The organism is Microvirga sp. 2TAF3, from assembly GCF_052114965.1.
Classification (GTDB): domain Bacteria; phylum Pseudomonadota; class Alphaproteobacteria; order Rhizobiales; family Beijerinckiaceae; genus Microvirga.
Genome location: NZ_JBFRFT010000013.1, coordinates 1 through 56,773, shown reverse-complemented (window position 1 = coordinate 56,773; position 56,773 = coordinate 1). Strand labels below are relative to the sequence as shown.

Annotated in this window: 52 protein-coding genes and 2 tRNA genes (1 of these 54 cut by a window edge); 26 read left to right on the top strand and 28 right to left on the bottom strand. The window is 62.5% G+C overall.

The window, feature by feature from the left end:
• On the bottom strand, positions 1-233 hold the 5' portion of the coding sequence (locus AB4Y97_RS13935; protein ID WP_441999647.1) for a LysR family transcriptional regulator. Its footprint begins 667 nt before the window's first position; the window shows 233 of its 900 coding nt (coding positions 1-233); the start codon lies at positions 231-233; its stop codon lies off the left edge, out of view.
• 94 nt (positions 234-327) lie between these two features.
• Between AB4Y97_RS13935 and AB4Y97_RS13930 the strand changes: the two genes are divergently transcribed.
• Both AB4Y97_RS13930 and AB4Y97_RS13925 read left to right on the top strand, forming a co-directional pair.
• A complete protein-coding gene (locus AB4Y97_RS13930; protein WP_441999646.1) occupies positions 328-1,347 on the top strand; it encodes an SDR family oxidoreductase in 1,020 nt (339 codons plus the stop codon).
• Between the two features lie 122 nt (positions 1,348-1,469).
• A complete protein-coding gene (locus AB4Y97_RS13925) occupies positions 1,470-2,489 on the top strand; it encodes an alpha/beta hydrolase (RefSeq protein ID WP_441999645.1) in 1,020 nt (339 codons plus the stop codon).
• Positions 2,490-2,498: 9 nt separating this feature from the next.
• Here AB4Y97_RS13925 and AB4Y97_RS13920 read toward each other — a convergent pair whose 3' ends face one another.
• From AB4Y97_RS13920 to AB4Y97_RS13880, 9 genes are all read right to left on the bottom strand, one after another.
• Positions 2,499-3,443, bottom strand: a complete 945-nt coding sequence (locus tag AB4Y97_RS13920) for an NAD(P)/FAD-dependent oxidoreductase (RefSeq protein WP_441999644.1) — start codon at positions 3,441-3,443, stop codon at positions 2,499-2,501.
• Between the two features lie 126 nt (positions 3,444-3,569).
• Positions 3,570-5,045 carry an aldehyde dehydrogenase family protein gene (locus tag AB4Y97_RS13915; protein ID WP_441999643.1) on the bottom strand — a complete coding sequence of 492 codons (1,476 nt, stop codon included), beginning with the start codon at positions 5,043-5,045 and terminating at the stop codon, positions 3,570-3,572.
• 1 nt (position 5,046) lies between these two features.
• Positions 5,047-6,246 carry a fumarylacetoacetate hydrolase family protein gene (locus AB4Y97_RS13910; RefSeq protein ID WP_441999642.1) on the bottom strand — a complete coding sequence of 400 codons (1,200 nt, stop codon included), beginning with the start codon at positions 6,244-6,246 and terminating at the stop codon, positions 5,047-5,049.
• 139 nt (positions 6,247-6,385) lie between these two features.
• Positions 6,386-6,943 (bottom strand): methylated-DNA--[protein]-cysteine S-methyltransferase, encoded by a 558-nt coding sequence (locus AB4Y97_RS13905; protein ID WP_441999641.1) that lies wholly within the window; start codon positions 6,941-6,943, stop codon positions 6,386-6,388.
• A complete protein-coding gene (locus tag AB4Y97_RS13900; protein ID WP_441999640.1) occupies positions 6,924-8,426 on the bottom strand; it encodes an AlkA N-terminal domain-containing protein in 1,503 nt (500 codons plus the stop codon). The genes AB4Y97_RS13905 and AB4Y97_RS13900 overlap by 20 nt, the downstream gene beginning before the upstream one ends.
• A 163-nt stretch (positions 8,427-8,589) precedes the next feature.
• Positions 8,590-12,351: a cadherin domain-containing protein gene (locus AB4Y97_RS13895; protein WP_441999639.1), complete on the bottom strand. Its 3,762-nt coding sequence runs from the start codon at positions 12,349-12,351 to the stop codon at positions 8,590-8,592.
• A 333-nt stretch (positions 12,352-12,684) separates the two neighbouring features.
• Positions 12,685-18,237: a hypothetical protein gene (locus AB4Y97_RS13890; protein WP_441999638.1), complete on the bottom strand. Its 5,553-nt coding sequence runs from the start codon at positions 18,235-18,237 to the stop codon at positions 12,685-12,687.
• Positions 18,238-18,716: 479 nt separating this feature from the next.
• Positions 18,717-20,294, bottom strand: coding sequence for a calcium-binding protein (locus AB4Y97_RS13885; RefSeq protein WP_441999637.1), 1,578 nt, complete (start codon positions 20,292-20,294; stop codon positions 18,717-18,719).
• 273 nt (positions 20,295-20,567) lie between these two features.
• Positions 20,568-20,642 (bottom strand) — tRNA-Gln (locus AB4Y97_RS13880).
• A gap of 153 nt (positions 20,643-20,795) precedes the next feature.
• Between AB4Y97_RS13880 and AB4Y97_RS13875 the strand changes: the two genes are divergently transcribed.
• Positions 20,796-20,872 (top strand) — tRNA-Pro (locus AB4Y97_RS13875).
• Between the two features lie 210 nt (positions 20,873-21,082).
• Here the strand turns inward: AB4Y97_RS13875 and AB4Y97_RS13870 are convergent.
• The gene (locus AB4Y97_RS13870) at positions 21,083-21,223 is read right to left on the bottom strand and encodes a hypothetical protein (RefSeq protein ID WP_441999636.1); all 141 of its coding nucleotides are present in this window, start codon (positions 21,221-21,223) and stop codon (positions 21,083-21,085) included.
• Between the two features lie 130 nt (positions 21,224-21,353).
• Here AB4Y97_RS13870 and AB4Y97_RS13865 point away from each other — a divergent pair, with 130 nt between their 5' ends.
• Entirely contained in the window at positions 21,354-21,758 is a 405-nt protein-coding gene (locus AB4Y97_RS13865) for a DoxX family protein (RefSeq protein ID WP_441999635.1), read from the top strand.
• Positions 21,759-21,790: 32 nt separating this feature from the next.
• On the opposite strand, the gene AB4Y97_RS13860 is transcribed toward AB4Y97_RS13865, so the two are convergent.
• Complete coding sequence (locus tag AB4Y97_RS13860) at positions 21,791-22,507, bottom strand: hypothetical protein (protein ID WP_441999634.1); 717 nt, start codon at positions 22,505-22,507, stop codon at positions 21,791-21,793.
• A gap of 64 nt (positions 22,508-22,571) precedes the next feature.
• Positions 22,572-22,895: a PepSY domain-containing protein gene (locus tag AB4Y97_RS13855; protein ID WP_441999633.1), complete on the bottom strand. Its 324-nt coding sequence runs from the start codon at positions 22,893-22,895 to the stop codon at positions 22,572-22,574.
• A 147-nt stretch (positions 22,896-23,042) separates the two neighbouring features.
• Between AB4Y97_RS13855 and AB4Y97_RS13850 the strand changes: the two genes are divergently transcribed.
• Positions 23,043-23,375, top strand: coding sequence for a hypothetical protein (locus tag AB4Y97_RS13850; protein ID WP_441999632.1), 333 nt, complete (start codon positions 23,043-23,045; stop codon positions 23,373-23,375).
• 161 nt (positions 23,376-23,536) lie between these two features.
• On the opposite strand, the gene AB4Y97_RS13845 is transcribed toward AB4Y97_RS13850, so the two are convergent.
• Entirely contained in the window at positions 23,537-24,154 is a 618-nt protein-coding gene (locus AB4Y97_RS13845; protein ID WP_441999631.1) for a biotin transporter BioY, read from the bottom strand.
• 134 nt (positions 24,155-24,288) lie between these two features.
• Between AB4Y97_RS13845 and AB4Y97_RS13840 the strand changes: the two genes are divergently transcribed.
• A complete protein-coding gene (locus AB4Y97_RS13840) occupies positions 24,289-25,200 on the top strand; it encodes an MBL fold metallo-hydrolase (protein WP_441999630.1) in 912 nt (303 codons plus the stop codon).
• 6 nt (positions 25,201-25,206) lie between these two features.
• Here AB4Y97_RS13840 and AB4Y97_RS13835 read toward each other — a convergent pair whose 3' ends face one another.
• Genes AB4Y97_RS13835 through AB4Y97_RS13825 form a run of 3 tightly spaced genes read right to left on the bottom strand, consistent with a single transcriptional unit; the run spans position 25,207 to position 28,284 of the window.
• Positions 25,207-25,986, bottom strand: coding sequence for a DUF1499 domain-containing protein (locus AB4Y97_RS13835; protein ID WP_441999629.1), 780 nt, complete (start codon positions 25,984-25,986; stop codon positions 25,207-25,209).
• Entirely contained in the window at positions 25,986-27,047 is a 1,062-nt protein-coding gene (locus tag AB4Y97_RS13830; RefSeq protein ID WP_441999628.1) for a M48 family metallopeptidase, read from the bottom strand. The genes AB4Y97_RS13835 and AB4Y97_RS13830 overlap by 1 nt, the downstream gene beginning before the upstream one ends.
• A gap of 10 nt (positions 27,048-27,057) precedes the next feature.
• Positions 27,058-28,284, bottom strand: a complete 1,227-nt coding sequence (locus AB4Y97_RS13825; RefSeq protein WP_441999627.1) for a DUF898 family protein — start codon at positions 28,282-28,284, stop codon at positions 27,058-27,060.
• A gap of 199 nt (positions 28,285-28,483) precedes the next feature.
• Here AB4Y97_RS13825 and AB4Y97_RS13820 point away from each other — a divergent pair, with 199 nt between their 5' ends.
• The 3 genes from AB4Y97_RS13820 to AB4Y97_RS13810 all read left to right on the top strand — a co-directional run bounded on the left by AB4Y97_RS13820 (position 28,484) and on the right by AB4Y97_RS13810 (position 30,201).
• Complete coding sequence (locus AB4Y97_RS13820) at positions 28,484-28,975, top strand: MarR family winged helix-turn-helix transcriptional regulator (RefSeq protein ID WP_441999626.1); 492 nt, start codon at positions 28,484-28,486, stop codon at positions 28,973-28,975.
• Between the two features lie 6 nt (positions 28,976-28,981).
• Positions 28,982-29,827, top strand: a complete 846-nt coding sequence (locus tag AB4Y97_RS13815) for a patatin-like phospholipase family protein (protein WP_441999625.1) — start codon at positions 28,982-28,984, stop codon at positions 29,825-29,827.
• A gap of 185 nt (positions 29,828-30,012) precedes the next feature.
• Positions 30,013-30,201 (top strand): hypothetical protein, encoded by a 189-nt coding sequence (locus AB4Y97_RS13810; protein WP_441999624.1) that lies wholly within the window; start codon positions 30,013-30,015, stop codon positions 30,199-30,201.
• Positions 30,202-30,353: 152 nt separating this feature from the next.
• On the opposite strand, the gene AB4Y97_RS13805 is transcribed toward AB4Y97_RS13810, so the two are convergent.
• Positions 30,354-30,941: a L,D-transpeptidase gene (locus AB4Y97_RS13805; RefSeq protein ID WP_441999623.1), complete on the bottom strand. Its 588-nt coding sequence runs from the start codon at positions 30,939-30,941 to the stop codon at positions 30,354-30,356.
• A gap of 197 nt (positions 30,942-31,138) precedes the next feature.
• On the opposite strand from AB4Y97_RS13805, the gene AB4Y97_RS13800 reads away from it, so the two are divergent.
• Positions 31,139-32,080 carry a histone deacetylase family protein gene (locus tag AB4Y97_RS13800; RefSeq protein ID WP_441999622.1) on the top strand — a complete coding sequence of 314 codons (942 nt, stop codon included), beginning with the start codon at positions 31,139-31,141 and terminating at the stop codon, positions 32,078-32,080.
• Here the strand turns inward: AB4Y97_RS13800 and AB4Y97_RS13795 are convergent.
• From AB4Y97_RS13795 to AB4Y97_RS13760, 8 genes are all read right to left on the bottom strand, one after another.
• The gene (locus AB4Y97_RS13795; RefSeq protein WP_441999621.1) at positions 32,055-33,395 is read right to left on the bottom strand and encodes a lipopolysaccharide biosynthesis protein; all 1,341 of its coding nucleotides are present in this window, start codon (positions 33,393-33,395) and stop codon (positions 32,055-32,057) included. The genes AB4Y97_RS13800 and AB4Y97_RS13795 overlap by 26 nt on opposite strands.
• A 132-nt stretch (positions 33,396-33,527) precedes the next feature.
• Positions 33,528-34,613 carry a 3,4-dihydroxy-2-butanone-4-phosphate synthase gene (gene ribB / locus AB4Y97_RS13790; RefSeq protein WP_441999620.1) on the bottom strand — a complete coding sequence of 362 codons (1,086 nt, stop codon included), beginning with the start codon at positions 34,611-34,613 and terminating at the stop codon, positions 33,528-33,530.
• A gap of 46 nt (positions 34,614-34,659) precedes the next feature.
• Positions 34,660-35,772 carry a chorismate synthase gene (aroC, locus tag AB4Y97_RS13785; protein ID WP_441999619.1) on the bottom strand — a complete coding sequence of 371 codons (1,113 nt, stop codon included), beginning with the start codon at positions 35,770-35,772 and terminating at the stop codon, positions 34,660-34,662.
• Positions 35,773-36,409: 637 nt separating this feature from the next.
• On the bottom strand, positions 36,410-36,802 hold the full coding sequence (locus tag AB4Y97_RS13780; RefSeq protein WP_441999618.1) for a hypothetical protein: 393 nt from the start codon (positions 36,800-36,802) through the stop codon (positions 36,410-36,412).
• A gap of 79 nt (positions 36,803-36,881) precedes the next feature.
• On the bottom strand, positions 36,882-37,475 hold the full coding sequence (locus AB4Y97_RS13775) for a histidine phosphatase family protein (protein WP_441999698.1): 594 nt from the start codon (positions 37,473-37,475) through the stop codon (positions 36,882-36,884).
• Entirely contained in the window at positions 37,472-38,296 is an 825-nt protein-coding gene (gene fabI / locus AB4Y97_RS13770) for an enoyl-ACP reductase FabI (RefSeq protein ID WP_441999617.1), read from the bottom strand. The genes AB4Y97_RS13775 and fabI overlap by 4 nt, the downstream gene beginning before the upstream one ends.
• A 124-nt stretch (positions 38,297-38,420) precedes the next feature.
• On the bottom strand, positions 38,421-39,362 hold the full coding sequence (locus tag AB4Y97_RS13765) for a DnaJ C-terminal domain-containing protein (protein ID WP_441999616.1): 942 nt from the start codon (positions 39,360-39,362) through the stop codon (positions 38,421-38,423).
• Between the two features lie 224 nt (positions 39,363-39,586).
• Positions 39,587-40,060, bottom strand: coding sequence for an RT0821/Lpp0805 family surface protein (locus tag AB4Y97_RS13760; RefSeq protein WP_441999615.1), 474 nt, complete (start codon positions 40,058-40,060; stop codon positions 39,587-39,589).
• Positions 40,061-40,107: 47 nt separating this feature from the next.
• Here AB4Y97_RS13760 and pdxH point away from each other — a divergent pair, with 47 nt between their 5' ends.
• Together pdxH and AB4Y97_RS13750 are read left to right on the top strand one after the other, a co-directional pair.
• Positions 40,108-40,716 carry a pyridoxamine 5'-phosphate oxidase gene (gene pdxH / locus AB4Y97_RS13755; protein WP_441999614.1) on the top strand — a complete coding sequence of 203 codons (609 nt, stop codon included), beginning with the start codon at positions 40,108-40,110 and terminating at the stop codon, positions 40,714-40,716.
• Positions 40,717-41,062: 346 nt separating this feature from the next.
• Entirely contained in the window at positions 41,063-41,785 is a 723-nt protein-coding gene (locus tag AB4Y97_RS13750) for an SDR family NAD(P)-dependent oxidoreductase (protein WP_441999697.1), read from the top strand.
• Positions 41,786-41,887: 102 nt separating this feature from the next.
• Here the strand turns inward: AB4Y97_RS13750 and AB4Y97_RS13745 are convergent, their stop codons facing one another.
• Positions 41,888-42,955 (bottom strand): citrate synthase/methylcitrate synthase, encoded by a 1,068-nt coding sequence (locus AB4Y97_RS13745; RefSeq protein ID WP_441999613.1) that lies wholly within the window; start codon positions 42,953-42,955, stop codon positions 41,888-41,890.
• A 75-nt stretch (positions 42,956-43,030) separates the two neighbouring features.
• Between AB4Y97_RS13745 and AB4Y97_RS13740 the strand changes: the two genes are divergently transcribed.
• From AB4Y97_RS13740 to AB4Y97_RS13720, 5 genes are all read left to right on the top strand, one after another.
• On the top strand, positions 43,031-44,170 hold the full coding sequence (locus AB4Y97_RS13740; protein WP_441999612.1) for a citrate/2-methylcitrate synthase: 1,140 nt from the start codon (positions 43,031-43,033) through the stop codon (positions 44,168-44,170).
• Positions 44,171-44,180: 10 nt separating this feature from the next.
• A complete protein-coding gene (locus AB4Y97_RS13735) occupies positions 44,181-44,630 on the top strand; it encodes an NUDIX hydrolase (protein WP_441999611.1) in 450 nt (149 codons plus the stop codon).
• Positions 44,627-45,160, top strand: a complete 534-nt coding sequence (locus AB4Y97_RS13730; RefSeq protein ID WP_441999610.1) for a TIGR02301 family protein — start codon at positions 44,627-44,629, stop codon at positions 45,158-45,160. The genes AB4Y97_RS13735 and AB4Y97_RS13730 overlap by 4 nt, the downstream gene beginning before the upstream one ends.
• A gap of 247 nt (positions 45,161-45,407) precedes the next feature.
• Positions 45,408-45,665 (top strand): hypothetical protein, encoded by a 258-nt coding sequence (locus AB4Y97_RS13725; protein ID WP_441999609.1) that lies wholly within the window; start codon positions 45,408-45,410, stop codon positions 45,663-45,665.
• A 44-nt stretch (positions 45,666-45,709) separates the two neighbouring features.
• A complete protein-coding gene (locus tag AB4Y97_RS13720) occupies positions 45,710-46,093 on the top strand; it encodes a VOC family protein (protein WP_441999608.1) in 384 nt (127 codons plus the stop codon).
• Positions 46,094-46,101: 8 nt separating this feature from the next.
• Here AB4Y97_RS13720 and AB4Y97_RS13715 read toward each other — a convergent pair whose 3' ends face one another.
• Positions 46,102-47,436 carry a dihydroorotase gene (locus tag AB4Y97_RS13715; protein WP_441999607.1) on the bottom strand — a complete coding sequence of 445 codons (1,335 nt, stop codon included), beginning with the start codon at positions 47,434-47,436 and terminating at the stop codon, positions 46,102-46,104.
• Between the two features lie 266 nt (positions 47,437-47,702).
• Between AB4Y97_RS13715 and ygfZ the strand changes: the two genes are divergently transcribed.
• The 9 genes from ygfZ to AB4Y97_RS13670 form a co-directional block, all read left to right on the top strand.
• The gene (ygfZ, locus tag AB4Y97_RS13710; RefSeq protein ID WP_441999606.1) at positions 47,703-48,581 is read left to right on the top strand and encodes a CAF17-like 4Fe-4S cluster assembly/insertion protein YgfZ; all 879 of its coding nucleotides are present in this window, start codon (positions 47,703-47,705) and stop codon (positions 48,579-48,581) included.
• A gap of 120 nt (positions 48,582-48,701) precedes the next feature.
• The gene (locus AB4Y97_RS13705) at positions 48,702-50,657 is read left to right on the top strand and encodes a PAS domain S-box protein (RefSeq protein WP_441999605.1); all 1,956 of its coding nucleotides are present in this window, start codon (positions 48,702-48,704) and stop codon (positions 50,655-50,657) included.
• A gap of 186 nt (positions 50,658-50,843) precedes the next feature.
• The gene (locus AB4Y97_RS13700; protein ID WP_441999604.1) at positions 50,844-51,485 is read left to right on the top strand and encodes an FMN-binding negative transcriptional regulator; all 642 of its coding nucleotides are present in this window, start codon (positions 50,844-50,846) and stop codon (positions 51,483-51,485) included.
• 236 nt (positions 51,486-51,721) lie between these two features.
• Positions 51,722-52,330: a DNA-3-methyladenine glycosylase I gene (locus AB4Y97_RS13695; RefSeq protein WP_441999603.1), complete on the top strand. Its 609-nt coding sequence runs from the start codon at positions 51,722-51,724 to the stop codon at positions 52,328-52,330.
• The gene (locus AB4Y97_RS13690; RefSeq protein WP_441999602.1) at positions 52,330-52,932 is read left to right on the top strand and encodes a YfbR-like 5'-deoxynucleotidase; all 603 of its coding nucleotides are present in this window, start codon (positions 52,330-52,332) and stop codon (positions 52,930-52,932) included. Before AB4Y97_RS13695 ends, AB4Y97_RS13690 begins: the two co-directional genes overlap by 1 nt.
• Before the next feature lie 48 nt (positions 52,933-52,980).
• A complete protein-coding gene (locus AB4Y97_RS13685; RefSeq protein WP_441999601.1) occupies positions 52,981-53,499 on the top strand; it encodes a tyrosine phosphatase family protein in 519 nt (172 codons plus the stop codon).
• A 53-nt stretch (positions 53,500-53,552) separates the two neighbouring features.
• Positions 53,553-56,231 carry a DUF2339 domain-containing protein gene (locus tag AB4Y97_RS13680; protein ID WP_441999600.1) on the top strand — a complete coding sequence of 893 codons (2,679 nt, stop codon included), beginning with the start codon at positions 53,553-53,555 and terminating at the stop codon, positions 56,229-56,231.
• 35 nt (positions 56,232-56,266) lie between these two features.
• Positions 56,267-56,515, top strand: coding sequence for an exodeoxyribonuclease VII small subunit (locus AB4Y97_RS13675; protein WP_441999599.1), 249 nt, complete (start codon positions 56,267-56,269; stop codon positions 56,513-56,515).
• A gap of 99 nt (positions 56,516-56,614) precedes the next feature.
• Positions 56,615-56,773 (top strand): 1-deoxy-D-xylulose-5-phosphate synthase N-terminal domain-containing protein (locus tag AB4Y97_RS13670; protein ID WP_441999696.1); only part of this gene is annotated, 159 nt, incomplete at its 3' end.

Below are 56,773 nucleotides of genomic sequence, written 5' to 3'. Positions count from 1 at the left end.
GCCTCCATGGCCTCGGCATAAGGCCGCATCTCCAACGCGGCATCGGTTGGGGCGAGGCCGTGCTGCGAGCGTATGAACAGCCCGATCCCGAGCGCCTGCTCAAGGGCGTCCACATGCCGGCCGATCGTGGGCTGGGTCAGCCCGAGCGCGCGGGCGGCGCCGGAGAGCGAGCCCTCGCGCAGAACTGCAAGAAAAGAGCGGTAGAGCTCCCAACCGAGATGGATCCGATCCATACATTTATGTATAGCAACCGTGCGAATTTTGCCAATTCCGTTTAGCGTCTCTTTCGCCCATCTTGCTCTCATCACATGAGATTAGGAGCGTGTCATGGAGCAGAAACGGATAGCCCTCGTCCTTGGCGCGACGGGCGGGATCGGCAGCGAGGTCGCGGCGCGCCTGAATCGCGGCGGCTGGGATGTGCGGGCACTCCATCGGAACCCGGCCGAAGCCGCGCGGCGCGGCACACAACAATCCGGCATCACATGGGTGCCGGGCGATGCGATGCGCCGGGAGGACGTGATCGCGGCGGCAGAGGGCGCATCGCTGATCGTGCATGCGGTCAATCCGCCCGGCTATCGGAATTGGGGCCAGCTGGTCCTGCCGATGCTGGAGAGCAGCATCGCTGCGGCGCGCGCCTCGGGAGCGCGCATCCTGCTGCCGGGCACGGTCTACAATTATGGGCCGGATGCCTTCCCCGTCGTTACGGAGCAATCCCCTCAGAACCCGCGCACGCGCAAGGGGGCAATCCGGGTCGAGATGGAGCGGCGCCTTCGCGCGGCGGCCGAGACGGGGATCCGCGCACTGATCGTCCGCGCCGGCGATTTCTATGGTCCGCAGGCTGCGAATAACTGGTTCTCGCAGGGACTTATCAAACCGGGGCGTCCGGTGGACGCCATCACCTATCCGGGCAAGCCGGGCGTCGGCCATGCCTGGGCCTATCTGCCCGATCTAGCGGAGACGATGGTGCAGCTGGTCGAGCGGGAGGCGGAACTCGGCGCCTTCGAGACATTCCATTTCGGCGGCCATTGGGATGCGGATGGCACGGAGATGGTGGAAGCGATCCGCCGCGTCATCGGCAACCCCGACTTGCGGGTGCGCAAATTCCCCTGGGCGCTGGTGATGGCGGCGTCCCCCTTCGTCACGCTGTTCAGGGAGATGCTGGAGATGCGCTATCTCTGGCGCATGCCGCTGCGCCTGGATAATCGCCGCCTCGTCAGCCTGCTCGGCGCGGAGCCGCATACATCCATCGATGTCGCGGTCCGGACCACACTGACAGGCCTGGGTTGCCTGAGCGTTCCAGAGACACAACCATCGACAAACCACGTCGCGGACATCCGCACGTCTTGAGCCCGGTCGAGCGATCCGCGCTCACTTTCGCAGCCTCATCTCGCGGAGGAAAATTTTCTTTGCCTATGGACAAGACCGGCTGACGCCTTCACCGTTCGGGCCCCGCCACGACGAGGACGACGATGCGCAAGGATTTCAGCCTGCCGGAAGGCACCGTGCACAGCCTTTGGATCGACAGCCAGAGCCTGAAGGGCAACCTCCTCGGAGATCCGGCAAGGCGCCGCATCGATGTCTATGTTCCGGCGGGCCATGACGGGCGCGGCCTCCCCCTCCTCGTCGACCTCGTCGGCTACACGGCGGGCGGCCCGGCCCATACGAACTGGAAGAATTACGGCGAGAACGTTCCCGAGCGTCTCGACCGCCTGATCGGGACGGGGGCCATGCCGCCCGTCGTGGTGGCCTTTCCCGATTGCTTCACGCGGCTCGGCGGCAACCAGTATATCGACAGCGCGGCCACCGGTCCGTGGGAGACCTTCCTGACCCGGGAGATGCTGCCCTTCGTCGAGGAACGCTTCGCCTGCGGCGGCGATGGGCGCCGGGGCGTGTTCGGCAAGAGCTCGGGCGGCTATGGTGCTCTCGTCCATGCGCTTCGGCACGGCGGCTCGGTGTGGTCGGCAGCGGCCAGCCATTCGGGCGATGTGGGATTCGAGTTCCTGTATCACCTCGGCGAATTCGCCGGCGCGCTGCGCCACCTCGTCGATCATGGCATGTCGATCGAGACCTTCATCCGCAAGTTCGAGGCGGGACCGAAGGCGAAGGATGCGGATTGGCACACCATGATGGTGCTGGCCCAGGCCGCCACTTTCGATCCCGATCCAAGCCAGTTCTACGGGATCAGGCTGCCGGTCGATATGAAAACCTGCGAATTGATCGAGGAACGCTGGGCCAACTGGCTGCGTTGGGATCCGCTGCGCATGGCGGACGAAAAGCACCATCTCGATGCGCTGCGGAAGCTGAAATGCCTCTATATCGATTGCGGCGATATCGACCAGTACAACATGGTCTACGGCTCCCGCATCCTTCACCGCAAGCTCGATGCTGCCGGCATTCCTCATACTTACGAGGAGTTTCACGACAACCATTCCTCGGTGGATTACCGCATGGATACGAGCCTTCCGCTTCTCGCGAAGGCCCTGACCTGAGGCACCGGCTCAAGCGCCGTCGGGTTCCTCCTCCGTCGGCAATTCGCAATGGTTGTGAATGTGGATCGCGGCGATGGCGGCATGGCCCATGCCGATGACGATCTGGTCGAGCCCGCGCACGATATCGCCCGCCGCATACAGGCCCTTCACGCTCGTCTGACAATGGCCGTCGACGATCAGCCCGCCCGATGAATCGTGCTCGGCTCCGAGCGCCAGCGCGAGATCGGAGCGGTATTTCAGGCCCAGCGCCGAATACAACACATCGAAGCGATGTTCGTGCCCGCCCGCATGAAGGGCGGCGATGCGCTCGTTTTCCAGATCGAGCGTTTCGATGGGATCCTCGATCACTCTGACCCCAAGCTTGTCGAGATCGTCCTGCCGCTTCAGGGGCTTTTGGAGACGTTGGCCGAGGGTGAGAAGCGTGACATCACGCGAATAGGTGCGCGCGATGAAGATGGCTTCGCCCAACCCATGATCCCCATAACCGATCACGGCGATCTTGCGACCCTGAGCCTCGTAGCCGTCGCAGATGGGGCAATAACGCACGAGGCCCCGCTGCACGGCGTTGGGCAGGTCCGGAAGATCGGGCTCGATATCGACACCACCCGTCGCCAGCAGAACGTGTCTCGCCGCGATCTGGCGGCTGCCGCCGCTTCCCTCGATCACGCCGACGAACCGATCGGGCTGCTTGCGCAGGCCGGTCACCATGCCGGCCTCGATGCCGACGCCATATTGTTCGAGATTGGCGCGCTGCCGCGTCAGGATGTCCGGCCCCGAGATTCCATCCGCGAAGACCGGAATGTTGTGACTTTTCGGAATCCACGCCGCCCGCGGCGCTCCGCTGTCCACGATCAGGAAACGGCGCTTCAGGCGCGCGAGATACAGCGCCGCCGTCAGGCCCGCGGGCCCTCCTCCCACGATCAGACAATCGAGAACGTTGCGGTCCGACGCCATGCCGCCCCACCCTTTTGTTGCGATGCAGTAGGCACAACACGCGAGGCTCGGAAAAGATCGATACAAGCCTGAAACGAAAAGGGCGTCGCTCATCGGCGACGCCCTCTTCCCGATCCGTTATAAGCCTTACTCGCTTGCTCGTGTCTTCGGCACGTAAGGCTCGTTGCCGTCGAAGGTGTAGGCGGTCTTGACGGTGGTGTAGAACTCCTCCGCATAGCGCCCCTGCTCGCGCGGGCCGTAGGACGAGCCTTTGCGGCCGCCGAACGGCACGTGATAGTCGACGCCGGCCGTCGGCAGATTGACCATCACCATGCCGGCTTCGGAATTGCGTTTGAAGTGCGAGGCATGTTTCAGGCTCGTGGTGCAGATGCCGGCCGACAAGCCGAACTGGGTGTCGTTGGCGATCTCCAGCGCCTCCTCGTAGTCGCGCGCCCGCGTCACCGTCGCCACCGGACCGAAAATCTCTTCCTGGGCGATGCGCATGCGGTTGTCCACGTTCGTGAACAGCGCCGGGGCGAGATAGAAGCCCGGCGTTTCGCGGTTGAGCAGCTCGCCGCCGGCGGCCAGGGTCGCACCCTCGTCCTGGCCGATACGGATATATTTCAGGTCCTGGTCGAGCTGGTTCTGGTCGACCACCGGGCCGATCTGGGTGCCGGACTTCAGGGCGTCGTCGACGACGAGGCTCTTCATGCGCTCGGTTACGGCGTCGACGAAGCGGTCGTGAATACCGCTCGTCACGATCAGCCGCGAGGAGGCGGTGCAGCGCTGCCCCGTCGAGAAGAACGCGCCGTTGACGGCGCATTCCACCGCCACCTTCAGATCGGCATCGTCGAGCACCACGAGCGGGTTCTTGCCGCCCATCTCGAGCTGCATCTTCTTCATCGGATCGGAGGCGATGCAGGCCTGCGCCACCTTGCGTCCGGTCGCAACCGAGCCGGTGAACGAGATGGCCGAAACCTTGGGGCTGTTAAGCAGCGCCTCACCGACCACGGAGCCGCGGCCCATCACCAGATTGAACACGCCCGCAGGCACCCCGGCACGGACGATGATCTCGGAGAGCGCATGGGCGGAGCCCGGCACCAGCTCGGCCGGCTTGAACACCACCGTGTTGCCGTAGGCAAGCGCCGGCGCGATCTTCCAGGCCGGAATGGCGATGGGGAAGTTCCACGGCGTGATCAGGCCGATAACACCAACCGGCTCGCGGGTGATCTCGATATCGACACCGGGCCGCACGGAGGCGAGCTTGTCGCCGGCCATGCGCAAGGTTTCGCCGGCGAAGAACTGGAAGATCTGGCTCGCGCGCACCACCTCGCCGATGCCCTCGGGTAGCGTCTTGCCTTCCTCGCGTGAGAGCAGCCGGCCGAGCTCGTCCTTGCGGGCGAGGATCTCATCGCCGACTTTCTTGAGGATGTCATGGCGCAGCTGGATCGAGGAGCGCGACCAGCCGGGAAAGGCGTCATAGGCCGCCGCGATAGCCTTCTCGGCTTCCGCCGCCTCGGCGCGGGCGAACTCGCCGACCACATCGGCGGTGTTGGATGGATTGATGTTCGGGGCCGCATGCGTACCGGCAAGCCACTCGCCCGCAATGTAGTTCATGTTCATGTCAATGTTCCGCAGAGGTTTTAAGAAGACCGCGTTGTGCGAGGTTCGTCATGAAAGCGCCCAAACCAAAGGTCCAGGGCTCGCATTCGGAGCTCGGCTTCATGCGGTTAGTCAAGGCGCCGAGCTTCGGCGCCGCGATGGTGACGATGTCACCCGGCTTGTGCGTGAAGCCCATGCCCGGCTCGTCGCGATCCTGCGTCGGCGCGAACATGGTTCCGAGAAACAGCACAAAGCCATCGGGATATTGATGGTTCCTCCCGATCGTCTGAGCCACCAGATCCTCCGGATCCCGGCTGATCTTGGTAATCGACGACGAACCTTCAAGCCTGAAGCCGTCCTCGCCTTCGACGGTGAGCGTCACATGGGTCTGGCGCACGTCGTCGAGGGAAAAGCTCTCGTCGAAGAAACGGATGAACGGGCCGATGGCGCAGGAGGCGTTGTTGTCCTTGGCCTTCGACAGCAGCAGCGCGGAACGGCCCTCGAAATCGCGCAGGTTGACGTCGTTGCCGAGACTGGCGCCGACGATCCTCCCCTGCGGCGTTACCACGACGACCACTTCAGGCTCCGGGTTGTTCCACGTGGATTTCGGATGGAAGCCCGCATCCATGAAGGTGCCGACCGCCGACAGGGTCGGCGCCTTGGTGAAGACCTCCGCATCCGGGCCGATGCCGACCTCGAGATACTGGCTCCAGGCGCCCTGCGCCACGAGCACCGCCTTCAGGTCCATCGCCTCCTTCGAGCCGGGCTTGAGGCGGCTGAGATCGTCACCCACGAGGCGGGTCACTTCGGCCCGGATGGCGGCGGCGGAACCGGCGTCCCCCCTCGCCCGCTCCTCGATGACGCGCTCCAGCATGGAGACCGCGAAGGTCACACCAGCCGCCTTGATGACCTGGAGATCGGTAGGCGCAAGAAGCCAGGGCTTGGCGGGATCGCGAGCATCGGACGGCGTATTGGCCAGAATCTCCTCGAGCGAGCCGATCCTTTCGCCCGGCATTTTCTTCACCGCATGCGCCGGATCGGCCAGGGCGGCGAGGCCGCTCATGGTGGCGCAGAAGGAGGAGATGTCGAACACCCCCTCCTCCCGGATCGCCACCACGGACGGCCCGATGCCCGGACGCCAGACCCGGCCCGCGAGAGCGCCGCGAAAATCGTCTGACGGAAGCACCCTCGACAGGTGTTCCTGGGAAAAAATCTGGCTCATTGGCGATTCCCGCATTCGAATGCGCGCATCTTGCCCCTTCATAACCCCGCTTGTCTGCCCCTTTATAGAGCTATCCATGCGGAGAGGAAGCGACAGCCCCTCGGGGCGGCGCCGGGCACGCGAGCCTGAAGGATTGCGATCAGAGCAGGCGGGGCTGATCCGGCATCGATACGCCCCCGATCGACACGCCCTCATGGGCCAGAAGCCAGCGCTTCCGCTCGAGGCCGCCGCCATAGCCGGTGAGCGAGCCATCTGAGCCGATCACCCGATGACAGGGCACGACGACGCTGATCGGATTCGCTCCATTCGCAAGCCCCACCGCCCGAACCGCCTTCGGCGCGCCGATCTTCACCGCAAGCGCGCCGTAGCTCAGCGTCGTGCCGGCAGGGATCTCGGTGAGAGCGGTCCAGACCTTGCGTTGAAAAGGCGTGCCGCCCGTCGCCCAGGCAAGCCCCGTCAGGGCTTCGACATCGCCGGAGAAATAGGCTTCGAGCGCATGACGGACCTGTGCGGGAGCGCGGCCGGCCTCGGGATCAACCCGGCCGTAATGCGTGCGCAGAAGCCGAAGCATGCGTTGCTCGAAATCGCCGAAATAAAGACTGCGAAGAGCGCCCTGCTCGTCGGTCGCGAACAGGGCCGGACCAATGGGCGTCTCGAGCTGGTCGATGACGAGGCGCTCAGGCTGCGCGTTGTTCATGGTCACTTTCCTTCATCGGGTCTGCGGGCTTGGTCAGCGAGGCCCAGAGATGGATGGCCGCATAGGCTCGCCACGGCCGCCAGCCCTCCGCGCGGATCAGCAATTCAGCGGCGGTGGGGCGTTGTCCGTTAGCGTCCGCCATGGCGCGCAGCAACCCCACATCGGCGGCCGGAAACGCATCCGGCTCCCGCAGGGCTCGTATGGCGATGTATTGCGCGGTCCATTCGCCGATTCCGGGCAGCGACCGAAGCTGCGCGATCGCGCCTTCCAGATCGCGATAGGGTCCCAGCAATGCGGGATCAGCGGCAACGGCCCCGGCAAGAGACGTCAAGGCCCTGGCCCGCGCACCCGGCATCAGGCCCAGAGCGGCGATATCGGCTTCGGCGAGGGCCGAGGGCGACGGGAAGGAATGCGTCAACCGCAAGGCACGCGCAGCGGGATCCTGAATTTCAACGCCGAAGGCCGTCACCAGCCGCCCGGCCAGCTTGGTTGCGGCCGGCACGGTGATCTGCTGGCCGAGGATCGCCCGCACCGCGAGCTCGAAACCGTCCCAGGCTCCGGGCGCGCGCAGGCCCGGCCGCGCGGCAACGAGAGGAGCCAATGCTGGATCCTCCGACAGATGCGCGCCGATGAGGATCGGATCCGCAGACAGGTCGAAGACCCGGCGCACCCGCGCGATGATCTGCGGCAACAAATTTAGCTGCGGAAAACGCACGGCGACCTGCAGCGTGTTGCCGGTTCCCGGCTCGACCACCAGTAGGCCGGATTGGCCATCGAGCGTGATCGTCCGCGCATAGCGGGCATCCATCACGGCCTCGATGCCGGGAATCGCCCGCGCCGACAGGAAAGCGAGGATCCCGTCCCAGTCATAGGGCGGACGATAGGGCAGCCGGATCGTCACCGCCGCATCAGGCGTCGTCGTTCCCCGCATGCGGCGCAACTTTGCCGGAGGGCGCCGGAACATGATCTGGAAGGTTTCGTTGAAGCGGCGCACGCTGCCGAACCCCGAGGCAAGCGCCACCTCGGCCATGCTGAGATTGGTCTCATGGATGAGCTGCTTGGCCAGATGCACGCGCCTGGCCTGCGCCACCGCTACCGGAGAGGCCCCGAGATGCTGCTGGAACAGGCGCCTCAGCTGACGCCCGCCGACACCGAGGCGCCCGGCCAGACCTTCCACATCCCCGTCGTCGAGAGCGCCCGCCTCGACCAGGGCCAGCGCCCGGGACACGGTGTTCGACGAGCCGCGCCAGGCAGCGAGATCCGGCGAAATCTCGGGCCGGCAGCGCAGGCATGGCCGGAAACCCGCCTCCTGAGCCGCCGCAGCGGAGAAATAGTAGCTCACATTCTCCCGCTTCGGCGAGCGCGCAGGGCAGATCGGCCGGCAATAGATGCCGGTGGTGTGAACGCCGACGAAGACCAGCCCGTCGAAACGAATATCGCGGGTGCTGAAAGCGCGGTAGCAGGCGTCGAAATCAAGGTCCATGCCCGCATTATCACCACTTCGCCGCCTCGCGTCTCGCGGTTTTCGGACATGAATGGCGATCAGGGAGGCAAGGAAGACGTTTTAATCGGAAAGCGGCGCGGCAATAAATAAAAGACCCCGGCAGCTTTTCCTGCCGGGGCCCAATCTTGAACTTGGACTCTTCTTAGATGAAGAGGAGTTCCTTGTAGGTGAAGTTCTTCAGGAGCTTATTGTTCTTGAAGGTCGCGATCTGAACGGCAGCCTTTCCGCCGTCACCGTCGGCATCGTAATAGAGAACAAGCTTCTTCGAGTCGTAGATGAAGAAATCATCCTTGTCCTTCGCCTTGTCGCCAACGGTGAAGAACTTGCTGGCCAGCTTGGCGGGCTTTGCCTCAGTGCCCTTCTTGATCGTGTTGTAGAGAGCCTTGTTGCTCTTGAACAAGGCATTGTCGAGCCAGATCGTGTCTTCCTTGACCGAATAGTCCATGATCTTGTCGACATTGGCCTTGCCCAGCTTGGTGTCGAACACGAAGGTGTCCTTGCCCTTACCGCCGGTTAGGGTGTCCTTACCGAGACCGCCCCAGAGCACGTCGTTGCCGAGGCCGCCGCCGAGAGCGTCATTGTACTTACCGCCCTTGAAGACATCGTTGAAGACGCTACCCGCAGTCTTCTCGACACGGACATCACCAACGTTGATGGTGAGGGTCTGTGTAGAGGTGGCGCCAGCCTTGTCTCTGACTTGAACCTGGATTTGGTGCGACTGCGCCTGCTCAAAGTCGAGTTTGAAGCCGTCCGCCACCAGAATTTGGTTACCAACCAACTTAAATCGACCGCCTGCGCCATCACCGACCAAGCTGTAGGTAAGAGCATCGCCTGCATTCGAATCTGTCGCGGCTAGCGTTCCTACAACTGTATCTGCGGCTGCAAGCTCCTGAGCCACCATATTGCTCAGGCCGGCAAGTAGCGGTGCACGGTTTGCGATAACGGTATCTACCGAGATAGCCGAGTTCGTGACCGGTGCATCGACATGACTTACGTCGCTAAGCGAGATATTGAAGTGTGTCGACTTGACTGAGCCTGCCGCGCCAAAGGGGTTATCCGTCGGATTGAACTTCACGTTATCCATCACGAGCGTCAGAACATCAGCCTTGCCTGTGAAGGTATAGGTTTTCACTCCTCCCGATACAGTGGAAGTCACGGTAGCACCGGCGGGGATCTCAAGAGCGCCATCACCGTCGGCGAAGGAGACCTTGAGCGTAAGGTCGTTGTTTTCGGTATCGCCGAACGTGAGACCGGCGAAGGCAGACACGCTGGCGCCGTTGTCCGTCGTCGTGAACAGGGTCGGTCCGCTCACAACCATTGTCGGGGCGTCGTTAGCCACCGTGTGATCGGAGACAGTCGATTCGACCTTGATCTGGCTGTTCGTGACGGGCGCATGACTTCCATCCTTGACGCCGATGATGAAGTCCGTGGTGAACTTCGTTCCGGCCGCAGCAGCCCGATCAATCGGGTCGAATTTCACATTCTTCAAGGCGAGCGACAGAATGTCTGCTTTGCCCGTGAAGGTGTACGTCTTCGTGCCTGCTGTGATTGCCGATGTAGCTGTCACACCGACGGGCAAAATGAGATCGCCATCAGCGGCAGCGAACGAGATCGTGACCGTAAGATCGTCATTCTCATTGTCGCCGAAGGTCACTCCTGTGAAGGGCGAGACGGCGGGACCATCGTCAACAGCGGCGGTCGTTGTCGAACCTGTCACAGTCACCGTCGGGGCGGCGTTCGAGACAGCCACGTCCTTGATACGGATGGTGATGTTCTGGCTGGCAGTGCCGCCATGGCCGTCCCCGATGTTGACCGTGAGCGTGTAGTCCGTGTCCGCCGTGACCGGCAGCTTGGACGCGTCCGCGATCTTGATCTTGCCGGCGGCATCGATCGAGAACAGGCCACCATAGGTGTTGCCGAGCGCATACGTGATAGTATCCCTATCGTCGTCATGCGCCGTCACCGCAGCGACGATGCCAACCCCGGCAGTCTCCTGAACCAGGATCTTGCCGGTTTCCGCACCCGTGCCGGCCGTGCCGTTCGTCGAGGCTGAGATGCCGTCGATGACCGGAGCATTGTTCAACGCATCGACGTTCTTGATGCGGATGGTGACGTTCTGGGCGGCGGTGCCGCCATGACCATCCGAGATGTTGACCGTGAGCGTGTAGTCCGTGTCCGCCGTGACCGGCAGCTTGGAGGCGTCTGCGATCTTGATCTTGCCGGCGGCATCGATCGAGAACAGGCCACCATAGGTGTTGCCGAGCGCATACGTGATAGTATCCCTATCGTCGTCATGCGCCGTCACCTCAGCGACGATGCCAGCCCCGGCAGTCTCCTGAACCAGGATCTTGCCGGCTTCCGCACCCGTGCCGGCCGTGCCGTTCGTCGTGGCCGAGATGCCGTCGATGACCGGGTTATGGTTGGTTGGCGCCACATCCTTGATACGGATGGTGATGTTTTGAGTGGCAGTGCCGCCATGACCGTCCGAGAGGTTGACCGTGAGCGTATAGTCCGTGTCCGCAGCGACCGGCAGCTTGGACGCGTCCGCGATCTTGATCTTGCCGGCGGCATCGATCGAGAACAGGCCACCATAGGTGTTGCCGAGCGCATACGTGATAGTATCCCTATCGTCGTCATGCGCCGCCACCGCGGCGATGACGCCGGCCCCGGCCGTCTCCTGCACCAGGATCTTGCCGGTTTCAGCACCCGTGCCGGCCGTGCCGTTCGTGTCTGCCGAGATGCCGTCGAAGATGGGGTTCTGGTTCACGTTCTTGACGCGGATGGTGATGTTTTGAGTGGCAGTGCCGCCATGACCGTCCGAGAGGTTGACTGTGAGCGTATAGTCCGCGTCCGCCGTGACCGGCAGCTTGGAGGCGTCTGCGATCTTGATCTTGCCGGCGGCATCGATCGAGAACAGGCCGCTATAGGTGTTGCCGAGCGCATACGTGATGGTGTCGCCTACATCATCGTCATGGGCCGCCACCGCAGCGATGATGCCGGCCCCGGCATTCTCCTGAACCAGGATCTTGCCGGCTTCCGCGCCAACGCCAGTCGCGCCGTTCGTCGAGGCCGTGATACCGTCGATGACCGGGTTCGTATTGCCGGAGGCCACTTTGTCAACGTAAATCTTCACGACCGTGTCGGACGATGCGCTACCCATTCCCGTCGGGTTTCCATTACCGTCGTACCCACCACTATCTGTCGCACGGATAGTGACCTCATAGTACTTACCAATAGCATCCGACTTGGGCGCGGTCGCCCAGTCGAGAGCAACGCCAGCCAGCAACTTGAGCTTTCCATCAGCAGTCACTGTGAATTTATCGCCACCGGCAATGACCGAGTACGTCTTTGCCGCCTGCTCGCCGAGATTGTAATCATCATCCTCGTCAAAAGAATCCAACGCGCCGATGATGGCGCCTGCGGACTTCTCATTCACATGAGGCGCTGAGGAACCAGCGATAGTGAGGCCGGTCGGACCTTCGTTGACGTCTTGAACATTGAACGTGAAAGCACAGCCATAGGACGCCTTCGGGGTATAACCGGCAGCACCCGTGACATCGTACTTAATCTTGTTCATGAACGAGCCCATGTCCTCCCAGTTGAAGTTCACGGGCCCGCCATCGGCGATGTAGACAACCCAATCGCCCTTGCTATAGCCATTGCCATCCGCTTCAGCCTGCTTGATTCCGTAGCGACCGCCATCGTTGCCCGCAGAACCGGGAGCTGTATTGACCGTAAAAATTAGTTTTGTGGGGTCTTCGCCTGCCGCGAAGTTCGCGATCTTTCCGACCACGGTATTCGTCGTGATATTTTCGAAAATATTGACGGTGACCTTGTTCGTATCGCCAGGCTGGCTCGTGTACCCATTAACGGGAACAATTTGCAAATTTTGGAAAATAGCCATTCTCAGACCCCTCTCAGCGCACAGCTGAATTGCAATTTTATAACCAAATGTAACGTAACACCGTTATACAACCATTGCAATATCGCGTCTGCCTGTTCGTCAAGGGGCGGGATGATTAGACCCTTTCTTGTGCGCTGGCAGCAACACCAGAAAGCAGCGCTCCCGACTTGCCTGAGGCAGGTATGAACCGTGAGCAAAAGCGATTGCTTTTTGCGCCTCGTTCCATGTGTTCGCTTTTTTATCCCAATACGACAGCGCCCGCTTCTGATCATCAGAAGCGGGCGCAATGGTACTAAGGTAGCCTCGGTCGTTTAGGCCTAAGCCAGCATCGGATTACATCCACCAGAGGTCGGCTTTGACCACGAAGTCATTCTTGGTCAGCACAGGGGCTCCGGTCAGGGTCGCGATCTCTACCTGAGCCTTGCCGCCGGCCTTGCTGCCATCTTCATCATAATACAACTTGCCAGTGCTCTGATTATAGATGATCCGTTGCGCCGTCGTCGTCGCCGAAGTTCCTACCGCAAAGACAGTATCAGTCAACGATCCGCCAGTCAGGCCACCAAGCTTGAATAGCGTTCCGACAAGCCAGATCTTGTCTTCTCCGGACTTAAAGTCGACGATCGTGTCACGGTTTGATGTGTTGGCACGGGTGTCGAACACGAACACGTCATTGCCCGCTCCACCTGTAAGCTGGTCACGGCCATAGCTGCCGCTCAGGGTGTCGTTGCCTACGCCACCATTGAGACGGTCGGCACCCGTGCCGCCCTGCAGTCGGTCGCTGCCAGAATTGAGATCGCCACTCACCACTTCGTTGAGCCAGTCAATCACGCTCACCGTTAGATCCTGCTCGTAGGTCAAGCCGCCATCGGTAACCTGGATCTTGATGGTGTGTGAAACGTCCTGTTCGTAGTCAAGCTTGGTGAAATCGGCTACTTGCAGGCTATTGCCGGCGATCTGGAAGCGTCCGTCCGAGAGCTCCCATGAACCGCCGCCCATACCATCGTTTTTCCAGATCTTGAAGCTGAAGGAGCCGCCCTCGACATCGGTTACTACGAAATCACCGATAACTGTGCCGTTATCCGACAACTCCTGGACCCCGTTCGAAGTAAGTTCCAGCAGCGACGGCGGCGTGTTACCCGATGGATCTGTCGGCGGAAGGCCGCCACGGACATCGAAAATCTCGATGCCGGCCATACGGTAATCGGCTTTGGCCTGCTCGATGATTGCATCGATTTCTACCGCGGTCTTACCCAGGTTCGCGGCTTCGTAGAGGCCCCGATACAGAACCGCCGTGTCGGCTGTATCGGCGCCGGCACCGATGATCTCTCCTTGGACCTTATCGTTGATGTTGACGATGTAATAGACGTCGTTGCCCGCTCCGCCCTTCAAAGTGTGAACGACGCTGCCGTCACCACCAGCCAGGGTGTCGCTGTATTGGCTTCCTTCCAGGGTGTTGGCGTAGTTATTGCCGATCAGGAACACGCCGGACGTTCTGTCATCGGCGGCCTTCATCAACTCGACGCCGACATCCTTACCAAGCTGGTACTTGTCGATGTGGACGATGGCGGTGTCGAAGCCACCGCTGGGATCCATGGTTTCGACAATCACGTCGTTGGCATCGCGGATGTGGTAAGTGTCGTTTCCGTTACCACCGATAAGCGTGTCGCCTCCGCCGCCGCCGTCGAGCGTGTCGTCGCCGCCGCCGCCGCCGATCGTTTCACCGCCACCGCCGCCGCCGACGACATCGAAGAAGATGTGCTCGATATTCTTCAGCTTGCTGATGTCATAACCCCTGACATGCAGGATAGCCGTATCGTCCGTACCGCCGGTCACGTCCTCAAGGGCGATGTCGTCGAGGTGGCGGATGTGGTAGGTATCGTTGCCATCGCCGCCGACCATCTTGTCAGCCGCACCCACCCCGCCATCGAGCGTATCCGCGCCTTTCGATCCGATGATCGTGTTGGCTGAGCCGTTGCCGGTCAGCTTCATGCCGCCGCCGGTGACACCGCTCGCGTCGAGAATTTCGATGGTGGACGACAAGGTGTAGCTGTCCTTGCCGGCCGTGCCGAAAATCGCGCCCTGGAGCTTCACCGTGTCGGTACCGGTCGTGCCGGTCTCGTCGATCGTGACGCCGGTGCCGCGCACGATGTAGGTGTCGCCGCCCTCACCGCCGCGCAGGGTGTCCGCGCCGGCGGTGCCGCCATCGAGCGTGTCGGCAAAGCCGGTGCCGATGATCAGGTTGGCGAGGTTGTTGCCGGTCAGGGCCATGCCACCCTTGGTCACGCCGCTGCCGTCCAACGTGTCGGCGCCGGCGCCCATGGTATAAGCCTGGTTGCCGGTCGTGCCGAAGATCGTTCCGACCAGCTTGATTGTGTCGATACCGCTGGAATCGTCGACCACGTCGCCGGCGTTATCGACATAGTAGAGGTCGTCGCCCGCACCGCCCCTCATCGTATCGGCGCCTTTGCCGCCATCGATGGTATCGTTCTTGTTGCCGCCGATGATCTCCTGGCCGATGTCGCCGCCGGTGATGGACACCGCCGTATTCATGAAGGTGCTGTCGACATCGATGTACTCGACTTGCGACCAGGGATCGATTTCCATCGAGAAGGATGCGGTCCGGAGATGGATCTTGTCGTAACCGCCGCCGGCTTGCTCGAGCACACGGGTGGTCGCGCTGTCGACATAATACACGTCGTCGCCACCATAACCTTCGAGCGTGTCGTTGCCACCGCCGCCGCCGAGCGTTTCGCCGGTCTTATCCCATTGGTAGCCTTTCACGTAGTTGTCGGTCTCGTTGCCGAATATGACGGAGCCAGCGCTAGACGCCCAGAGCTCCTCGACATACGCTCCGGCAGTCAGCGTGTAATGACCGTTGACTACGACTTGATCATAGCCGCCACCCTGGGCTTCGACGATCGTGGTGGTGCCGCCAAAACCGTCCCAGATAGAATAGCCGTCGTCACCGCCGCCACCAATCAGCGTATCATTGCCGCCATCGCCTTCGAGAAAATTGTTGGCATCGCCGCCGATAATGAGGTTATCGAGCTGGTTGCCGTACAATTCGAGATTGAGCCTGTAGGTGACGCCGTCTATCGTCATGAAACCGATGTCGCTGGCATCGAGATTCTCGACATTTTCACCGAGTTGATAGGTCTCGTAGTCGGAGCCCCACAAACCGCCGCTCTTCAGGATAACCGTGTCCTTGCCGCCGGTATCCCTACCTATGGCATCCTTTTCGACCACAGTCGCATTGCCGGAGAAGACATAAGTGTCGTCACCGCCGCCGCCTTTAAGCGTATCGTCACCACCGCCGCCGATGAGCGTATTGGCCAGATTGTTGCCGATGATGAGATTGGCCGCGGAATTACCGATCAGCGTGATGGCGCTCGTAGCGCCGCTGCCGTCCAGAGTCTCGACATTATCGGCAAGGGTGTAGGATGTTGCAGTCGTGCCGACGAGCCTGACGGTATCGATCCCGAAAGACGTGCCATCACCTGTATCGTCAGCGTCTTCCCTTACGACGACCTTGGTAGGATCGCCGATGATATAGACGTCATTGCCGCCGAAGCCAGCGAGGACATCCTGACCGCTGCCGGCAGTGACGCCTCCACCGTCGAGGGTGTCATTGGTCCCGTTATTGCCCCCAATGTATTGAGCGAACTCATTCCCTTTGATGTTGACCGAACCAGTGTAGTCAAGGGAGGCATAGATAGTTTCAACCTGCTGTCCCGCCCCCAGCGTCCAGTCAGAGACAGCGACATTCACAATATCGTTTGTGCCGCTGCCTGTGACGGTGCCTTCGATAACGATGTCGGTCGAATTCCGGACGTAATAGGTGTCGTTGCCGAGCCCACCGTCGAGAGTGTCGCCCGCGCCGCCCGCGGCACCGGCATCCAGAGTGTCGGCGCCGTCCAACCCTTCGAGCTTATTGGCATAAGCATTGCCGACAATGCGGTTATCGATATTGTTGCCGACAATTCTCATCGCGACGGTGCCGGCGCCGGCAATCACGTTCTCGACGTTGGCTCCGTTATTGTTGACGGTGTAAAGTCCACCAAATGCCGAGCCGATGAGAACAGCCGTGTCGCTGCCAGCGCCGGCATTCTCGACGATCTGGTCTCCGGTGCTGTCGATCAGGTAAGTATCGTTACCCGTTCCGCCGTAAAGCGTGTCGGTACCGCCGCCACCGTCGAGCGTGTTGTCGCCGGCCGTCCCGCCCAGCATATCAGTAAACCTGGTGCCGATAATGCCTTCGATGGAAGTATATTTGTCGTTGACCGCTTCGTTGGTATTGCTCAACCCTCCCGGAACCTGCGTCAGATCGAGGAAAGCACGAACGGAGGTGCTGGAGTCTGCATAGCTGACGAAGTCCGTGCCGGAGCCGCCATCCAGCGTATCGCCACCCGTGCCTCCGTTCAGGGTGTCGTTGCCGACCCCGCCCACGAGACTGTCGGTGCCGCCGAGGCCCACCAGATAATCGTTACCGGCGCCGCCGAACAAATGGTCTTCACCGGCCGACAGGCCATAGGTCGAGCCGGTCGCGTTCGTCGAAGAGCCCGTAATCGTGTCGTTGAAATTGGAGCCTTCGATTTCCTCGATATCGACGTATCCGTCGCCTAGCGCGTCGCCAGTCGGCGCGGTCGCGCCGCTCAAGTCGACATTGACGCCGGACGTGGCGGTTATATAGGAAGCCCGGTCAAGACCAGCGCCACCATTCAGAAGGTCTGCGCCAGCGCCACCGATCAGGCTATCGTGACCTCCGCTGCCATAGAGCGAGTCATTGCCGTCCCCTCCGTCGAGAGTATCGTTCCCCAATGCAGTTCCAGCATATTGATGATCTTTAAAGGGATCGGAGGGAGACTGGGTCCAGCTGATACTACCGCTACGCGATTCAAAAATCTTCTCGTGCAGAGCGCCGGTGCCATTCTCGCGCCAGCTGACGATATAGCGGCCGTCACTAAGAGAATCGAGGGTGGGATGATCAGTAAAAGCAAGCTTATTCGTGACTTCAAGGGAATCGGTTGCAGGCGCCCCCGCAGCGTCGAAGGTTTGCATCCAATATGAAGCGCCGATCTTGTACCCGACTGCCCACTTCCCATTGGTAAGCGCCGCGACCGATACGTCTCTCGCATTCGTATCCCCATCGACGACAAACAGGCCGGTTTTGGCATTCCCCATTTCATCGAAGATCTGAGCCCTTACACCACTATTTCCCGCGATGAAGGTTGCGACCACCCATCCATTTGATAGCTTCTCGACCGCACCGTTCTGAAGGGAGCCACTCCACAGATCCACGCTCCCCGCGCCATAGTCTTCGCCGGTCGGCATCTTGAAACTTATCTTAATGGCACCAGTGGTTGTGTTGTAATTTAAACTAGCAATACCACCGTTATTGAGAATCTGGCCAGAACCAGAAGCAAAGGACTGCCCGAAAACACTGCTCGATTGAAGATTTCCGCCATTATCAAAAAAACCATTCGTACCGACGGTATTATAATTATTAATTATGAACCCACCAGCTGGAAGAGCCACCACCCCACCACCAAAAGGATTAGCAAATTCTTTAAGTAAGTTAGCATTACCATCAAGAACCAGAGCGTGACCTGACCAATTAATCACGGCGCCGCCATTACTGAGAGCAATGGGGGTGGCATACCCTACAAAGCCTCTGGAATCCTCGAACAGATCCAATACCCCCGACCGGGCACTCCCATCGGCATTGAAGATTTGCGCTTGCACCTTAGCCCCGCCGCTGCCCGAAGCCCCGACGCGCACAGACCATGTCGCCAGGAAAGTGCCGTTTGGCAAAGCGGTGATGGAGGCACCGAATCCGTCCGCGATGCCGCCGATATCAAATGCTGTCCAAGGCTGCTGTGCGACCATGATTTTACTCCTTAGTTTCAGCCAATCTAGAATGGCACTTTCTTAGTGCACGTTATCTCGTTGCATTTTCCGAAGCAAGTCTTATCCGCACAGGAAGGCGCGCAGTGACCAAAAGTCACGACCATGAATATTTCCCGCTAAATTTGCCGAGATCGGTCATAAATTTGCGCCACTAAAGTAAATTATGAAATATTTAACAAATATATCTTGCAAATTGACTCTTTTTTAGGAACTTGAAACCTTGAATTCTTCGCCAGAAACCCCGCGCTCGACGGCATACAGACGATTTATTGCTCTAGTTATGTCCATAAAGTCCGCCCATTAAAATGGGACGACATCGCGTTCACTTCTTGCAACTTTCGCCCTCTGCCTGCACACGGGGCAAAGCGACTATTCGGCCACGCAAACGATCAAATGCAAAAGGCCCCGCACCGAGTACGAGGCCTTTGCGTCCGACGCTACTTCAAGCGACGCGCCATTCAGATGATGAAGAAATCGGCATAGGTCATCTTGAGGTTTTTGGAGAGAGTGGCGATGAGCGCCGCCTTGCCCGCGCCGTTTCCGTCGGCGTCGTAATACAAATAGCCTTTCTTAGCATCGTAAATGATGCGGTCGTCCTTGTCGTGCGCCTTCGGGCCGATCCAGAAAGCACTCTTGGCAAGTTTGCCCGGCTTGGTGAGAGACCCCTTGCCCACCTTGGGCATGTACTTGTTCTCGAGCCAGATCGTGTCGCCCTTCACATTGAAATCGAGGATCTTGTCGACATTGCTTGAAGACAGCTTGGTATCGAACACGAAGATGTCCTTACCCAGTCCACCTTTAAGTTTGTCCTTGCCCAGGCCGCCGGATAGCCTGTCGTCGCCGCTGCTGCCTGTAATCTCGTTCGCAGCCGTATTGCCGGTCAGTTTGACCGAACTCGCACCGACAGCCATGAGCTTCTCCACATAGGCAGACAACTTATAGCTGACGGTGGCCATGACGGTATCCGTTCCTCCGCCTGCAAGCTCCATGATCTGATCACTCGCGGAGTCGACATAATAAAGATCGTTTCCCGATCCTCCGTCCATGATGTCGGAGCCGGCTCCTCCGTTCAGGACATCGTTCCCAGCGCCGCCGGAGAGGCTGTCGTCTCCGCCACCGCCCTGAAGAGTATCGTCATAAGCGCCGCCGACGATGGTATTGGCAGCCTTATTTCCGCTTAAGAGGAAAGCTTGCTGGAGACTGTCATCGGCCCTGAGCACTTCGACGCCCACCCAATCGCTTAGCTTGAAGGACGGGGCTGAAATGATCGCCGTGTCGAAACCGCCCTCTGCTGCAGGGTTCTCGTTGATGACATCCCCCAACGGACCCGCGGTCCTCACATAGTAAAGGTCATTTCCGGCACCGCCGGTCAGTGTGTTGCTCCCTGCACCGCCATCCAGCGTATCGTTGCCGGCATCTCCGAAGAGCCTATCGTTATCCGCGCCACCCTCGAGCCGGTCGTCACCGTCGCCACCATAGAGCACATCGTCGCCATCGCCCCCGATCAATGTGTCGGCGCCGCCGGCGCCGGTCAGCACGTTTTTGCCGCCGTTGCCGACGATATAGTTGTCGAGACCGTTGCCCGTTCCATTCACCCCTCCATCGAGGAGAACGAGCCGCTCGATGTGGTTGCTCAGGACGTAATCGCAGCTGGCATAGACGACGTCGTAACCCTCGTTTCCGGCCTCGATCACCACATCCGTTTCGATATCGACATAGTACGTGTCGTTGCCCAAGCCACCGCTGAGCATGTCAGCATCTGCCCCGCCATCGAGCACATTGTCATTCGCATCGCCGGTAAGAATATCGGCGTGGGCCGATCCGGTCAGGTTCTCGATTGAAATGTAAACGTCACCGGCTGCATCTCCGGTGTTGACGGAAGGATTCGCGAGGCTCGCAACAACGGAATCCGTCGCCCCTACATAAGACACCGTGTCGATACCTTCGCCCCCCGTAAAGATCTCGGCATCCGGCCCCCCGAGGAATGTCTCACCGGCTAAGGCGATGATGATGAGGTTATGTAAGTTTTTAGCCATGGGGCTCAATCCTCACGCACAGACCTTCAACGTCCGCTGTTGCTGTTCATGCTATGGGCATTTCGCCGACATCTCGGCCTAATTGTTGCCGCATCAATGATCAGATGCCATATCGCATCTTTGTAACGTTGCGTCAAATACATCGATGCGGAGGCGGAGCCCTGTTTGGACCGCCGCCCTTCGTGGATGCAGGCCTCCCGCCGGGGAACAGGGAAATCTAAGGCCAGCTATCGCGAGATCAATCTTGTAGAGTAATTTTGTTCGGAAAAAGCTTGGCTGGGGCGCCAGGATTCGAACCTGGGAATGGCGGTACCAAAAACCGCTGCCTTACCACTTGGCGACGCCCCAACGCTTCGCAGGGTGGGGTGTACATAATCGCCGCGAACGGCGCTGGCAACTCCGATTTCGCCCTCTTGCAGATATCCGCGCCAAGCTTGATTTCCCTCTTGCGGCCCTCCCTCCCCGCCGCTATAAGACCGGCCTCCCGAGAATTTTCGGTGTCGGAGTGTAGCGCAGTCTGGTAGCGCACCACGTTCGGGACGTGGGGGTCGCAGGTTCAAATCCTGCCACTCCGACCATTCTTTTCCCGCTTCAAGCATTCCGTTCCATTTTTCATGGATTATTGTCCGCCCCCCTCGCGGGCTAGAAAACTACTCAATCGGACATGTGGCTGATCGTGCCGCCGAGAGCCAGTTCGGCAAAGTGGAATCCGGTTTTCGTCCGATCTCCCTCTCGCCCCCCAAAGCGAAGCACGATCCTGCTGCCGGGCCACTTTTGCGCACGATGCTCTAGCGCCGCGGCCGCGGCGACAGATTGATCGTGACGAGTTCGCCGGTTTTGGGATCGAGGATCGTCATCGTTGTCTCCTGTGCTGCCTGTACAAGAGCAACGCGCCAGCGGCCCGCAAGATCAAAGCGGCTTCGGATCATGGTAAGCAATTCGTTACTGGAGAAAGCGTGGCCCGCTCTGGCGGGCATGGGGCCTGAACTCTAAACGGTTCGTCGCACAACGCATGTTGCCGAACTCTTTCTTCAGCATCCATTACGGAGAGACGAATCTATGAATACCGCTCACCTCAAGACGGTTTGGGCCCCTCGCCTGCTGAGCATCCTGAGAATCATCGCAGCTCTTATCTTCATGGCGCATGGCACGCAGAAGCTGCTCGGCTTCCCGGCCTCGCCCAACCCGGCTCCGGCCATGTTCAGCATGATGTGGTTGGCCGGCGCACTCGAAATCGTGGGCGGCGTGCTTCTCACGCTCGGATTGTTCACGCGTCCGGTTGCGTTCATTCTCTCCGGACAGATGGCCGTCGCCTATTGGATGGCTCACGCTCCGCGCAGCCCCTTTCCGGTTCTGAACGGCGGCGATGCGGCCATTCTGTACTGCTTCGTGTTTCTCTATCTGGTGGCTGCCGGCGGCGGCCTGTGGAGCCTCGACAATCTGCGTCAGCGCAAGGCGGCTTGAGCAAACCCTTCGACGTGAGGGGGCATTCTCCCTCACGTCTTGCCTGAATCAACGTTTCCGAGCCCGCGATCCTTGATACTGTCCTCGCGCTCGTCTTCCACCTCGATTTCCAAGCGTCGCCTGTCAGCCTCGTCGAGAGGATTGGGCAGCATGTCCGTCGTCAGGCTGGTCGTCGTCGAAGCGGCAGCGCCGATGGGAGGCGCATAGCCTTCCCAGCCCTCCGAGCGCCACGCATTCTGACGCTCTTCGATATCGACGCGGCCTTCATCGTCGAGAATGTCGATGGTGCGGCCCATATCGGCCTCGCCCACTTTCACCGTCACGAGCGCACCGCCGCGGCGAACGCCCTCGGTATAGACATGGGCCTCCTCCTCGCTGACGCCCGCATCGATCAGCGCTCCCGCCAGACCGCCGACGGCGGCCCCCGCCCCTGCGCCGACGAGTGTCGAGACGATCCAGCCCGCCGCCACCACGGGCCCGAGACCGGGAATGGCGAGCATTCCCAAGCCCGCAAGCAGGCCCGCGCCGCCGCCGGCGAGCGTCCCGATTGTCGCGCCCGTTCCCGCGGCGCCGCTCCTGCTCTCGTCCTCGTCGAAAGAACGTGTCGCATGCTGCGAATAGGCCTCATTCGCATTATTCGCGACGAGACTGATATCCGCATGAGGAATGCCGGCGGCCTCGAGGCGGGACACCGTGCGCGCCGCATCGTCGTAATTGTCGTAAAAGGCGGTAATCGTATTCTGGACCATCAAAACTCTCCTTGAGAAGCAACTTCGAGCCGCCCTGTTGCAAGCGTTTCGCTCATGCGCGGAATCATTTCGAGGCGACGTTTCCCCGATAATCGAGCATGACTTCGACATCCTGGCCGTTGCGCTGCGCCTTGCCGTGCCAGATGCCCTGACCGTCCTTCCTGAGATCGGACACATTGGCGAATCCCTGCGCCTCGATGCGGGAGCGCGCCTGTCCCTCGGTGAAGCTGTTGGCGCCGGGTGCGATGGTGCCGGTGTTTTCCGGGCCGCCTTTCGGTGTGATGGAAATGGCCGGATTCTCAATGCCGGAGCCGGAATTCGTATTGGTTTGCGCAAGTGCCGTGGTGCAGATCACGGCAGCAGCCGCGACGGCGAGAACAAGGCGCATGGAGCCGACCCTTCCGTTGAAAATTCCTCTGGGCCTAATGTGCGACAGGCTATGCAGTTCCCTCCTCCCTCGACGCCCTCCTCGACGGGCGGGGAGCGACTGCGCTTGTGTGCCGCCTTTCTGCCGCGCTAATTGGACGCTAAACCCATGGGACTTCGAAAGACGCCGCATGAAGGCGTGAAGGGGGCAACCACCATGCGTCACATCCATCTCGATGATGGCCTAACTCTGCGTTTTCCTGGCCGGTGCGAGGAATTCGATCAGGGGGTCGAAATCGGCATGCTGGCCGTTCTGATGGATTCGAAGATCCGCGAGTTCAACCGGCGGATCTCAAGTGCCAATCTCGGTCAGGCCCGGGCGCTCGCGAAGCAGCTGGGATATCACGTGGTCGAAGACCGGAGCGACGGGGATTTCATCGATCTGACTTTCCGGCACGGCTCGGCGCGGCCACAGCTCAAGGTCGTGCATTCGGTGGGCTGAACTTGGAGCATTTTCAGGCGAAGTGGATCCGGTTCGCCGTTGAAAATGCGTTCGAGTAAAAAGAGCCGATTCCACTTGCGTGGAATCGGCTCTGAACCGGCGCCGGACAGCAAAAAGCCGCCCGGAGGCGGCTTTGAGCGGTTCAACCGGAAAATGCCCGATCAGCGCTTTTCGCTGCGCCGAGTCACCGTCCAGGCCGCCTGCATCAGGGCGGCGGCGAGCGCCGTCTTCACGATGGTCGCGGCAACGAAGGGGGCTGCCCCCACGGTCCAGGCCTTGGCGAAGGGCATGATCGCCGAGAGCCAGGACAGGCCGACCGCGAAGATCACCGCATGGCCGATGGTCATCATGACGATGACGCGGGCCAGCGAGCGGTCCCAGCCCCGCTCGGCCATGAAGCCCATGACGAGGGCGGCAGCGAGGAAGCCGAAGAGGAAACCGCCGGTGGGGCTGGCGAAATAGCCGATGCCGGCCGGCATGGGCGGCGTGTTGGCGAAAACGGGCATGCCCATCGCGCCCTCGGCGAGATAAAGGGCCACCGTCGCACCGCCGAGACGCCAGCCGTAGGAGGCGCCGATGAGCAGGACGACCATGGTCTGCATGGTCATGGGAACATAGGGCAGAGGCACCTGGACCTTTGCCGAAAGCGTCAGGAGCGCCGTGCCCGCGACCATCAGTACAATGGCGCGAAGGGTGGCGAGGCGGGCATCGTCACGGGAAGGCCAGAGCAGGCCGACGAGAGTGGACGGCGAGGCAAGAGAAGAGGCGCCAGTCGACATCGAGAAATCTCCGGATGTTATTTCCGCCATTCGCAGGCGGTTCCTGACGCCTTATAGGTGGGTCGGGCGAACGTCTCAAGCCGCAGCCGTTTTCGCCTTTCATTCATGCACCAGGATAATTGCGGGGTCATTCCATGGCGGACGTTATCGACTTCGACACCAATCCCCCCGCCATGGCCGGCGAATGCGTCCGCGTGAGCCCCCTCGTTCGCCGGATCGTCGCCAACAATCCCGGCCCCATCACCTTCACCGGCACATGCAGCTATGTGGTCGGCCAGGGCCAGGTGGCGATCATCGATCCCGGTCCCGACCTGCCGGAGCATATCGACGCCCTGCTCGCAGCCGTGCGGGGCGAGACGGTGACGCATATCCTCGTCACTCACACACATAGGGATCATTCCCCCGCTGCTCAGGCCCTCAGGGCAGCGACGGGCGCAAAGCTCATCGGTTGCGGCCCCCATCGCAGCGCCCGTGCCCTTGCCGTCGATGAGATCAACCTCCTGGAAGCAAGCTCCGACAAGGATTACAGGCCCGACTGGGAGATGCGCGAAGGCGACATTGTCGCGGGGCCGGGCTGGAGCCTGACGGCAATCGAGACGCCCGGGCACATGGCAAACCACCTCGCCTTTTCCTTCCCCGAGGAAAACACCCTGTTCTCCGGCGATCATGTGATGGCTTGGTCCACCACCGTGATTGCGCCGCCGGATGGCTCGATGAGCGATTTCATGGCCTCGCTCGACAAGCTGCGCACCCGCGACGAGGAAGTCTACTGGCCCGGCCACGGCGGGCCGGTGCGCGAGCCGCAGCGTTTCGTGCGGGCGCTCGCCCACCATCGGCGCCAGCGGGAAATCTCCATCCTCAACCGGCTGGCCGCGGGAGACAGAACGATCCCGGCTATCGTGGCCGCGATCTATCAAGGCCTCAGACCCGCCCTGATCGGCGCGGCGGGTCTCTCGGTCTTCGCACATCTGGAAGATCTGGTGGCTCGCGGCGAGGTGATGACGGAGGGCTTTCCCACCCTCGACGGCGAGTACCGGCTGGCCTGACCATGATCAGTTGATCGCGAGTGCCTGATTCGACGCCTCTTCCAGGAAAGCGCGGATACGGTCCGCATTGGCGCCAAGATCGTGCCTCCCCATGCGAGACGCGGAACGGATGTCGATCCGAGAGCCGTCGGCGCGCGGGCGGATCCGCACGGTGACATCGTCCGGCAGCTTCAGGATGAAGGTCCGGGCCACCGCCTCCAGGCGCCCCGCTCCCATGCGCCCGCCGGGCGGCACGGCCTCGATCACCTGCCAGCCCAAACGGTCGGCCGTCTTGCGCACCACGTCGAAGGCCTCGTTGGGCCCCAGATCGAGGGTGAGCGGCGCTATGCGCACATAGGATCGGCGCTGCGCCTCCCGTATCTCGGGCGACACGTCCGGCGGGATATGGCCGTCCCGCGCGTCCAGGGCGGCGCGGGAGCGGGAGAAAGCCGGCGGATCGTCCGTATCGGTGGTGATGTCGTTGATCGGCGGCAGGGTAACCGCCTTCACGGCCATCCAGGCCGGATAAGCCAGGACCAGGGAGGCGATGACGAGCCCCTTGATGGCGCTACCGAGGCCGCGGCGTCCTTCCTGCCAGATCCGGACGAAGGCGACGAGCGACAACCCGACGGCCAGGAGCGCCACGGCGATTCCGGCACCGAGCGCGATGAACCCGGCATCGTAATCGATGCGCCCGAAGCGGATCAGCCCGGTAGTCATGGCGGAAACCGCAAGCGCGAACCATGCGACCATGGGCGACCATTTCGCCGGCCGGGAGAACGGTTCCTCGAGGATAAGGTGGCGCATCAGGACGTCTTACAAATCTCTTTGAGCGCGCGCCACTCCTCATCTGAAAGGAGTGGAGCACCGGATTGAACCGGTACCTGCCGTTCAAGAGCTTGGAGACGCTGATCGGTGACCGGGTGGGTCGAGAGAAATGCGGGGATCTTGCTTTCGTTCCCTTCGATGCGTTTCAGGAGAAGCGCCATCGGACGGGGCGAGCGGCCAAGCGCCGCCATAGTCCTGCCGGCGAAGTCGTCGGCTGCCGTTTCCGCATCGCGCGAATAGGCGCTGTCGACCAGCATCCGACCGGCGAGCACGAGCGCGCCACCACCGCTGACATCGCCGAAAAGGAGACCGAAGAGATAAGATGTACCTCCGGCCTGCACCAGCTTTCGCAAGCTGTCGCGATGCACGGCATGCCCCATCTCGTGGGCCAGGACACCGGCGATCTCATCGGCGGAATCGGCGCGGTCGAGCAGCGCGCGAAACAAATAAATGCGCCCGCCCGGCAACGCGATGGCGTTCGGGATCTTGGAATCCAGCACCGCAATCTCGGTAGCGGTTTCCAGTTTTGCCGCCTTGCGCAGACGCTCGGCAAGTGTCGCCAAGGCCGCGTTGCCGCGCGGATCGGAGCAGGTATCCTTGCCGAAGATCAGCTTGACCTGGTTATCGACCGCATGGCCGAGGCGCTTTTCCAAGGAGAACGGCACCAACGGGGTCAGCCGCTCGGCGACCACCGGCACGAGAAACAGAACGGACAGGACGATAGAGGCAGCCGCGAGAGCCGACCATATCAGGATGTGTCCCGTCTTTTCCTTGCGATCGCCCGCTTCGAGCAGATGGCAATGGGCCCGGATGGCGGATTGATCTCCGGCATCGGAGACGTCGAGGCGCGCCAGTTCCCGAGCGCCCTCAAGGGCGACCCTCAGGATCCCATCGGGAGCGTCCCTTCGCCGGACACTGCCGACAGGCCAGGAGGCGATCCAATCCTCCCCCTCGTGAATGTCCAGGCTGGAGGCGGTGATTCTGATGGAGACCGTCCTGCGACGTGCACTCTCCCCATCATAGAACGCCGCCTCCGCCATTGAATCTTCCTTAAACGCCGACGCCGAAATCGAGCGCGTCGGCGAGGCCTTCGCCCAGGACACCGGACGGTTGTCCCGCCGCCACGGCCGCATCGACCGCCTGGAGGTTCGATACCGAAATCGAGCTCACGATCACCGCCCACATGCCACGCCCCAGGAAATAGCGCTGAATGACGCCAAGGCCCAGGAAGAAAATGAGATAGCCGAGCGCGGCAACGATCAGAGCAACGACCGCTTCCCCGGTCAACCCGCCGGCCTGCATCGCCGCGAATCCATCCTTGAAGAAGACGGCGAACACGGCTGCGCCGATCCCGATGACAACCGCGAAGGCGAGAAGGAAGCCGATGGACGAGAAGATCAGCTTGAAGAAGAGACCGTAGAAGGCGCCGAGGCCGAGATTGCTCGACACGGAAACCTCCCCGAAGCGAAGACCGTCCATCTGCCAGCGGGTAAAGATCGCCATCGCCAAAGGAAACAGGCCGAATATCCCCAGGACCAGCCCGCCCGCGAAGACTACACCCATGGCATCCTTATGCTTGGGATAGACGCTCCCGAGATAGGCCGCGAGGGCGAGACCTCCGACGGCAACCGCGATGCCCAAAACCCAAACCCACCAGCCGCGTTTCAGGAGGGACCAGCCCGTGCCCTCGAAGTCACCCTGGATGTTGCCGAAATAGGTGTGGCGCATGCGGTAGCGCTCGAGCGAAGCCATCGCCCATGGCAGGGCGAGGCCGAGCGTCAACAGGTTGAGAATGTCCCATTTGATGGCGCGTGCGGCATAGGCCCATCCGGAGCCCGTCATCCAGAATCTCACGCCCCGGAAAATCGTGCGTGTCGCGCGATAGCGGCGTGCCCGGTACGTGCCGAAATGGGCGAGACAATAGATGATGAGGAGAAGCGGCAGGCTTGCGAGAGCGGCCTTTTCCTCCAGGAGGATGCCGAGAAGGAAATACCCGATATAGATCGGCATCAGAACGGCGACGGCGATCAGGAATCCGACCAGCAACTCCTTGGCGGTGCCCGTATATTCGAAGGCCTCCCCCGCCACCTGGGTGTTGGACCAGAGATGCCGGCGCAGCTTGGTGATGAGCCAGAAGCGATAGAAGCCGAATGTCGGGATCAGATACAGACAGCCCGTGATCAGCAGTTTCAGAAACTCGCGGCCGCGCCCGGAAAAAGCCATGGGCGCGCCGCTTGGCGCGGAAAGCGGAAAGTCGGGTGTGAGAGATGCCGTCATGGGCGTGCCCCTAGGAATATCAGGCTCATGCTTACCATCTTTTTGAAGCGTTAGAACGCTTCCGCCTGGCCTGTTCAGGGATAATTTCCGGCCTGCTCCATGGAAATGGCATGATCGGCCCCGGAAATTCCACCGGGGATGACGAAGGGAATAGTTCCGATGTAAACTATCCCTCCGTTTTCCCAAGGAACCTGCGCTCTTGACGTCCCCTTCTCCGAGTCCGGCGCCCGATCCGACCGTCGACCCGCTTCGGGTCTGGTTTCGTTTCATCCGCCTGCATCGCCGCGCCACGAATACGATCGCAAGCGAATTGAAGGCGCTCGGCCTGTCGATCCCGCAATTCGACCTGCTCTCCACCCTCACCGAACGGGAGGGCTTGAGCCAGCAGGAGCTGGCGGAACGGCTCTATGTGACAAAGGGCAATGTATCGGGCCTGCTCGATCGGATGGTGGAGGCAGGGCTGGTGGAGCGCAGGGCCATCCCGGGAGACCGCCGCTCCAATGCCCTGCATCTGACCAAGAAGGGACGCGATCTCGCAGAGCGCGGCATCGCCGCGCAGAAATCCTATGTGGAGGGCACATTGGGCTCGCTGCCGCCGGAGGATCTGGCGGATCTGGAGCGCATCGTCCTGGCGTGGCGTGAGCGCGCACGGGCGGCTGAGGATGAAACGCTCGCCAAACTTCAGCGTTGAGGCGCCATGTTCGATGCCATCGCATTCGCCGGCGGCGGAAACCGCTGCTACTGGCAGGGCGGCTTCTGGGAAGCGGCCGCGCCTCTGCTCGGCCTCAAGCCCGAAATAGTGGTCGGGGTGAGCGCCGGCGCATGGTCGGCCTGCTACAGCCTGCTCGGCCTCGGACGGCGCGTCAACGAGATGGTGGCGGAAGGCTGCAGCCTCGGCCGGCGTAATTTCGAGTGGCGCGCCTGGCGCAGCGAGGGCTCGCCCTGGCCGGTCTCGCGCATGTACCGCAGCCTGATCGAGGCCATCATCGACGAATCCGCCCTGGAGTGCCTGAAGCGCGGCCCCGACATTCTGATCTGCCTGGCGCGCAAGCCGCGCCGCCTGCCGCTCTCGCTCGCCATTCCGCTCGGCATCGCGACCTATCAGATCGAGAAGAAGTGGCGCGCGCCGGTCCATCCGAAGGGCGGACGCGCGATCGGCTTTCGCCCGGAATTCTTGCGGGTCCGGGATCTGACCTCGCCGGCCGAACTCTCGGAGGCGTTGATGGCAAGCGCGAGCGTGCCGCCCTTCATGCCGGTCGGCCAAGTCGGCGGCATGGCCGCGCTCGATGGCGGGCTTGTCGATAATGTGCCGGCAGAGCCCCTGCGCTCCGTCGAGGCGCAAGGCGGACGAACCCTCGTCATTCTTTCACGCCTCTATCGCACATTCCCGCAGGTGGCGGGCCGCACCTATGTCCAGCCGACGGAACCTGTTCCCGTCGGCCAGTTCGACATCACCAACCCGGCCGGGATCCGCAAGGCCTACGAGATGGGCCTGAAGGACGGAGAGATCTTTGCCCGTCGAATGAGACTTCGCGAGACCTGACGGGACAGATCCCGACAGGCTGGGAGACGGCAGATGTTCTGCAATCTTGTTAATCCACGATTAAGCTTGTCTCGATCATCTGCAGCTAAGCCAGCAAATGATCACGAGGCTGCCCCGAAGCGGACACGAGCCTCCTGATCATCTGCGCGGGTTCTCAAAGAAGCCTGCATTTTCGGAGGAAATTCATGAGCAAGAAAATTGCCGAACGCGAAACCCGATCGGACCGCCAAACCGCCCAGCAGCCCGAGCCAGCATTCAAGCCGGTCGCCCTTCCGGCCGTTGCTGCCGCGGTGCATGTGGCGGGCCTGCAGCCCAATCGCCCCAAGAAGCACGAACTCCCCGCTATCCTGCGCAAGGAAGCGATGACGGACTGAGCCCTGAGACTAAAGCCTCAAACCTAAAAGTGGACTCCACTTTTAGGATCATCGATGCTTTCTCCTTGGATGAGAGCATTGTGGGGCCGCAAAACCGGGTCCACTTTTGCGCACGATGCTCTAAGGAAGAGCGCCGAAGGCGCTCATCCTTTTCAACGGACGATGACCTTCGCGTTGATGTCGGCGCGATTGTAGAGGTCGATCACATCGATGTTGCGCATGCGGATGCAGCCGGACGAAACGCCGAGGCCGATCTTCTCCGGCTCGTTGGTGCCATGGATGCGGTAGAGGGTGTCCTTGTTCCCGTCGAAGAGATAGAGCGCCCGCGCCCCTAAGGGATTCTCCGGTCCGCCCTTGGTGAAGCGGACATGCGGCCAGCGGGCCTTCATCTCGGCAGGCGGGTTCCAGTCGGGCCATTCCGCCTTGCGGGCGATGCGGGCTGCGCCCGTCCAGCCGTAAGCTTCATCACCGACGGCGACGCCGTAGCGAATGACCTTCTTGCCGGGAAGCACGTAATAGAGGAAGCGTTCCTTCGTATCGACCACGATGGTGCCCGGTACCTCGCCCGTCGTATCTTCCATGAGATAGCGCCCGTATCGCAGATCCTCCTGCGCTTTCGGCACCAGAGCCATCCACTCCGTGTCGCGGGCCGAGACCTGAGGGTCGGGTACGCCCTTGAATGTGCATCCGGCGAGAACGGTCGTGGCCGCGAAAAGAAGGAACAGGCTGGAAAGGCGCATAGGATAAAGCTCTGCTGACCGGCTTCGGGAGCCGTTTCGGATAACGCAATGGACGGATAAAAGTCCCCATGGAGACGAATCATCCGCACCATGCCACGGCTTTCACGGCAGTGGTGTTGCAGCGCAACCACATAGACAGCCGATCAAGAGGCTGCGACAGTACATAAGTCTTTCACCCCACAGCTTTCTGTCGCTTCATGTCCACGCTTTACATCACGCATCCGGCCGCCCTCGACCATCAGACTCCTCTCGGCCATCCGGAAAGGCCCGAGCGCATCCGCGTCATTGAGGGCGTGCTGGAGAAGGAGCGGTTCGCCCCGCTCATCCGCGAGAAGGCGCCGATGGCTGACATGGAAAGCCTTACCCTCGCCCATCCGGAGCATTATGTCGTCTCCATTCGGGACATCGCCCCCCGCGAGGGTCTGGTGAGGGTCGACGACGACACGGTGATGTCGCCCGGCACCTATGAGGCGGCCTTGAGGGCGGCGGGCGGAGCGGTGAAAGCCGTCGACGAAGTCATGACGGGACAGGCGGAGAATGCCTTCGTCGCCATGCGACCGCCGGGGCATCATGCCGAGCGCACCCGGGCCATGGGATTCTGCTTCTTCAACAATGCCGCCATCGCTGCCCGTCATGCACAACGCCGCTATGGCATCGAGCGGGTTGCGATCCTGGATTGGGACGTCCACCACGGCAACGGTACCCAGGATATTTTCTGGAACGATCCGAGCGTCATGTATTGCTCGACCCACGAAATGCCCCTCTATCCCGGAACCGGCGCGGCCTCCGAGCAGGGCGAGTATGGGACCATCGTCAATGCTCCCCTGCATGCCGGCGCTGGTGGAGAAGTTTTCCGGGAAGCCCTGGAAAGCGTCGTCCTGCCGCGCATGGAGGCATTCGCCCCCGATCTCATCGTCATCTCGGCCGGCTTCGATGCCCATTGGCGCGACCCGCTCGCAAGCCTCAACCTCACCGAGAACGATTTCGCCTGGGCCACGCGGAAGATGATGGCGCTGGCCGACCGGCATTGCGGCGGAAGGCTCGTCTCTCTGCTCGAGGGCGGCTATGATCTCGAAGGATTGTCCAGATCCGTCGCCGCCCATATCGACGCGCTCATGGGGCGGGATGTGCGGGATTAACCGTCATGGGGACGAAGGACTGGCGGGTCAGAACAGAAAGCTTCCGCAGTAGCTCGCTCAGGGCGACGGTGCGCAGGGCCGATGCAACCGCCAATACAAGAAGAGCGCCGTTCGGTCCCCCCATCAGTACAAAGCTCGCCGCGACCACGCTCCCCAGTAGAGCAAGGACCTGAATCAGGACCAGCCGCCGTTGCTGCGGGTAGAGCGCGCAGGAATCGCTCAGGGGCGCCGCCAGCGCGACAAAGAGCTGGAAGGCGGCGACTACCGGAACGACATCGATCAGATCCGCCAGCTTGGAGCCAGCCAGAAGCGGATCCGCGAGAATGAGGGTACCGGCAATGGCCGCATAGCCCAGCCCGATGAATGCGAAGAGTATAAGCATTATCTGGCGCCCGAACATCGCACTGGCCCGATCCATGGACGGGCGCAGCCAATGCAGGAAGATCGGCGTCGATACCGCTGTCACGATCTGAGTCGGCACATCGAAGATGCGATAGGCCAAGGCCACATGTCCCGCTGTCTCCTCATCTGCCGTCAGGGGCATGATCAGCAGCGGCGACATCACGAAGGCAAGGGCGAGAAACGAACTTGGAAGGTTGTAGAGCGGCAGGTTCTTCCAGCGCGACGCCGCAGCGAGAAGCACTGGTACGGACCAGTCATGTCTCAGGCTCGGAATGTATTTCCGGCGCCGCCACAGGAGATAGGCCACGCCGCTGGCATGACCGGCGACATCCGCCACCGCGAAGCACAATGCATCCTCGAGCGGCGACAGGATGAGAACGAGAAGCACGATCGGCTGCAGCACCGATTGGATCATGGATGCTCGCCCCAGGGCCTTGAAATCTCCTTCGCGGGTGGTTCTGGCGAACGTCAGCCGCAGCATGCCCCGCATCAGGATCGAGAAGGGTAGCAGCAGCGCGAGCGGCGTGTGCATCCAGCCCCATTCTCCGGCGGCGACAGCCAGACCCGAAAAGACCAGCCAGAGGACAAGTCCGACGCCGAGGCACAGGCGGAGCGCCTCTCCCGACTCTTCTTCCGTCCCCGAGGAGACGATGGCCGCGTCATAACGGAGAAACAGGGCAAGCCAGGCGAGGGATGCCAGGGTCTGGTAGACGCCGAACTCGGCGAAAGCCTGAATGTCGACGAGCCAGGCGGCAACGATCAGGGTCACAACCGACATGCCGCGTGCACCGACCAGCCGCAAGGCAAGGCGCACCGCTTCGCGCACGGGCCTTCCCGCCATGATCTGCCTGAAGTCCCAATACATCGGACGATCAGGTCCACCGGGTCCGGCAGTGGTGTCCGCAGGCGGCATAAAGTTTGATCCTCGGTCGGGCACGGGCGCAAAACAGGTTCGCACCCGAACCCATAGCGGGTTCGTGTTTAATGAAACAGTATAATGAAGCCGTTAAACGGGACTGGGAGTCAGATCGGCTTGCAGGGTGGCTTAGTGATCGAGCGTCTCTTCGCCGAGCAGTTCGATCCCAAAGCCACTTAGCCCCACGTAAGACCTGCTTGATGTGGCAAGATTGCGGATGGAAGCGACCCCCAAATCTTTCAGGATCTGCGCGCCCAGGCCGATCTCGCGCCATTGGCTCGACCGCATGGCCTCGGAAGCGGTGGCATCACTGTCCGAGAGATTCGTCGTCGGCACGCCCGCCGTTCCGTCGCGGAGATAGACGAGGACGCCCCTGCCCTCCTTGGCGAAACGCTGCAGGGCGGCGGCAATGGTCTTGCCGCCTTCGAACACGTCAGTCAGCGCATTGGCGCGATGCAGCCGCACGGGAACATTAGTGCCGTCGCCGATGCGGCCATGCACCAGCGCCATGTGCTGCACGCTGTCGAACGGTGTCGAATAGGCATAGCCCGTGAACGTGCCCCATTCGGTTTCGACGGGGAAGGTCGCGATCCGCTCGACCAGCTTCTCCCGCGCCTGACGATAGGAAATGAGATCGGCGACAGAGATGCGCTTCAATCCGTGCTTCTCGGCAAAAGCATCGATCTGCTCACCCTTCATCACCGTGCCGTCGTCATTGGCGAGTTCGCAGATGACGCCGACCGGCGGCAGGCTGGCGAGCTTGCAGAGATCGACCGCCGCTTCCGTGTGGCCGGAGCGCATGAGCACGCCGCCATCCTTGGCGATCAGGGGGAAGACGTGACCGGGACGGACGAAATCGCCCGCGCCCATGTTGTTGTTGGCGAGCGCCCGCACCGTGTTGCTGCGTTGCTCAGCGGAAATTCCCGTCGTCAGGCCGTGGCGCACATCGACGGTAATCGTAAAGGCGGTGCCGAGCGGCGCATCGTTCGAGGGGACCATCGGGTCGAGCCGCAGGCGGCGAGCCTCGGCGACGGTGAGCGGCGCGCAGACGATGCCGCAAGTGTTGCGGATGATGAAAGCCATCTTCTCCGGCGTGCAGAGAGAGGCGGCAACGATGAGATCGCCCTCGTTCTCGCGGTCGTCGTCATCCGTGACGATCACGATCTCGCCCCGTGCAAAAGCTTCGATGGCTTCGGTGACGCTATGGCTCGTCATCTTGGGTCCTTCATTCAATTTGGGCATGGCAGCCTTTTGGGCTGTCTTACTTGAACGGCCACTCGAAGCCATCACCGACCTGCGCGCGGTGGCGCAAGAACTGGTCTGCCAAAACGCAAGCGACCATGGCCTCGCCGACCGGTACGGCGCGAATTCCCACGCAGGGGTCATGGCGCCCCTTGGTGAGAACCTCGGCCTCGGCGCCGGAGCGGGTGACGCTCGCGCGGGGCGTCAGAATGGACGAGGTCGGCTTCACGGCGAAGCGGCAGACCAAGGGCTGGCCCGTCGAAATGCCGCCGAGAACGCCGCCAGCGTGGTTCGAGAGGAAGGTGGGAGCGCCCGCATTGCCGGGGCGCATCTCATCCGCATTCTCCTCACCCCGAAGGGCCGCGGCAGCGAAACCGTCCCCGATCTCGACACCCTTGACCGCGTTGATCGACATGAGCGCGGAGGCGAGCTCCGCGTCGAGCTTCCCGTAGATGGGGGCTCCCAACCCCGGTGGCACGCCCTCCGCGACAATCTCGATCACGGCGCCGATGGAGGAGCCCTCTTTGCGCAGGCCGTCGAGGTACTCCTCATAGAAGGCGGCGGCCTCGGCATCCGGGCAGAAGAACGGGTTCATCCCAACCTCGTCCCAGTCCCATTGTATGCGGTTGACGGGGTGCGGCCCCATCTGGACGAGCGCACCGCGGATCGTGACGCCCGGCAAGACCTTGCGGGCGATGGCCCCCGCTGCGACCCGGGCCGCGGTCTCACGCGCCGAGGAGCGTCCGCCACCGCGATAATCCCGTATGCCGTATTTCACGTCATAGGTGTAATCGGCGTGGCCGGGGCGATAGGATTCCTTGATCTCGGAATAATCCTTCGAGCGCTGATCGACATTCTCGATCAGAAGCGCGATCGGCGTTCCCGTCGTGACCTGCCGCCCGGTGCGCTCATCGACGAAGACACCGGAGAGGATCTTCACCTCGTCGGGCTCGCGGCGCTGGGTGGTGAAGCGCGATTGGCCGGGACGACGCCGGTCGAGCTCTGCCTGGATATCCGCGACATCGAGCGGAATCAGCGGCGGGCAGCCGTCGATGACGCAGCCCAGGGCGGGACCGTGGCTTTCGCCGAAGGTGGTGACGCGGAAAAGATGACCGAAGGTGTTGTGGGACATGGCGCTTCAACAGAGTTCAGGGCGTCTTAGAGCATGATCCGAAAAAGGGGAAACCGGTTTTTCGAAAAGATGATCCCCCGGAGGAGGCATGGATCGGAGACGTTGCGCCTGCTCTCGCTCATCTCCATCATTCCGAGACCGCACTCTTCACCTCTTCTGGTGAGAGAGGTCGGGCTTTCAGGTCCGGGTGAGGGAATGTGCCTTTTCCGGAAAGGGCGCGGGCCCCCCCTCCTCCTTGCGGGAGCGGCCAGGGGTGGGGGTCGCAAAGTCGGAGCGCTGCGTTGAAGGTGCGAGGGCTCAAGGCCGATACCGGTGCCTCGCTGGATTGTCCGCTCACCCGGTCGCTCCACCCCCACCCTTCATCCTGCGCAAGTCGGGAACACCCGAGATCCGTGGGGAGGGAAGAGCGGCGCGCCTGATCCTCACTCCGACATAACCCCTCACCCGCCGCGCTGATGCACGACCTATTCCTCAAGAAGGAATGAAGCCACGCGTGTCATTCCCGGCAGGAGCGGCAGCGGAGGGGAATCTATGGCGCTGGGCTGGAGAGATGGATCCCCTGCCGGCCTGGCGGCCGCCGGGGATGACAACACCGTCATTCCCGCCTAGAGCGCAGATGGCGTCGTTCGACGCCCGACTATTCGACCCGGATGCGGTAGGTGTACGACATGACTGTCTGAGGGCTGGAATCCGTCCAACTCCATGGCACGTCGATGGTAACCTCGTCGACGCCCTTGAAGCCCTTCTTCGGCGTGTAGACGTAGGCCAGTCCGCGAACTCTCTTCCCCGGACAACGCGAATCCTTGCTGAGTTCCTGCTCATGCGGGAGAACCTGGAGGCTCCCATTGCTCGGGTTTTGTCTAATCTTCACGTCGGGAATGTCCGAGGAATAGCAGGTATCGACCTCGTATCCCATAAACCCGCCGAGGATGGAGCGACTATTCGCCTTGACCGTCCGCTCCATCGTTTCGGCGGTCGCGGAGCCGGCCAAGAGTGCCAATCCTGTCAGAACGATAGCAACACGACGCATGACGAGCCCCCGAATATGCGATACCGTTGCCAACATGAGCATATTTTCCTCGACAGATCAACGGCTGAGAGGGGAAGCTTCACGCCCAGTAATGCTTGCGGTCTTCGATGACGAGAATCTTGCCCTGCCAGATGTCGATACTGGCCGCGTGCCGGGTCGAGACCCCGCAGACGACTGCCAGGAAAGCGCGGGCGACGCCGCCATGGGCGACGAGCACCGTGTCGCGGGTCAGATCGTCCAGAATCGGACGGACCCGATCGGCCAGCATGGCGTAGCTCTCACCGCCACCAGGCGGGACGTAATTCCATTTATCCCGCTCGCGCATGGCCGCCAGCTGCGGCTCCAGCTTGCGGACTTCCTTCCAGGTCAGGCCCTCCCAGGCCCCGAAAGTCAGTTCGATCAGGCGGTCGTCCAGACGGTAAGAGGTCGGGTTGAGGCCGATGGCCTCGCGCAGCAGCTCCATGGTCTCGCGGGTGCGGCCCATGGGGCTCGCCACGTAATCGAGATCCTCCACATGCGGCACGAGGGCCTGAAGGCGGCGCCCCGCCTCCTCCGCCTGTACGCGGCCGAGATCGTTGAGCGGAATGTCCTTCTGCCCCTGGAGCCGGCCCTCGACGTTCCAATCCGTCTCGCCGTGGCGGATGAAGTAGATCGTGGGACGGCTCACGATCAGTCTTTATCGAGGGAAAGGTCTGGCGCCTCGGGGTTCTTCATACCGACGACATGGTAACCAGCATCCACATGCAGGATCTCGCCAGTCATGCCGCGGGACATGTCGGAGACGAGATAGGCGGCCGTCTCGCCGACCTCCTCGGTGGTGACGGTGCGGCGCAGCGGCGAGTTGTACTCGTTCCACTTCAGGATATAGCGGAAATCGCCGATACCGGAGGCGGCGAGCGTCTTGATCGGACCTGCGGAGATGGCGTTGACGCGGATGTTCTTGGGCCCGAGATCGGCCGCGAGATAGCGCACGGAGGCCTCGAGAGCCGCCTTCGCCACGCCCATGACGTTGTAGTGGGGCATCCACTTCTCGGCGCCGTAATAGGTGAGCGTGAGCAGCGAGCCGCCGTCATTCATGAGCTTCTCGGCCCGCTGGGCGATGGCCGTGAAGGAATAGCAGGAGATGAGGAGAGACTTGGTGAAATTGCCTTCGCTCGTCTCGACATAGCGGCCGGTCAGCTCATCCTTGTCGGAGAACGCGATGCAATGGACCACGAAGTCGATGGAGCCCCAAAGCTTCTTCACCTCGTCGAACACGGCGTCGATGGAGGCACCGTCCGTCACGTCGCAATGACCGACGACGGCGGCATCCAGTTCCTTGGCCAGGGGTTCGACACGCTTCTTCAAAGCATCGCCCTGATACGTAAAGGCGAGGTCCGCCCCATGCTTGCGAGCAGCCTGCGCGATGCCCCAGGCGATCGAACGGTTGTTCGCAACCCCCATGATCAAGCCGCGCTTTCCGGCCAGAATGCCGGGCGCCGTTGTCTCTGCCATGATTCACCTTAAATCGTCGCTGGACACGTCAGAAAGATGGCTTCTTTAACCGACACAGTGTCCAGGGGGAAGAGACCTCGCGGACTTACCCCGGCAAATGCGCATCTTCGGATAGGAAAGAAAGCTATTTCGCCTTGGCCGAGCGGCGCTTGCGGGCATATTCCATCAAATCCTCGTCCACGATTTCGGGCAGCCTGATCTCCATTGTCGCGAAGAGATCGCCCGGCCCGCTCTTGCCGGGCAGGCCCTTGCCGCGCAGGCGGAAGGTCCGGCCCGAATTGGTCATGGGCGGAATCGACATCTCGACCGCACCCGTCAGGGTCGGCACGCGGATCGTGCCGCCGAGAACGGCTTCCTCGATCTCGATCGGCACCCGCAGCCGCAGGTTCGGGCCCTCCGGGGTGAAACGTTCGTGAGGTGCCAGATTGATGGTCAGCAGGGCATCGCCCGGATCGTTCCCGGGAGCCCCCTGCCCCAGCCCGCGCAGGCGGATCACCTGCCCATCCGTTACGCCTTTGGGAATGACCACGTCCACGTCACGGCCGGTCGGAAGCTTGACGCGCTTCTTCGCTTCATTCGCGACCTCTTCCAGGGTCACGGTGAGGGTCGCAGCGACGTCTTCCCCCTTTTGCGGCTTGGCGCGCCCGCGCCGCTGGCTTTCCCCGGCCGAGCGGAAGGCCTCGCCGAAGAGCTGGGAAAAGATATCCTCGCCCGCCTCGGCCCCGCGTGCGCCGCGCCGCCCACCGAAGGGGCCGCCGGCATTGAAGTTGAAGCCTGCGGAATCCTCCGGGCGAGGGCCTCCGCCGCGCCCGCCGCCGAAGCCTTCGAAGCCCTGGAAACGCGGCTTTCCTTCCGCATCGATCTCGCCCCGGTCGAACTGGGCGCGCTTCTGCGCATCGCCGAGAATCTCGTAAGCCGAATTCGCCTCGGCGAACTTGTCCTTGGCCTTCGGATCGCTCGCATTGCGATCCGGATGGTAGGTCTTGGCCAGTTTGCGGAACGCCTTCTTGATCTCCGCTTCGCTCGCGGAGCGGGGCACGCCGAGAATGTCGTAGGGGTTGCGCATTGTTAAATCCATTAAGGCATGTTCCGGCGAAGTGGATACCGTCCCGCCGCCAGACCATGCGATCAGACAAAAACTCTAGAGGCCGTTTCCGATTCAACGAAGCTGAATCGGTCTCCAACCATCAGATTGGAGGTCGCCGGACACGATCGGGACCGCTCACCAGCTTCAACAACCAATATGGGAAAGTGTTGCTCCCATGCAACGGCCGAGCTGCATCGAGGAATTCAAGCCTTGGCCGATTTCGCCGGCTTGAGTTCCTTGATCGCCCATTCGCCCCCCGAGGGGCGGCAGGCGGTTCCTTCCAGCGAGGCGACCGTCGGCCCGGCAAGCTGGGCCAGGAACGAGCGGCAGATATCGTCGTTCTTCACGAAAGGCGCGCTCGAGGGAGAAAAGCTGCCTTTCCGGGACGTTTCCGGATTGTCCCATGAGACCTGGGTGCCCGCCCCTTGAGGATCGAGCGCCACGCTCAAGGCGGCCTTGGCCCGGCGCCAGTCCTCCTCGTTCAGATCCGGCGACAGGGGGGACGCGGCCTTTGCAACGGAGCCCGTCGCCTGCGGCTCCTCCTCCTCGAAGCCGACGATGGAAGAGGAGAAACTGCAGGCGGCCGTGGACAGGGCGATCACCCCCGCCACGGTGATTTTCAAAGCTTCGCTCAGGAGAGCGTCTGATCTATAACGGCGCGCATCGGCCTTCTTCACGCGTCGGATCTCCCGGAACGAAAAAATCACAGAAGCAGGATAAAGCCTTGAATCAGTTAACAAGCGGTGACTTCACCGAAGTCGAAGAGCCCTGGCACCTCTTTCATTCATGGATGGAGGAAGCCACGCGTTCCGAGCCGAACGATCCCAACGCCATGGCGCTCGCGACCGTGGATGCGGACGGGCTGCCCAATGTGCGGATGGTCCTTCTGAAAGGCGCCGATCACAACGGCTTCGTGTTCTATACCAACACGGAATCGAACAAGGGCCGCGAGCTCATCGGCCAGCCCAAGGCGGCTCTCGTCATGCACTGGAAGAGCCTGCGCCGGCAGATCCGGGCACGCGGCCCGGTGACCTTGGTGAGCGACGCGGAGGCGGACGCCTATTTCCAGAGCCGCCCGCGCGACAGCCGGATCGGAGCCTGGGCGAGCCAGCAATCGCGCCCCCTGGAAAGCCGTTTCGCCCTGGAAAAGGCCGTGGCCGTCAACACGGCGAAATACGCCATCGGCGAAGTGCCGCGCCCACCCCATTGGACGGGCTTCCGCATCGCCCCCGTCTCCATCGAGTTCTGGCAGGACCGGCCCTTCCGCCTTCACGACCGCGTGGTCTTCACCCGCGAGGGAGAGGGATGGCGCAAGACGCGGCTCTATCCGTAAGCGTCATTCCGGGACGGCCCATCGGGCCGGGCCCGGAACCCATAAACGCTGACTTTTCCGGATGAGACGCAACGATAGCCGCTGCGCCTTATTTTCAATCGTCATGATTATAGGTTTCCCCGCTTCGCGTGGCCCTTCGGGCCGGGCTCTCGCTATCGTTCGCCCCGGAATGACAGTGAAGCGGGACGGAACCATTCCGAAACCGGAAAAGATCATTACATCTCGCAAGAGATCAATCTGCAGATCAATCTGCGGGCCGTAGACCCTGACCTTTGTTCGGAATAGGGTCCGCGCCTTTCATTCAAGGTCTTCCATGTCCTCATCGACCCCAAATTCCCGCCGCATCATGCTGCTTTCCGGCGCAAGCCGCGGCATCGGGCATGCCACGGTGAAGCGCTTCTCCGCGGCCGGCTGGCGGGTCATCACCTGCTCGCGGCATGCCTTTCCCGAGAACTGCCCCTGGGAGATGGGGCCGGAAGACCATCTCCAGGTCGATCTCGCCGACGCCGACGACACGCGCCGGGCGATCGCAGACGTGAAGGAGCGGCTCCAGGCCGAGGGCGGCGTGCTGCACGCGCTCGTCAACAACGCCGGTATTTCACCGAAAGCTCCCGGCGGCGCGCGCATGGGCGCACTCAACACCCGCTACGAGGACTGGGTGCAGGTGTTCCAGGTGAATTTCTTCGCCTCGATCATGCTGGCACGCGGCCTCGTGGACGAATTGACCCGCGCCAAGGGCTCGGTGGTCAACGTCACCTCCATCGCGGGCTCCCGCGTCCATCCCTTCGCGGGTGCGGCCTATGCCACCTCGAAGGCGGCGCTGGCCTCGCTGACCCGCGAGATGGCCGCCGATTTCGGGCCCCTGGGCGTTCGCGTCAACGCCATCTCGCCGGGAGAGATCGACACCTCGATCCTCTCCCCCGGCACGGAAAAACTCGTGGAGCAGATTCCCCAGCGCCGCCTCGGCACCCCGGACGAGGTGGCCAAGGCCATCTACTTCCTGTGCACCGATGCCTCATCCTACGTGAACGGCGCGGAGCTGCACATCAATGGCGGGCAGCACGTGTAAAGCATCGTGCGAAGAAGTGGATCCCGGTTCTTCGCAAAAACGATGCGCCAACAAAGAGATAGAGCGTGCGTTCTGAATCCGTCAGAATGCACGCTCTAACGCCTAGGCGGCTTCCGCCGGCCATGTCCCGACATAACGCGACTGGGGCCGAATGATGCGGCCGGCCCTGGCCTGCTCGATTGCATGCGCCACCCAGCCCGCCGTGCGGCCCGCCGCGAACAGGGGCGTGAAGCCTTCGCGAGGAACGCTCAAGGCTTCGAGCAGCAGGGCGGTATAGAACTCCACATTGGTATCGAGCCGCCGACCGGGCTTTCTCCGCGCCAGCACCGCCAGCGCCGCCTTTTCCACGGCTTCCGCGAAAGCGATGCGGTTGTCCCGGCCCTTCAATGTCGCAGCCGCAACCTTCAGCACATCCGCGCGCGGGTCGCGGACCTTGTAGACCCTGTGGCCGAAGCCCATGAGCCGCTCGTTGCGGGCGATGGCGGCATCGAGCCAGGCCTCCGCCCTGTCGGCACTGCCGATGGTGTCGAGCATATCGAGCACCGGTCCCGGCGCGCCGCCATGGAGCGGGCCCTTCAAGGCGCACAGGCCCGCAACGACGGAGGAGAGCAGGCCCGCCTCGGTCGAGGCGACGACCCGCGCCGTGAAGGTGGAGGCGTTGAGGCCGTGGTCGAGGATCGTCACGAGATAGGTGTCGAGGGCCCGGGCCTCGCCCTCGTCGGCGGGCGCGCCGCGCAGCATATGGAGCAGATCGGCGGCGTGGCCGGCCTTCGGGTCCGGCGCGATGGACGCAAGGCCCTGCGCACCGCGCACCGCCATGGCGGCGGCGACCGCAGCCGCGCCGACGGCGAGGGAGGCATGATCCCGCTCCGAATCCGGCAACGCCGCCAGCAGAAGGCGCATGCCCTCGACCGGGGTGAGGCCCTTCAGATGAGCCGCAAGAGGCGACAACCGCGCGTAGGCTCCGGCCCTCGCCTCACCGAAGACGGCGCGCGGGTCGCCCTGCAACGGCACCAGCCCATCCCACAGCATCGCGACGGCACTCTCGTAAGTCACATGGCCCGCCAGCTCCTCCAGATCGTGCCCGCGTATGATCAGGCGCCCGGCCTCGCCGTCCACGTGGCTCAGAATCGTTTCGGCGGCGATGACATCATCAAGTCCGATTGCCATGAAGGTTCTCCTTTTCGAGGATCAGCTTCACTCCGGGATTGCGAAACCGTCAATCTTGAATCAACATATCAACCTATGGACAAACCCTCGCTCGATCTGACCTCCGCAGAAGAAGCCTCAAGCCGTCTCGGCATCAGCCGGGCGAGCCTTTATGCCTATGTCAGCCGGGGCTTGATCCGTTCGTTTTCCTCGCCGCACGATCCGCGCCAGAGGCTCTATGCCCTCGACGACGTGGAGACGCTTGTGAAGCGGCGGATCCGGTTCCGCCGCCCCACCGCCGCCGCTGCGACCGCCCTCGACTGGGGGCTTCCGGTACTGGAGACGAGCCTGACCCAGATCAAGGACGGGCGGCTCCTCTATCGCGGCGTCGATGCGGTGGAACTGGCCAGGACGGCCACCCTGGAGGATACCGCCCGCCTTCTGATCGGCGGGCTCGATGCCGGGACCTTCGCGCGCCCCTTCCCGGCCACAGGCCTTGCAACTTTTCCAACCATCGGGCTTCAGGCCTTCCTTACCCGAGCCATCCGCCTCTTGTCCGAGCCCGTTCCGGAAGAGGCCATGGCTGCCGAGGTCCCGACAATTCTTCACCTGATGGCGGGAGCCGGCGGCGGCGGAGCCTCGGAGGCAAAGCCCATCCATCAGTGCCTGGCGGAGGCCTGGGGCGCCTCCCCTCAGGCAGCGGACGGGATCAGGCGTGCTCTCGTCCTCTGCGCAGATCACGAACTCAGCGCTTCGGCCTTCGCGGTCAGGGTCACGGCCTCCACTGGCGCTTCGCTGCGCAACGCGGTGATCGCGGGCCTCGCTGCGCTGAGCGGCCCGCGCCATGGCGGCGAGACGGAAAGAGTCAGGGATTTCCTGGAGCAAGGCGAGACCTCGGCCGCGGATCACGCCCAGCCCTATCCTGGCTTCCGCCATCCGCTCTACCCGGATGGAGATCCGCGCGGGGCCGCTCTCATCGAGAATATGCCGCTCCTGCCCTGGGATGCCGAAATTCTGCGGACGACCGAGGGCATGACGGGCAGGAGGCCCACCATCGATGCCGCCCTCGTCATGATGGAGCGGGCCTATGGACTGCCTCGCGGCGCCGCCTTCGCGCTCTTCGCCATCGGCCGGACCGCCGGATGGCTCGCCCACGCCGTGGAGCAGCGCAGCCAGGGCTCCCTCATCCGCCCGCGGGCGCGCTATGTGGTTGTCGAGGAGGCTCCTTCCCCATGAGTTATACCCCATGAGCGAGACGCGCTTTTATCCGACACGCCCCGTCCTCGCGGCATCCGTAGCCGTGTTCCGGGACGGGCGCGTTCTTCTGGCCTCACGGGGAAAGCCGCCTGGAGAGAACCTGTTCTCCCTGCCGGGCGGCCAGGTCGAGACCGGGGAGACGCTGGCGGAGGCAGCCCTTCGGGAACTTCAGGAGGAGGTCCGTGTTAAGGCCAAGCTGATCGGCCTGATCGCACCCGTCGAATTTATTGAAAGGGATGCGGAAGGCCGTATAAAGCATCACGTCGTCATCGCCGCCCATGCAGCCCGCTGGGTCTCCGGCGAGCCTCAGACAGGTCCGGAAGCAAGGGAAATCCGTTGGGTCACGGAGCAGGATATCGTCGGACTGCCCATGACACCGGGCCTTGCCGCCATTCTGGAACAGGCCTTCAGGCTGGAACGGCGGGACGCCGCGCGATGAAGCGTATCTCCCTGATCGGCGCCGCGCTTCTGGTGTTCGCCGAGCCGGCGAGCGCCCAGAATTTCTTCGAGAGACTTTTCGGGCCTCCCCGCCAGCCCGATTACATTCCCCAGCAGCAACCGCAGTTTCGTCCGCCGCCGCAGCGGCGTCCGCAGCAGCAGGCCCCACGGCCAGCCGCCCCCAAGGAAAAGGAAAAGGCCGAACCCGCAGCCCCCGTCGAGCCGCCGCCCGCGCCCTATGAGAAGGACCTGTTGCGGCTTGCCGAGATCATGGGTTCGCTGGCCCTCCTGCGGCCACTCTGCTCCGCTCCGGATGCGGGCGAATGGCAGAACCGCATGCAGGCTCTCCTCGATGCGGAGGGAACGACGCCCGGCCGGAAGGAACGGCTCGCGGGCGCCTATAATAAAGGCTACCAGGCCTGGGCCCTCACCTATCGGATCTGCACCGCCTCGGCGGAGGCTGCCTCGACCCGCTATCTGAAGGAAGGCGAGCTTCTCGCCCGCAACATCGCCAGCCGCTACGGCGGCTAGAGCATCGGACCCAAAAGTGGCCTCCACTTTTGGGGTTGATTCCGATGTTCAGTTCCTGAAACAGCGCATCGTTCCGTGCAGAAAACCGGGGCCGTTTTTCCGCACGATGCGCTGATTTATCCACATTTTTTAGGTCCTTCCCTCTCGCGTTAACCTCTTTGCAAGGAGATGGTAGCGGCGTGCAGGCGAGCCGGGTAAATTCGAGTCACCAGAACTCGCGCGCTCGCCCCGCACAGGGGCCCTGATCATGAACGATAACGACGTCCCTTTCTCCGACCTGCAAGAACTGAGCGCCATCAAGCAGGCGGCCCTGAGCTATGTGACCGAGGCTTTCGCCGAGGCCGAGCTTGACGGGCTCGACGGCGATTGCATGGCGCAGGCCGCTCTTTTCGCGGCCTTCATGGAACTCGTCGCGACCTATGGCGAGGACGCAGTGGCCGAATACGCCGCCGGCCTGCCGGACAAGATCCGCAGCGGCGGGTTCTCGACCGCGCTGAAGCACTGAGATCAACTCGATCCGGATGCGCAGCTGCTGACGGTATGACAAATATGAAACTGCGTGTCGCGAGACCGACGGATCAGCTCGATGAAGTCGTTCGCTTCTATCGTGACGGTGCCGGTTTCGATGTTCTCGGCGCGTTCGCGGATCACGACGGGTTCGACGGAATCATGCTCGGCCACCCCGGGTTCATGTGGCATCTCGAATTCACGCATCAACGCGGTCATCGGGTCGGGCGCGCGCCGACGCAGGACAATCTGCTGGTCTTCTATCTGCCGGATCGCAAGGCTTGGGAGGCCGCGGTCGAACGCATGCGAGCGGCGGGCTTCGTTCCGGTGCCTTCCCTGAATCCTTATTGGGATCGTCAGGGCGCAACTTTCGAAGACCCCGACGGATATCGCATCGTGTTTCAGAACGCGGCCTGGGAGAGATAGGCGTTTTTCTACCCGCCCATCGTCTCCTCGAAGCGCACCACTTCACCCTGCGAAGGTGTCTCAAGGGAGCCGTCCCACATCACCACGTTGCCGCGCACGATGGTGCCGATGGGCCAGCCGGTGACGGTGATGCCGTCATAGGGCGTCCAGCCGCATTTGGAAGCGATCCAATCATTGGTGATCGTCTCGCGGCGCTTGAGGTCGACCACCGTGAAGTCGGCGTCGTAGCCGACCGCGATGCGGCCTTTCCGGGCGATGCCGAAGAGGCGCTTCGGGCCGGCGCTCGTCATGTCGACGAAGCGCTCCAGAGTGAGCCTGCTCGCATTCACATGGTCGAGCATGATGGGCACCAGCGTCTGCACGCCGGTCATGCCCGAGGGCGTGTTGGGATAGGTCTTGTCCTTCTCCGCGCGGGTGTGGGGCGCATGATCGGAGCCGAGGATATCGGCAATGCCCTCGTCGAGGCCCTCCCAGATCGCGTGGCGGTGGAATTCGTCGCGCACGGGCGGGTTCATCTGCACATAGGTGCCGAGGCGCTCATAGGCGTCGGGCGCGACGAGGGTCAGGTGATGCGGCGTGACCTCGACCGAGACGAGATCCTTGTAATCCTTCAGAAGCGCCATCTCCTCCGCCGTGGTGACGTGGAGAACGTGGATGCGCGCGCCCGTGTCGCGCGCGATCCGCACGAGGCGCTGCGTGCAGGCGAGCGCGACCTCCGCCGAACGCCAGACCGGATGGGAGCGCGGATCGCCCTCGATGCGCAGGCCCTTGCGCTCGCGCAGCATGGCCTCGTCCTCCGAGTGGAAGGCGGCGCGGCGGCGGGTGTTGCGCAGGATATTGGCGATGCCCTCGTCGTCCTCGATAAGGAGCGAGCCGGTGGACGAGCCCATGAACACCTTGATGCCGGCAGCACCCGGCAGGCGCTCCAGCTCGGCCACGTCCCCCGTGTTTTCGTGCGTGCCGCCGACCCAGAAGGCGAAATCGCAATGCATGCGGTGGTGCCCGCGCCTCACCTTGTCGGCCAGGGCCTCGGCGCTGGTGGTCTGCGGATCGGTATTGGGCATTTCGAACACCGCCGTGACACCGCCCATGACGGCGGAGCGGGAGCCCGATTCCAGATCCTCCTTGTGATCGAGGCCGGGCTCGCGGAAATGCACCTGCGTGTCGATGACGCCCGGCAGGATATGCAGCCCCCGGCAATCGACCTCGCGGCCTGCGGAAGCACTGGAAAGGTCGCCGATGGCGGCGATGGTGCCGCCTCGTATGCCCACGTCGCGCTCGGCGCGTCCGTCGTGGTTCACGACGATGCCACCTTTGAGGATCAGGTCGAAGATTTGGGGCATGCTTTCCACTCCGCTCAAGAAAACTGCATCCAATCAGGCGTCGCACAGCCTCATCCTGAGAAGGACCGCAGGTCCGTCTCGAAGGATAGGCGTCTCCAGGGCAAACTGGATCCTCCTTCGAGACGCCGCTACGCGACTCCTCAGGATGAGGCTGCGAGACGGTGCTCCGTGCGCCCTCAGAATAAGGCTCTTCAGAGCTTAAGGCCTTGAGGCCAATCCCGACCGGGCATATGTCACGCTTCAGTCAAGAGCAACTGGAGCGAAATATGCCGTCAGCTCATTTATCCGACCGGGGCGTGGTAAGGGTCTATGGCGAAGACGCCAAGTCTTTTCTCGACGGACTCATCACATCCGATCTCGATCGGGTCTCCCCGCAGGCGGCGCGTCTCGGGGCACTGTTGACGCCGCAGGGCAAGATCCTGTTCGATTTCATCGTGTTCGAGGCTCCGCAGGATATCGGCGGCGGATACTACCTCGACGTCATGAGGGTCTTCGCGCCCGATCTCGCCAAGCGTCTCGGCTTCTACAAGCTGAGAGCCAAGATCACCATCGAGGACCGCTCGGATACGCTTGCCGTCGTCGCCGGCTGGGATACCCCGAAACCCGCCGATGAGGCCGGTCTCGTGGCCGAGGACCCGCGCCTGCCCGCCCTGGGCTGGCGCGCCATCGTGGCGGCGGAGGACGCTGTCGAGTTCGCACAAGGCTCGGCCGAGGATTATCATGCCCGCCGCATCGCTCTCGGCGTGCCGGAGGGCGGCCGGGATTTCCTCTTCGGAGACGCCTTTCCGCACGAGGCCCTGATGGATCAGCTCCACGGCGTCGATTTCGACAAGGGCTGCTATGTGGGCCAGGAGGTCGTTTCACGCATGCAGCACCGGGGCACGGCGCGTACGCGGATCGTGCCGGCCGTCTACGAGGGCGGCTTCGCGGCGGAAGTCGGGGTCGAGGTCACGGCGGGGGAGAAAACCCTGGGCAAGACCGGCACCGGTGCGAAAGGCCATGGCCTGATCATGATCCGCCTCGACCGGGCCGCGGATGCGCTTGCCGCCGGCGAGACGATCCGCGCCGGCGGCATCCCGGTCGCGCTGGAGAAGCCCGCCTGGATCAATTTCCCGTTCCCAGGCGAGGCAGCGCCCCAGGTCTGAGAGCGCCCAAGCCCGGAAGCCGGATCCCAGGAACGGACGGGATCGGCTTGCGTTACTTAGGGTCAGCTCTATAACGCAACGGGGGGGACGCCCGACGTCGGCGTGCCAGGGGAGCCCTTGATGAATGCTCTGACAGCGCATCGAACACTGGCGGACGACGATAGCCACCTTCGGCTTTTCGTCTCTTCCATCACCGATTATGCCATATACATGTTGGATCCCACCGGGACCATCACGAGTTGGAATGCGGGTGCTCGGCGCTTCAAGGGCTATACGGAAAACGAGATTATCGGAGAGCATTTCTCCAGGTTCTACACGCCCGAGGATCGCGCGTCCGGACTTCCGCAACGCGCCCTCAAGACGGCCCGCGAGCAGGGCAAGTTCGAGGGCGAGGGTTGGCGCGTCCGCAAGGACGGCTCCCAATTCTGGGCGCATGTGGTCCTCGACCCGATCTTCGATGACAGAGGCCAACTGATCGGCTTCGCCAAGATCACCCGCGACATCACCGAGCGGAAAAATGCGGACGACGCGCTGAAGGCAAGCGAGCAACGCTTTCGTCTGCTCGTCCAGGGCGTCACGGACTACGCCATCTACATGCTGGACCCGAAAGGGCACGTGACGAACTGGAATACTGGGGCGCAGCGTATCAAGGGCTATCTCGCGAACGAGATTATCGGAGAGCATTTCTCCAGGTTCTACACGCCCGAGGACCGCGCCATCGACTTTCCGAAGACTGCACTCGGAACCGCAGCTCGCGAGGGCAAGTTCGAGGGCGAGGGTTGGCGCGTCCGCAAGGACGGCTCCCAATTCTGGGCCAGCGTGGTCATCGACCCGATCTACGATGACAGAGGGAAACTGATCGGCTTCGCCAAGATCACCCGCGACATCACCGAGCGGAAAAACGCACAGGAAGCGCTCGCTCAGACCCAGGCTGCCCTTTTCCAGTCTCAGAAAATGGAGGCGGTCGGCCAACTCACGGGCGGGATCGCACACGATTTCAACAACCTCCTGACGATCATCGTCAACAACCTCGATCTGCTGACCCGCAGCGCCTGCGATCCGCGCGATACCCGCCTGATCGAGAGCGCACAGCGCGCAGCCGAGAGGGGCGCGAAGCTGACTCAGCAATTGCTGGCCTTCTCGCGGCGGCAACCGCTTCAGCCCGAGCTGAACAATCCGAATGCCCTGATCAAGGGATTCGAGCCGGTTCTGCGCCGCGCCTGCGGTGAAACCATCGAGGTGCAGATGTCCCTTGCCCCTCGCCTCAAATCGACGAACATCGACGGACCGCAATTTGAAACCGGCCTGCTCAATCTCGTGGTCAATGCACGCGATGCGATGCCGGATGGCGGCATCCTGAAGATCGCGACGAGCAATGTTATTCTGAACGAGAAAGGCTGCAGCGGAACCAACCTGAAACCGGGCGAATACATCTGCGTCACCGTGACGGATACGGGCCAGGGCATGTCTTCCGACACGCTCGGCCGGGCTTTCGAGCCTTTCTTCACGACGAAGGAGGTCGGCAAGGGCACCGGCCTCGGATTGAGCCAAGTCTACGGCTTCGTCACGCAATCGGGCGGCCACATCAAAATCGACAGCGCTCCCGGCAAGGGTACGACCGTCATCATGCTTCTGCCGGCCCAGGAAGGTAACGAGGACGAGGAGGAAGCGGAGGATCAGTCCGGGGACAATCGCCAGATCCGGCAAAGCGCCGGCACGGTGCTGATCGTCGAGGACGAGCCGGAAGTGCTGGACATCGCCTGTGAGATCTTCGACAGCCTGGGATACGAAGTCCTCACGGCAGTTGACGCCATTGCCGCCATCGCCGTCCTGAAGAGCGCTGCTCAGATCGATGTGCTGTTCTCCGATGTGGTGATGCCGCGCAGCATGAGCGGCCTCGATCTGGCCAAGGAAGCCCGAAACCTGCGCCCCGGCATCAGGATCCTTCTCGCATCCGGATATCCGATATCGACGCTGCCGGCCCAGGGGCTGCCGGATGACGTCTCCTTCATCAGCAAGCCGTATCGCTGGACCGAGCTCGCCGACAAGCTGCGGCAACTTCGCTCGAAGCCCTGACCGCCCATGCTGAAGTGTCCCGCTTTCATGAGGTCTTGAAAACCTTATGGGTAGATCATGGGTGAGTCGGGCCAGATAGTCCCCGCCTCACCTATCGCTTCGCGTGATGGATCCGCAGCGGAATTTTAATTGGCCAATGGCCGCAAGCAGCAGGTACTACTTCCTGGATCCATTTACGGGTGTGACATGTACCAGCCGCCGCATTTCCGCGAAGAGCGCCTCGAGGTTCAGCACGACTTCATCCGGTCCCACCCGCTCGGCATGCTCGTGACCATGGGTGGCTCCGGCCTCACGGCCAATCCGGTTCCGTTCCTTCTCGATGCATCGGCCTCGCCCCATGGGATTCTCAAGGCCCATCTGTCCCGGGCCAATCCGCAATGGCGCGATTTCGATCCCGCGCAGGAGGCTCTCGCCATCTTCCAGGGCGTGGACGCCTATATCACCCCGTCCTGGTACGAGACGAAGCGCGAGACCGGCAAGGTCGTGCCGACCTGGAACTACGCCGTAGTGCAGGTCTATGGGCGCATGACCGTGATCGACGACCCCGAATGGGTCATGGGGCAGATCGCCGAACTGACGGCCCTTCAGGAAGCCTCCCACCCCGAACCCTGGGCTGTGAGCGACGCGCCGCCTCCCTTTATCGCGGCGCAGCTCAAGGGCATCGTCGGCATCGCCATCGAAATCACCCGAATCGAGGGCAAGTGGAAGGTCAGCCAGAACCGCTCGGAAGCCGACCGCAAGGGCGTGAGCGAAGGATTGCGCCGCAGTGCTGAAGAGGCATCGCAGAAAATGGCGGAATTGGTGGAGACGCTTGGGGCGAAAGGGTGACACCCTCCGCCATTCCGGACCCGTGTAGCGGAGCCCGACCCGAAGGGCCACGCGAAGCGGGGAAACCCATAAGCACGACGTTTCAGAATGAGGGTGATAAGCCAACCGCTTCGTTCTGCAACGTTGGCGGTTATAGATTCCGGGCTATCGCTCGCCTCGGAATGACGGTGCTTAGGCGATATCTTTCCGCAGAGCCGGATCTTCCCCATTCCCCGCGACGAAGCTAAACCATCCGCATGAGTGATGGACTGATCCAACATCCCGACCAAAAAATCCGCTGCTGGTGGCCCGGCACCGACCCGTTCTATGTCGCCTATCACGACACCGAATGGGGCGTGCCGGAATTCGATGACCGCGCCCTGTTCGAGAAGCTCATTCTCGACGGTTTTCAGGCCGGCCTTTCCTGGATCACCATCCTGCGCAAGCGCGAGAACTTCCGCCGCGCCTTCTCGGGCTTCGATCCGGCCGTGATCGCGCGTTTCGATCAGGCCCAGGTGGAAGCGCTGATGCTGGATGCGGGCATCGTCCGCAACCGCGCCAAGATCGAGGGCACCATCGCAGGAGCACGGGCCTGGCTCGCGATTCAGGAGCGCGGCGGCTTCTCGAATTTCCTGTGGGATTTCATCGACGGGCACCCCGTCCAGAACAACCTGAAGAGCCGCTCCCAGGTGCAGGCCGAAACGGATGTGTCGCGCAGGGTCTCCAAGGCGCTCAAGGCCGAGGGCTTCAACTTCGTCGGCCCGACCATCGTCTATGCCTTCATGCAGGCGGTCGGCATGGTGAACGATCACCTCACCGGGTGCTTCCGCCACGCCGAGTGTGCGGCGCTCGCCGAGAAGCTGTGATGGCGAAGGAGCCCCGGGTCTGGCAGCGGATGCTGTCCGGCAGGCGTCTCGACCTGCTCAATCCCTCGCCCCTCGACGTGGAGCTCGACGACATCGCCCATGGGCTTGCCCGCGTGGCGCGCTGGAACGGGCAGACGGAAGGGTCTCACATCTTCTCCGTGGCGCAGCACAGCCTGCTCGTGGAAGCCATCGCCTCGCATCTCGATCCCGACATGTCGTCGCCCTGGCGGCTCGCGGTGCTGCTGCACGATGCGCCGGAATATGTGATCGGGGATATCATCTCGCCCTTCAAGGCGGTGATCGGCGATGCCTACAAGGCGGTCGAGGGGCGGCTGCTCGCGGCCATCCATCTCCATTTCGGATTGCCCGCCGAGCCTTCGGCCGTCCTCAAGCGCTTCATCAAGCGCGCCGACAGGCAGGCGGCCTTTCTCGAAGCGACGAAGCTCGCGGGCTTTTCCCGCGAGGAGGCGATCAAGATCTTCGGCAGGCCGGAGCCGATGCCCCGCACCATCCTGGCCTATCTCGATCCCTGGCCGGTCGCCGAGGCGCAGGAGCGCTACCGAGAGCGGATTCTGGCGGCAACAGCCGCGCCTCCCTCATAAGGCCATCCGAATCGTGTAAGGCATGTCTCTTCGAATGAGAGAACGACCATGCCGACCTTGCACGTCTGCTCCCTGTCCCGCCTGCACGACACCGTCGCCGAAACCCGCGCCAGCCATGTGGTGACGCTGATCAATGACGGCTCCCTTGTCGAAAGGCCCACGGCGATCACGCCGGACCGCCACCTCTTCATCGGCGTCAGCGACATCGTGGAGCCGCTGGAGGGGCATATCCTGCCCGCCAGCGAGCATATCGAGCAGCTTCTCACCTTCGTACGCGCCTGGGGCCGGGAAAGCCCGCTCGTGTTCCATTGCTGGGCCGGGATCAGCCGCTCCACCGCCGCCGCCTATATTTCCGCCTGCGCGCTTGCGCCCGAGCGGGACGAGGTCGAGATCGCCGCGGCGCTGCGCCTTGCTTCGCCGACAGCGACCCCGAATGCGAAATTCGTCGCGCTTGCCGACGATCTGCTCGGACGCCGGGGGCGCATGGTGGAAGCCATCTACAATATCGGCCGCGGCGCGGAGGCTATGGAGGGCACGCCCTTCATGTTACAGCTTAACAGGGGCTAGCCGATTCCGCGTGAGAGTATCGCTGTCCTGTGGCAGAACCCTAGAGGCTGACCTTGGACATCGATACGCTTCTCATCATCCTGCTCGCCCTCTCCTTTCCGATATGCGCGATCATAGGCCTCGTGCTTGCCATAAAGGCGCGCCGCGGCGTGGCCGCGCTGACGGAACGGCTTGATAGAATCGAAGCGGAGTTGCGCGCCCGACGGGTCCAGACGGCTGCCGCACCCGAGGCTCCTCCCGAAACGAGACAGGAGGAAGTCCCTCCCGCCCCGCCGGCTCCGGCCGAGCCCGAAGCGCCACGCACGCCGGTTCCCGCCATCGCCGCCGCGGCACCGACCATGCCCCCTCAGGGACAAGGGTTCGAAGAGAAGCTCGGCACGCGCTGGGCCGTCTGGGTCGGCGGCATCGCGCTCGCTCTCGGCGGCGTTTTCCTCGTCCGCTACTCCATCGAGCAGAATCTGCTCGACCCGACGACCCGGATCATTTTGGGCGGACTGTTCGCGCTCGGCCTCATCGGTGCGGGCGAATGGCTGCGCCGACAGGAGCGGGCCATTGCCCTGCCGGGCATTCCCGCAGCGAACGTGCCCAGCATCCTGACGGCGGCGGGGACCTGCACCGCCTTCGCGTCGGCCTATGCGGCTTACGCGCTTTACGATCTCATCGGGCCGGGAACGGTCTTCGTTCTTCTCGGGGCCATCGCGGTGCTGGCGATGGTCGCCGCGACCCTGCACGGCCCGACGCTCGCCGCGCTCGGCCTCGTCGGCGCGATGGGCAGTCCCCTTCTCGTGTCCTCCCACCGGCCGCAACCCTGGGCGCTGGTGGTCTATCTCGCCTTCGTCGTTCTCCCGGCCTACGGCGTCGCGCGGCTTCGCTTATGGCGCTGGCTCGCGCTTGCCGGCGCAGCGGGCGCACTCGCCTGGGCGCTGCCGATCTTCCTCCTCGACAGTGCGGATGCCCTGCCTGCGATGGTGCATCTGGCCATTCAAACGGCCTTCGCGGCGTTCTTTCTGGTGGTCGACCCCTATAGGAACGGCACCGACGACGAGGCCAGCATCGATTGGCATGCGACCCTCACCCTGCTCGCCTTCGCCATGGCCGGCGTGATCGTCGCAAGCTCCGTCGTCGCCGGGGATGCGCGGCCGGTCTTCGTCGGAATCATCGCCCTGATCCTGCTTGCCACCGGCATCCGCTTCGCGCCCGCCTCGCCCGCTGCCGCCTGGGCCGCACTCGCCACCGTTGGAGCCCTTATCGTCTGGCCGATCAGGACCATGCTCGGCAAAGACCCGGGAAACCTGTTCTATCAAAGCGGCGACGCCTTCGCGCTTCGTCCCGACGCGCTCGGCTCCTATCTCACCTTCGCACTCATCTCCTCTCCTGTGATTGCAGGCGCATCCCTGTTCCGGCTCGCCCGCTCCCGCAACCTGCCTCTGGCGATTGCGGCGTGGTATGCGGGTGCTGCGACAGCGGGTCCCCTGCTCGCGCTTGTCGCGGCCTATTGGCGGGTCGCGGAATTCGAGCGCAGCCTGTCCTTCGCCCTGGTGGCGGGCATGCTTGCCTTGGCTTTCGTATCCGCCATCACCTGGCTGAGCCGTCAGCCGGACAGGGAGGCAGCCAATATTCGCCTTGGCATCGGCGCCACCGCCTCGGCGGCGCTCGCCGCTCTCGCCCTTGGCCTGACCTTCGCCCTCGACAAGGGTATGCTGACCGTGGCTTTCGCCCTGACGGCGCTCGGAACGACCTGGGTTGCGGACCGGATATCCATTCCCGCCCTGCGCTATGCGGTCGGCGCCATCGGCCTGATCGTCCTCGGGCGCCTGATCTGGAACCCGACCATCGTCGAGGGCAATCCCGGCCCGCTCATCGTGAACTGGCTGCTCTGGGGCTACGGTATCCCTGCCGTCTCGTTCTTTCTGGCGAGCCGTCTTCTCGAACGGACCGGCCGCGACCGGGTGGTCCAGCTGACGGAGAGCCTCAGCATCGTCTTTGCGACTTTCCTCGTCTTCTTCGAGATCCGCCATGCCCTCCACGCGGGGGACCCGCTGGCTGACCGCTTCAACCTGCTGGAGGCCGGCCTTCTTGCGACAGAAAGCCTCGCCTTCGCGATCCTGCTGACACGCCTCGATATCCGCAGGACCGACCCGGTCTATCGCTGGGGTTCGCTGATCTTCAAGCTCGTCTCCGTCGCCCTCTGCGCAGCGGGGCTTCTCGTCTTCGAAAACCCGCTCCTGACGGATGAACCGATCCCTGGCGGCACGTTCTTCAACGCCCTGATTCCGGCCTATCTGCTGCCGTCGATCCTCGCCATCCTGCTCGCTCTCGCGGAGCAGGACGCGCGCCCGTCCCTCTATTCCCGGACCTCGGCCATCCTCGGCATGCTGCTGCAGATGACCTATGTGGGCCTTGAGATCAGGCGGATTTTCCAGGGGCCGAATCTCGGCTTCTGGCGCGGGTTCAGCCAGGGCGAGCAATGGAGCTATTCCGTCGCGCTTCTTCTCACCGGCATCGCGCTTCTGGGTGTCGGGCTTTTGCGCGATATTCGCTTTGCCCGTCTCGCCTCGGCGGTATATCTTGTCCTCGCCGTCCTGAAGGTTTTCATCATCGACCTGGCCAATCTGGAAGGCGTCGTGCGAGCCCTGTCCTTTATCGGCCTCGGGCTAGTTCTCATCGGCATCGGTCTCGTTTATCAGAGGCTGCTCGCGCAACGGCCGGGCGATGCCGCGGCCTCACATTAAGGTTTTCGGAGTAGAATAAGTTGGCGGACGGCGGCATGAGCGACACCACATCCATCAAGACGCTTCCCTTCGAGAAGGCCCTGGCCGAGCTTGAGGAGATTGTGCGACGTCTCGAGCGCGGCGACGTTCCGCTCGAGGATTCGATTGCGATCTACGAGCGCGGCGAAGCCCTGAAGAAACATTGCGAACAGCTTCTCAAGAAAGCCGAAGCCCGGATCGAGAAAATCACCATCGGTCCCGACGGCCAAGCTGCCGGAAAAACGCCCCTCGACGTGGACGAATAGTCTGGACAGGCAGTCAAACGGCCAAGCCGGCCGTTTGACCCGCCCCTTTCAGAACACTATTTGGCATGATGAGTGCCCTTTACGAACGCCCAGGCGAGAGTGACTTTGTCCACACCTCTTCTCGACACGATAGCGACCCCTTCCGATCTGCGTCTTTTGTCCGAAGCCCAGTTGCGGCAGCTGGCGGATGAGTTGCGTGCCGAGACCATCGATGCGGTCTCGGTCACCGGCGGCCATCTCGGCGCCGGCTTGGGCGTG

Bases quoted from the DNA above. Each gene is read 5' to 3' on its own strand.
- AB4Y97_RS13745 (WP_441999613.1), bottom strand. From the start codon at position 42,955: ATGGCAATCGGACTTGATGATGTCATCGCCGCCGAAACGATTCTGAGC.
- fabI (WP_441999617.1), bottom strand. From the start codon at position 38,296: ATGGCAGAGACAACGGCGCCCGGCATTCTGGCCGGAAAGCGCGGCTTG.
- AB4Y97_RS13895 (WP_441999639.1), bottom strand. From the start codon at position 12,351: ATGGCTATTTTCCAAAATTTGCAAATTGTTCCCGTTAATGGGTACACG.
- AB4Y97_RS13675 (WP_441999599.1), top strand. From the start codon at position 56,267: ATGAGCGACACCACATCCATCAAGACGCTTCCCTTCGAGAAGGCCCTG.
- AB4Y97_RS13805 (WP_441999623.1), bottom strand. From the start codon at position 30,941: ATGCGCCTTTCCAGCCTGTTCCTTCTTTTCGCGGCCACGACCGTTCTC.
- AB4Y97_RS13840 (WP_441999630.1), top strand. From the start codon at position 24,289: ATGGCGGACGTTATCGACTTCGACACCAATCCCCCCGCCATGGCCGGC.
- AB4Y97_RS13845 (WP_441999631.1), bottom strand. From the start codon at position 24,154: ATGTCGACTGGCGCCTCTTCTCTTGCCTCGCCGTCCACTCTCGTCGGC.
- AB4Y97_RS13910 (WP_441999642.1), bottom strand. From the start codon at position 6,246: ATGAGCCAGATTTTTTCCCAGGAACACCTGTCGAGGGTGCTTCCGTCA.
- AB4Y97_RS13685 (WP_441999601.1), top strand. From the start codon at position 52,981: ATGCCGACCTTGCACGTCTGCTCCCTGTCCCGCCTGCACGACACCGTC.
- AB4Y97_RS13735 (WP_441999611.1), top strand. From the start codon at position 44,181: ATGAGCGAGACGCGCTTTTATCCGACACGCCCCGTCCTCGCGGCATCC.
- AB4Y97_RS13725 (WP_441999609.1), top strand. From the start codon at position 45,408: ATGAACGATAACGACGTCCCTTTCTCCGACCTGCAAGAACTGAGCGCC.
- AB4Y97_RS13750 (WP_441999697.1), top strand. From the start codon at position 41,063: ATGCTGCTTTCCGGCGCAAGCCGCGGCATCGGGCATGCCACGGTGAAG.
- AB4Y97_RS13720 (WP_441999608.1), top strand. From the start codon at position 45,710: ATGAAACTGCGTGTCGCGAGACCGACGGATCAGCTCGATGAAGTCGTT.
- AB4Y97_RS13915 (WP_441999643.1), bottom strand. From the start codon at position 5,045: ATGAACATGAACTACATTGCGGGCGAGTGGCTTGCCGGTACGCATGCG.
- AB4Y97_RS13715 (WP_441999607.1), bottom strand. From the start codon at position 47,436: ATGCCCCAAATCTTCGACCTGATCCTCAAAGGTGGCATCGTCGTGAAC.
- AB4Y97_RS13900 (WP_441999640.1), bottom strand. From the start codon at position 8,426: ATGGACCTTGATTTCGACGCCTGCTACCGCGCTTTCAGCACCCGCGAT.
- AB4Y97_RS13835 (WP_441999629.1), bottom strand. From the start codon at position 25,986: ATGCGCCACCTTATCCTCGAGGAACCGTTCTCCCGGCCGGCGAAATGG.
- aroC (WP_441999619.1), bottom strand. From the start codon at position 35,772: ATGTCCCACAACACCTTCGGTCATCTTTTCCGCGTCACCACCTTCGGC.
- AB4Y97_RS13830 (WP_441999628.1), bottom strand. From the start codon at position 27,047: ATGGCGGAGGCGGCGTTCTATGATGGGGAGAGTGCACGTCGCAGGACG.
- AB4Y97_RS13905 (WP_441999641.1), bottom strand. From the start codon at position 6,943: ATGAACAACGCGCAGCCTGAGCGCCTCGTCATCGACCAGCTCGAGACG.
- AB4Y97_RS13925 (WP_441999645.1), top strand. From the start codon at position 1,470: ATGCGCAAGGATTTCAGCCTGCCGGAAGGCACCGTGCACAGCCTTTGG.
- AB4Y97_RS13705 (WP_441999605.1), top strand. From the start codon at position 48,702: ATGAATGCTCTGACAGCGCATCGAACACTGGCGGACGACGATAGCCAC.
- AB4Y97_RS13920 (WP_441999644.1), bottom strand. From the start codon at position 3,443: ATGGCGTCGGACCGCAACGTTCTCGATTGTCTGATCGTGGGAGGAGGG.
- AB4Y97_RS13765 (WP_441999616.1), bottom strand. From the start codon at position 39,362: ATGCGCAACCCCTACGACATTCTCGGCGTGCCCCGCTCCGCGAGCGAA.
- AB4Y97_RS13810 (WP_441999624.1), top strand. From the start codon at position 30,013: ATGAGCAAGAAAATTGCCGAACGCGAAACCCGATCGGACCGCCAAACC.
- AB4Y97_RS13890 (WP_441999638.1), bottom strand. From the start codon at position 18,237: ATGGTCGCACAGCAGCCTTGGACAGCATTTGATATCGGCGGCATCGCG.
- AB4Y97_RS13825 (WP_441999627.1), bottom strand. From the start codon at position 28,284: ATGACGGCATCTCTCACACCCGACTTTCCGCTTTCCGCGCCAAGCGGC.
- AB4Y97_RS13780 (WP_441999618.1), bottom strand. From the start codon at position 36,802: ATGCGTCGTGTTGCTATCGTTCTGACAGGATTGGCACTCTTGGCCGGC.
- AB4Y97_RS13795 (WP_441999621.1), bottom strand. From the start codon at position 33,395: ATGCCGCCTGCGGACACCACTGCCGGACCCGGTGGACCTGATCGTCCG.
- ribB (WP_441999620.1), bottom strand. From the start codon at position 34,613: ATGACGAGCCATAGCGTCACCGAAGCCATCGAAGCTTTTGCACGGGGC.
- AB4Y97_RS13800 (WP_441999622.1), top strand. From the start codon at position 31,139: ATGTCCACGCTTTACATCACGCATCCGGCCGCCCTCGACCATCAGACT.
- AB4Y97_RS13870 (WP_441999636.1), bottom strand. From the start codon at position 21,223: ATGATCCGAAGCCGCTTTGATCTTGCGGGCCGCTGGCGCGTTGCTCTT.
- AB4Y97_RS13695 (WP_441999603.1), top strand. From the start codon at position 51,722: ATGAGTGATGGACTGATCCAACATCCCGACCAAAAAATCCGCTGCTGG.
- AB4Y97_RS13740 (WP_441999612.1), top strand. From the start codon at position 43,031: ATGGACAAACCCTCGCTCGATCTGACCTCCGCAGAAGAAGCCTCAAGC.
- AB4Y97_RS13815 (WP_441999625.1), top strand. From the start codon at position 28,982: ATGTTCGATGCCATCGCATTCGCCGGCGGCGGAAACCGCTGCTACTGG.
- ygfZ (WP_441999606.1), top strand. From the start codon at position 47,703: ATGCCGTCAGCTCATTTATCCGACCGGGGCGTGGTAAGGGTCTATGGC.
- AB4Y97_RS13690 (WP_441999602.1), top strand. From the start codon at position 52,330: ATGGCGAAGGAGCCCCGGGTCTGGCAGCGGATGCTGTCCGGCAGGCGT.
- AB4Y97_RS13860 (WP_441999634.1), bottom strand. From the start codon at position 22,507: ATGGTCCAGAATACGATTACCGCCTTTTACGACAATTACGACGATGCG.
- AB4Y97_RS13930 (WP_441999646.1), top strand. From the start codon at position 328: ATGGAGCAGAAACGGATAGCCCTCGTCCTTGGCGCGACGGGCGGGATC.
- AB4Y97_RS13885 (WP_441999637.1), bottom strand. From the start codon at position 20,294: ATGGCTAAAAACTTACATAACCTCATCATCATCGCCTTAGCCGGTGAG.
- AB4Y97_RS13700 (WP_441999604.1), top strand. From the start codon at position 50,844: ATGTACCAGCCGCCGCATTTCCGCGAAGAGCGCCTCGAGGTTCAGCAC.
- AB4Y97_RS13850 (WP_441999632.1), top strand. From the start codon at position 23,043: ATGGGACTTCGAAAGACGCCGCATGAAGGCGTGAAGGGGGCAACCACC.
- AB4Y97_RS13855 (WP_441999633.1), bottom strand. From the start codon at position 22,895: ATGCGCCTTGTTCTCGCCGTCGCGGCTGCTGCCGTGATCTGCACCACG.
- AB4Y97_RS13730 (WP_441999610.1), top strand. From the start codon at position 44,627: ATGAAGCGTATCTCCCTGATCGGCGCCGCGCTTCTGGTGTTCGCCGAG.
- AB4Y97_RS13865 (WP_441999635.1), top strand. From the start codon at position 21,354: ATGAATACCGCTCACCTCAAGACGGTTTGGGCCCCTCGCCTGCTGAGC.